This is a genomic window from Gellertiella hungarica (assembly GCF_014197145.1).
GTDB classification, from domain to species: Bacteria; Pseudomonadota; Alphaproteobacteria; order Rhizobiales; family Rhizobiaceae; genus Gellertiella; species Gellertiella hungarica.
Map to the genome: position 1 here is coordinate 1 of NZ_JACIEZ010000009.1, position 57,671 is coordinate 57,671.

Annotated in this window: 45 protein-coding genes and 1 pseudogene (1 of these 46 running past the window's edge); 17 read left to right on the forward strand and 29 right to left on the reverse strand. The window is 66.3% G+C overall.

Features of this window, described 5'->3' with window-relative positions:
- Positions 1 to 390: 390 nt before the first annotated feature.
- From guaA to GGR23_RS17630, 4 genes are all read left to right on the forward strand, one after another.
- Positions 391 to 1,953, forward strand: a complete 1,563-nt coding sequence (gene guaA / locus GGR23_RS17615) for a glutamine-hydrolyzing GMP synthase (RefSeq protein WP_183367639.1) — start codon at positions 391 to 393, stop codon at positions 1,951 to 1,953.
- Between the two features lie 71 nt (positions 1,954 to 2,024).
- The gene (locus GGR23_RS17620) at positions 2,025 to 2,810 is read left to right on the forward strand and encodes an SDR family NAD(P)-dependent oxidoreductase (protein ID WP_246365773.1); all 786 of its coding nucleotides are present in this window, start codon (positions 2,025 to 2,027) and stop codon (positions 2,808 to 2,810) included.
- Positions 2,811 to 2,900: 90 nt separating this feature from the next.
- Positions 2,901 to 3,146, forward strand: a complete 246-nt coding sequence (locus tag GGR23_RS17625) for a hypothetical protein (RefSeq protein ID WP_183367640.1) — start codon at positions 2,901 to 2,903, stop codon at positions 3,144 to 3,146.
- Positions 3,133 to 3,525, forward strand: a complete 393-nt coding sequence (locus tag GGR23_RS17630; protein WP_183367641.1) for a type II toxin-antitoxin system VapC family toxin — start codon at positions 3,133 to 3,135, stop codon at positions 3,523 to 3,525. The genes GGR23_RS17625 and GGR23_RS17630 overlap by 14 nt, the downstream gene beginning before the upstream one ends.
- A 7-nt stretch (positions 3,526 to 3,532) precedes the next feature.
- Here the strand turns inward: GGR23_RS17630 and yddG are convergent, their stop codons facing one another.
- Both yddG and GGR23_RS17640 read right to left on the reverse strand, forming a co-directional pair.
- On the reverse strand, positions 3,533 to 4,405 hold the full coding sequence (gene yddG / locus GGR23_RS17635; protein ID WP_183367642.1) for an aromatic amino acid exporter YddG: 873 nt from the start codon (positions 4,403 to 4,405) through the stop codon (positions 3,533 to 3,535).
- An 87-nt stretch (positions 4,406 to 4,492) separates the two neighbouring features.
- Positions 4,493 to 5,245, reverse strand: coding sequence for a helix-turn-helix domain-containing protein (locus GGR23_RS17640; RefSeq protein ID WP_183367643.1), 753 nt, complete (start codon positions 5,243 to 5,245; stop codon positions 4,493 to 4,495).
- Between the two features lie 148 nt (positions 5,246 to 5,393).
- Between GGR23_RS17640 and GGR23_RS17645 the strand changes: the two genes are divergently transcribed.
- Together GGR23_RS17645 and GGR23_RS17650 are read left to right on the forward strand one after the other, a co-directional pair.
- Complete coding sequence (locus tag GGR23_RS17645; RefSeq protein ID WP_183367644.1) at positions 5,394 to 6,629, forward strand: aminopeptidase; 1,236 nt, start codon at positions 5,394 to 5,396, stop codon at positions 6,627 to 6,629.
- Positions 6,629 to 7,417 carry a pyrroline-5-carboxylate reductase family protein gene (locus tag GGR23_RS17650; protein WP_183367645.1) on the forward strand — a complete coding sequence of 263 codons (789 nt, stop codon included), beginning with the start codon at positions 6,629 to 6,631 and terminating at the stop codon, positions 7,415 to 7,417. Before GGR23_RS17645 ends, GGR23_RS17650 begins: the two co-directional genes overlap by 1 nt.
- Here GGR23_RS17650 and GGR23_RS17655 read toward each other — a convergent pair.
- From GGR23_RS17655 to GGR23_RS17665, 3 genes are read right to left on the reverse strand one after another with little or no spacing between them, the layout of a single operon-like run.
- A complete protein-coding gene (locus GGR23_RS17655; protein WP_183367646.1) occupies positions 7,410 to 8,003 on the reverse strand; it encodes an NAD(P)H-dependent oxidoreductase in 594 nt (197 codons plus the stop codon). The genes GGR23_RS17650 and GGR23_RS17655 overlap by 8 nt on opposite strands.
- A gap of 3 nt (positions 8,004 to 8,006) precedes the next feature.
- On the reverse strand, positions 8,007 to 9,611 hold the full coding sequence (gene xseA, locus GGR23_RS17660; protein WP_183367647.1) for an exodeoxyribonuclease VII large subunit: 1,605 nt from the start codon (positions 9,609 to 9,611) through the stop codon (positions 8,007 to 8,009).
- 43 nt (positions 9,612 to 9,654) lie between these two features.
- The gene (locus GGR23_RS17665) at positions 9,655 to 11,514 is read right to left on the reverse strand and encodes a hypothetical protein (RefSeq protein WP_183367648.1); all 1,860 of its coding nucleotides are present in this window, start codon (positions 11,512 to 11,514) and stop codon (positions 9,655 to 9,657) included.
- Between the two features lie 114 nt (positions 11,515 to 11,628).
- Between GGR23_RS17665 and GGR23_RS17670 the strand changes: the two genes are divergently transcribed.
- Complete coding sequence (locus tag GGR23_RS17670; RefSeq protein WP_183367649.1) at positions 11,629 to 12,627, forward strand: glycosyltransferase; 999 nt, start codon at positions 11,629 to 11,631, stop codon at positions 12,625 to 12,627.
- Positions 12,628 to 12,641: 14 nt separating this feature from the next.
- On the forward strand, positions 12,642 to 13,019 hold the full coding sequence (locus GGR23_RS17675; protein ID WP_183367791.1) for a GtrA family protein: 378 nt from the start codon (positions 12,642 to 12,644) through the stop codon (positions 13,017 to 13,019).
- Between the two features lie 356 nt (positions 13,020 to 13,375).
- Here the strand turns inward: GGR23_RS17675 and GGR23_RS17680 are convergent, their stop codons facing one another.
- The 9 genes and pseudogenes from GGR23_RS17680 to hglS all read right to left on the reverse strand — a co-directional run bounded on the left by GGR23_RS17680 (position 13,376) and on the right by hglS (position 27,643).
- Complete coding sequence (locus GGR23_RS17680) at positions 13,376 to 14,362, reverse strand: Gfo/Idh/MocA family protein (RefSeq protein ID WP_183367650.1); 987 nt, start codon at positions 14,360 to 14,362, stop codon at positions 13,376 to 13,378.
- A 78-nt stretch (positions 14,363 to 14,440) separates the two neighbouring features.
- Entirely contained in the window at positions 14,441 to 16,651 is a 2,211-nt protein-coding gene (locus GGR23_RS17685; RefSeq protein WP_183367651.1) for a heavy metal translocating P-type ATPase, read from the reverse strand.
- Positions 16,652 to 16,733: 82 nt separating this feature from the next.
- Positions 16,734 to 17,909 (reverse strand): aminotransferase, encoded by a 1,176-nt coding sequence (locus GGR23_RS17690; RefSeq protein WP_183367652.1) that lies wholly within the window; start codon positions 17,907 to 17,909, stop codon positions 16,734 to 16,736.
- 150 nt (positions 17,910 to 18,059) lie between these two features.
- A complete protein-coding gene (locus GGR23_RS17695; protein WP_183367653.1) occupies positions 18,060 to 18,647 on the reverse strand; it encodes an IMPACT family protein in 588 nt (195 codons plus the stop codon).
- Positions 18,648 to 19,159: 512 nt separating this feature from the next.
- The gene (locus GGR23_RS17700) at positions 19,160 to 20,389 is read right to left on the reverse strand and encodes a pyridoxal phosphate-dependent aminotransferase (RefSeq protein ID WP_183367654.1); all 1,230 of its coding nucleotides are present in this window, start codon (positions 20,387 to 20,389) and stop codon (positions 19,160 to 19,162) included.
- Between the two features lie 12 nt (positions 20,390 to 20,401).
- Positions 20,402 to 21,943, reverse strand: a complete 1,542-nt coding sequence (gene amaB / locus GGR23_RS17705; protein ID WP_183367655.1) for an L-piperidine-6-carboxylate dehydrogenase — start codon at positions 21,941 to 21,943, stop codon at positions 20,402 to 20,404.
- A 44-nt stretch (positions 21,944 to 21,987) separates the two neighbouring features.
- The gene (locus tag GGR23_RS23270) at positions 21,988 to 23,271 is read right to left on the reverse strand and encodes an NAD(P)/FAD-dependent oxidoreductase (protein WP_246365825.1); all 1,284 of its coding nucleotides are present in this window, start codon (positions 23,269 to 23,271) and stop codon (positions 21,988 to 21,990) included.
- 1,011 nt (positions 23,272 to 24,282) lie between these two features.
- Positions 24,283 to 26,211 (reverse strand): annotated as a pseudogene (locus GGR23_RS23275) (FAD-binding and (Fe-S)-binding domain-containing protein); the annotation flags it as partial.
- Between the two features lie 10 nt (positions 26,212 to 26,221).
- Positions 26,222 to 27,643 carry a 2-oxoadipate dioxygenase/decarboxylase HglS gene (gene hglS / locus GGR23_RS17715; protein ID WP_183367657.1) on the reverse strand — a complete coding sequence of 474 codons (1,422 nt, stop codon included), beginning with the start codon at positions 27,641 to 27,643 and terminating at the stop codon, positions 26,222 to 26,224.
- Positions 27,644 to 27,769: 126 nt separating this feature from the next.
- Here hglS and GGR23_RS17720 point away from each other — a divergent pair, with 126 nt between their 5' ends.
- The 3 genes from GGR23_RS17720 to GGR23_RS23280 all read left to right on the forward strand — a co-directional run bounded on the left by GGR23_RS17720 (position 27,770) and on the right by GGR23_RS23280 (position 31,444).
- Complete coding sequence (locus GGR23_RS17720; protein ID WP_183367658.1) at positions 27,770 to 28,714, forward strand: LysR family transcriptional regulator; 945 nt, start codon at positions 27,770 to 27,772, stop codon at positions 28,712 to 28,714.
- Between the two features lie 49 nt (positions 28,715 to 28,763).
- Positions 28,764 to 29,000, forward strand: a complete 237-nt coding sequence (locus GGR23_RS17725) for an Lrp/AsnC ligand binding domain-containing protein (protein WP_183367659.1) — start codon at positions 28,764 to 28,766, stop codon at positions 28,998 to 29,000.
- 182 nt (positions 29,001 to 29,182) lie between these two features.
- Positions 29,183 to 31,444, forward strand: a complete 2,262-nt coding sequence (locus GGR23_RS23280) for a methyl-accepting chemotaxis protein (RefSeq protein ID WP_246365783.1) — start codon at positions 29,183 to 29,185, stop codon at positions 31,442 to 31,444.
- A 77-nt stretch (positions 31,445 to 31,521) separates the two neighbouring features.
- Here the strand turns inward: GGR23_RS23280 and GGR23_RS17735 are convergent, their stop codons facing one another.
- On the reverse strand, positions 31,522 to 31,713 hold the full coding sequence (locus tag GGR23_RS17735) for a hypothetical protein (protein WP_183367660.1): 192 nt from the start codon (positions 31,711 to 31,713) through the stop codon (positions 31,522 to 31,524).
- A gap of 302 nt (positions 31,714 to 32,015) precedes the next feature.
- Entirely contained in the window at positions 32,016 to 34,943 is a 2,928-nt protein-coding gene (locus GGR23_RS17740) for an aminotransferase (protein ID WP_183367661.1), read from the reverse strand.
- 255 nt (positions 34,944 to 35,198) lie between these two features.
- Here GGR23_RS17740 and GGR23_RS17745 point away from each other — a divergent pair, with 255 nt between their 5' ends.
- On the forward strand, positions 35,199 to 37,064 hold the full coding sequence (locus tag GGR23_RS17745; RefSeq protein WP_183367662.1) for an EAL domain-containing protein: 1,866 nt from the start codon (positions 35,199 to 35,201) through the stop codon (positions 37,062 to 37,064).
- 13 nt (positions 37,065 to 37,077) lie between these two features.
- Here the strand turns inward: GGR23_RS17745 and GGR23_RS17750 are convergent, their stop codons facing one another.
- From GGR23_RS17750 to epmA, 7 genes are all read right to left on the reverse strand, one after another.
- A complete protein-coding gene (locus GGR23_RS17750; protein ID WP_183367663.1) occupies positions 37,078 to 39,540 on the reverse strand; it encodes a glycoside hydrolase family 2 protein in 2,463 nt (820 codons plus the stop codon).
- A 25-nt stretch (positions 39,541 to 39,565) separates the two neighbouring features.
- Positions 39,566 to 40,531: a DUF1839 family protein gene (locus GGR23_RS17755; RefSeq protein WP_183367664.1), complete on the reverse strand. Its 966-nt coding sequence runs from the start codon at positions 40,529 to 40,531 to the stop codon at positions 39,566 to 39,568.
- A 5-nt stretch (positions 40,532 to 40,536) separates the two neighbouring features.
- Positions 40,537 to 41,445, reverse strand: coding sequence for an amino acid--[acyl-carrier-protein] ligase (locus GGR23_RS17760; RefSeq protein ID WP_183367665.1), 909 nt, complete (start codon positions 41,443 to 41,445; stop codon positions 40,537 to 40,539).
- A gap of 5 nt (positions 41,446 to 41,450) precedes the next feature.
- Positions 41,451 to 42,632 (reverse strand): acyl-CoA dehydrogenase family protein, encoded by a 1,182-nt coding sequence (locus GGR23_RS17765; protein WP_183367666.1) that lies wholly within the window; start codon positions 42,630 to 42,632, stop codon positions 41,451 to 41,453.
- Positions 42,632 to 42,883: an acyl carrier protein gene (locus GGR23_RS17770; RefSeq protein WP_183367667.1), complete on the reverse strand. Its 252-nt coding sequence runs from the start codon at positions 42,881 to 42,883 to the stop codon at positions 42,632 to 42,634. Before GGR23_RS17770 ends, GGR23_RS17765 begins: the two co-directional genes overlap by 1 nt.
- 274 nt (positions 42,884 to 43,157) lie before the next feature.
- Positions 43,158 to 44,204, reverse strand: coding sequence for a lysine-2,3-aminomutase-like protein (locus GGR23_RS17775; RefSeq protein ID WP_183367668.1), 1,047 nt, complete (start codon positions 44,202 to 44,204; stop codon positions 43,158 to 43,160).
- Between the two features lie 3 nt (positions 44,205 to 44,207).
- Positions 44,208 to 45,266, reverse strand: coding sequence for an EF-P lysine aminoacylase EpmA (gene epmA / locus GGR23_RS17780; RefSeq protein WP_183367669.1), 1,059 nt, complete (start codon positions 45,264 to 45,266; stop codon positions 44,208 to 44,210).
- A gap of 159 nt (positions 45,267 to 45,425) precedes the next feature.
- Between epmA and efp the strand changes: the two genes are divergently transcribed.
- The 4 genes from efp (at position 45,426) to GGR23_RS17800 (ending at position 49,701) form a co-directional block, all read left to right on the forward strand.
- Positions 45,426 to 45,995: an elongation factor P gene (gene efp, locus GGR23_RS17785; RefSeq protein WP_183367670.1), complete on the forward strand. Its 570-nt coding sequence runs from the start codon at positions 45,426 to 45,428 to the stop codon at positions 45,993 to 45,995.
- 165 nt (positions 45,996 to 46,160) lie between these two features.
- The gene (locus GGR23_RS17790) at positions 46,161 to 47,597 is read left to right on the forward strand and encodes a UbiA family prenyltransferase (RefSeq protein ID WP_183367671.1); all 1,437 of its coding nucleotides are present in this window, start codon (positions 46,161 to 46,163) and stop codon (positions 47,595 to 47,597) included.
- 51 nt (positions 47,598 to 47,648) lie between these two features.
- Positions 47,649 to 49,322 carry a hypothetical protein gene (locus GGR23_RS17795; protein ID WP_183367672.1) on the forward strand — a complete coding sequence of 558 codons (1,674 nt, stop codon included), beginning with the start codon at positions 47,649 to 47,651 and terminating at the stop codon, positions 49,320 to 49,322.
- A gap of 1 nt (position 49,323) precedes the next feature.
- Entirely contained in the window at positions 49,324 to 49,701 is a 378-nt protein-coding gene (locus GGR23_RS17800; protein ID WP_183367673.1) for a GRP family sugar transporter, read from the forward strand.
- A 62-nt stretch (positions 49,702 to 49,763) separates the two neighbouring features.
- Here GGR23_RS17800 and GGR23_RS17805 read toward each other — a convergent pair whose 3' ends face one another.
- Together GGR23_RS17805 and GGR23_RS17810 are read right to left on the reverse strand one after the other, a co-directional pair.
- Entirely contained in the window at positions 49,764 to 51,248 is a 1,485-nt protein-coding gene (locus tag GGR23_RS17805) for an NAD-dependent succinate-semialdehyde dehydrogenase (RefSeq protein WP_183367674.1), read from the reverse strand.
- Positions 51,248 to 52,531 (reverse strand): 4-aminobutyrate--2-oxoglutarate transaminase, encoded by a 1,284-nt coding sequence (locus tag GGR23_RS17810; RefSeq protein ID WP_183367675.1) that lies wholly within the window; start codon positions 52,529 to 52,531, stop codon positions 51,248 to 51,250. The genes GGR23_RS17805 and GGR23_RS17810 overlap by 1 nt, the downstream gene beginning before the upstream one ends.
- Positions 52,532 to 52,683: 152 nt before the next feature.
- Here GGR23_RS17810 and GGR23_RS17815 point away from each other — a divergent pair, with 152 nt between their 5' ends.
- Complete coding sequence (locus GGR23_RS17815) at positions 52,684 to 53,535, forward strand: MerR family transcriptional regulator (RefSeq protein WP_183367793.1); 852 nt, start codon at positions 52,684 to 52,686, stop codon at positions 53,533 to 53,535.
- A gap of 247 nt (positions 53,536 to 53,782) precedes the next feature.
- Here the strand turns inward: GGR23_RS17815 and GGR23_RS17820 are convergent, their stop codons facing one another.
- From GGR23_RS17820 to GGR23_RS17835, 4 genes are all read right to left on the reverse strand, one after another.
- Positions 53,783 to 54,406, reverse strand: a complete 624-nt coding sequence (locus GGR23_RS17820) for a hypothetical protein (protein ID WP_183367676.1) — start codon at positions 54,404 to 54,406, stop codon at positions 53,783 to 53,785.
- Positions 54,407 to 54,789: 383 nt separating this feature from the next.
- Entirely contained in the window at positions 54,790 to 57,213 is a 2,424-nt protein-coding gene (pheT, locus tag GGR23_RS17825) for a phenylalanine--tRNA ligase subunit beta (RefSeq protein ID WP_183367677.1), read from the reverse strand.
- A gap of 66 nt (positions 57,214 to 57,279) precedes the next feature.
- On the reverse strand, positions 57,280 to 57,558 hold the full coding sequence (locus tag GGR23_RS17830) for a DUF2442 domain-containing protein (RefSeq protein ID WP_183367678.1): 279 nt from the start codon (positions 57,556 to 57,558) through the stop codon (positions 57,280 to 57,282).
- Positions 57,542 to 57,671, reverse strand: the 3' portion of a protein-coding gene (locus GGR23_RS17835) for a DUF4160 domain-containing protein (RefSeq protein ID WP_183367679.1). 104 nt of this gene lie beyond the right edge of the window; 130 of the gene's 234 nt are visible here — the last part of the coding sequence; its start codon lies off the right edge, out of view; the stop codon is at positions 57,542 to 57,544. Before GGR23_RS17835 ends, GGR23_RS17830 begins: the two co-directional genes overlap by 17 nt.

A 57,671-nucleotide genomic window follows, 5' to 3' on the forward strand; every position in this document is an offset into this window, starting at 1 on the left:
GGGCAGTCCCCCGCAAACGTCTCTGCAAATGAAACGCTCATTGTTTGAGGAAATCAAAAACCGCAATGTCGATCTCCCCCCTTGAGGGGGAGATGCCCCGGCAGGGGCAGAGGGGGGTGCGGCACGGCAAACTCGACGTAGTGCGAGGCACCCCGATCTCCCCCCTCGCGGCGAGCGAAGCTCGTCCGCCGGGGGAGATGCCCCGGCAGGGGCAGAGGGGGGTGCACATCGGCATACGCAACACCCTGCCGAAAGAGTGGCGTGCGCATCAGCAAACTCCACGCCCCGGGGGCAAAAACCCCTGTGCTCTGGGACAATCGGCACAATAAAACCGGTTCGGCATCGCAGGAGACGATTGCAAAACGAAGCGGTTTTCTCTAAAGGCTCGGCATGACCCAGACAGCACCTTCCGACACCGTCCTCATCGTTGATTTCGGCAGCCAGGTTACCCAGCTGATCGCGCGGCGTGTCCGCGAGACCGGGGTGTACTGCGAGATCATTCCCTTCCAGTCCGCCGAAGAAGGCTTTCACCGCCTGAAGCCGCGCGCCGTGATCCTGTCCGGCTCGCCGGCCTCGACGCTCGACGAGAACAGCCCCCGCGCACCGCAGGTGATCTTCGACAGCGGCGTGCCGGTCTTCGGCATCTGCTACGGCCAGCAGACCATGTGCATGCAGCTCGGCGGCAAGGTGGAAGGCGGGCATCACCGCGAGTTCGGCCGCGCCTTCCTCGACGTGGAGCAGAACTGCCCGCTCTTCGACGGGCTGTGGTCGGTGGGCTCCCGCCATCAGGTGTGGATGAGCCATGGCGACCGCGTGACCGCGATCCCGCCGGGCTTTTCCGTGGTCGCCACCTCGCCCAACGCCCCTTACGCCTTCATCGCCGATCCGGCCCGCAAATATTACGCCGTGCAGTTCCATCCGGAAGTGGTGCACACGCCCGACGGCGCCAAGCTGATCGCCAATTTCGTGCACAAGATCGCCGGCATCCACGGCGACTGGACCATGTCGGCCTACCGGGCCCGCGCGGTGGAGGCGATCCGCAAGCAGGTGGGCGACAAGCGCGTCATCTGCGCGCTGTCCGGCGGCGTCGACAGCTCGGTGGCGGCGCTCCTCATCCATGAGGCGGTCGGCGACCAGCTCACCTGCATCCTCGTCGATCACGGCCTGATGCGGAAGGACGAGGCGAAGAACGTCGTCGCCATGTTCCAGGAGCACTACAACCTCCATCTTCTCCATGTCGACGCGTCCGAGAAGTTCCTCGGCGAGCTCGAGGGCGTTTCCGACCCGGAGACCAAGCGCAAGATCATCGGCCGCCTGTTCATCGAGACCTTCGAGGAAGAGGCGAAGAAGCTGGGCGGCGCGGATTTCCTCGGCCAGGGCACGCTCTATCCCGACGTGATCGAGAGCGTCTCCTTCACCGGCGGCCCCTCCGTGACCATCAAGTCGCACCACAATGTGGGCGGCCTGCCGGAGCGGATGAACATGCAGCTCGTCGAGCCGCTGCGCGAGCTCTTCAAGGACGAGGTGCGGGCGCTCGGCCGCGAGCTCGGCCTGCCCGACAGCTTCATCGGCCGTCATCCCTTCCCGGGCCCGGGCCTTGCCATCCGCTGCCCCGGCGGCGTGACCCGCGAGAAGCTCGAGATCCTGCGCGAAGCCGACGCGATCTATCTGGACGAAATCCGCAAGGCGGGCCTCTACGACGCCATCTGGCAGGCCTTTGCCGTCCTGCTGCCGGTGCAGACCGTCGGCGTGATGGGCGACGGGCGCACCTACGAATTCGTCTGCGCGCTGCGCGCCGTGACCTCGGTCGACGGCATGACCGCGGATTTCTACCACTACGACATGGAATTCCTCGGACGCGCGGCCACGCGCATCATCAACGAGGTGCGCGGCATCAACCGCGTCGTCTACGACGTGACCTCGAAGCCGCCGGGCACCATCGAGTGGGAATGAACTGAGACAGGCAAAAAGGGGCGGCGGGTGCTGCCCCTTTTCTCTTCCGGGCCGGGGAGGGCGCGGGACCCATGGGCATGCACCGGCTTTTCGATCTTTCGGGCAAGGTGGCGCTGGTGACGGGCGCCGGCAGCGAGAGCGGCATCGGCTTTGCCACGGCGCGGCTTCTCGGCGAGCTCGGCGCGAGGCTCGCCATCACGGCCACCGGTCCGCGCATCGAGGAACGGGCGGCCGCGCTTAGGGCCGAGGGCATCGAGGCGATTGCCCTCAGGGGAGACCTCACCGACCGCGGGGCGGTCGGCGCGATCGTTGCGGCCACCGAGACCGCGCTCGGGCCGATCGGCATCCTCGTCAACAATGCCGGGATGGCCATGGAAGGCGCAAGCCTCGAGAGCACCGCCTTCGACCGGCTGGCGCCCGACACCTGGGACCGGCTGATCGAGCGCAACCTCACCACCTGCTTCAACATGACGAGGGCGGTCATTCCGGGCATGGCGGAACGGGGCCATGGGCGGATCGTCCATGTGGCCTCCGTCACCGGGCCTCTGGTCAGCATGCCCGGCGAGGCAGCCTACAGCGCCGCAAAGGCCGCGATAACGGGCATGAGTCGCTCGATCGCGCTCGACGTCGGGGCGCGGGGCATCACCATCAACAGCGTCGCGCCGGGCTGGGTCGAGACCGCCTCCCAAACCGCAGTGGAAGCCCGCGCAGGCCGGGCGACGCCCCTCGGCCGATCCGCCTCGCCGGAGGAAATCGCCGCCGCCATCGCCTTTCTCGCCAGCCCCGGCGCGAGCTACATCACCGGCCAGGTTCTGGTCGTCGACGGCGGCAACTGCCTGCAGGAGATCAAGGGCTGAAGGAAGAGCCCCCTGGGGCGGCCTTGCAATTCCGGTTGCACGGGATGCTTCCATGCGGTATCTTAGGAACGTCTAAACAGAGGACTTCCCGTGAAGGCACCGAAGGCGACGCTCTCCCGCATGATGGACGACCGGTCGACCCGCAAAGGGGTCGCAGGGCCGGCCGATGACGGCATGAGCGAAAGGGCAGCGCCACATCCCGCGGACACGCACTTTCCGCCGAGGAGCCCGGAGGGTGTCTTCGGGATGCTGAAACGGAGCGGGCCGCCCCTTTCCCTCGAAGAGATGGACCGCGCCATCGCCGCCGAACTGGCAAGCCGACATGCAGGCCGTTGATACCAATGTCGTCGTCCGTTACCTGACCGCCGACCATCCGCAACAGGCCGCGCGGGCACGTGCAATCATCGGGGAACATAAGGTCTTTCTGTCGCTGACGGTGATCCTGGAGTGCGAGTGGGTCTTGCGGACTGCCTACCGGTTCGAACAGCGCGACGTGATCGATGCCTTGCGGGCTTTCTGTGGACTTCCCGGCGTGCGGCTCGATCAGCCCGAGGTTGTATCCACGGCATTGATGCTTGCTGAGCAGAAGGTGGACTTTGCCGATGCCATCCACATCGCCCAGGCAGGGACGAACGCGTTTTCTTTCGTGACGTTTGATCGGAAACTGGCGAGGGCGGCGCAGAAGGCCGGGCATCATTATGTGCGCGAGGCCTGAACGGCTCCTATGCCCTCTTCCCCGGCAACCCGGTCGCGAGCACCGCACCGCCGATGACGAGGAGGGCGGCGAGACCGAGGGTAAGCGAGGCGGGGGCCTTGCCGGTCAGCACGAGGAGGGCCGTGGACACGAGCGGCGAGAGATAGGAGAGCGTGCCGAGCAGCGTGATGTTGCCATGCTTGGTGGCGTGGTCCCAGGCGAGGAACGCAAGCCCCACGGGCCCGAGGCCGAGGGCGAGGATTGCCGTCCACTGCGTCGCGGTCGGCATCACGCTGTCCTCGAACAGCAGATGGGAGGCAAGGCCCGCCAGCGCCACGGCCCCGCAGACGCCCACCAGCATGCCGCTCGGCACCTGGCCGAACCGGCGGTTGACGACGGAATAGCTGGACCAGACGAGCGCGCAGCCGAAGGCAGCCGCATAGCCCGTGACGCTTCCCGCAGGCGCAGCGTCACCGTTCTTTGAAAAGATGATCAGCGCGGTTCCCGCAAAACCCAGGAGGGCCCCGCCCAGATGGCGCGCCTTCAGCCCCTCGCCCGGCAGAAGGGCGGCGAAGAGCACGATGAAGAGCGGCCAGAGATAGCAGATGATGCTGGCCTCGCCGACAGGCGCGTTCTGCAGGGCATAGAAATACAGCGCGTGGTAGCCGAAGAGGCCGAGGAAGGCGACGAGCCAGGGCGCGGGCGCCTGGCGGAGCTCCGAAAGACCATCCGCCCCCCGGACCGCCAGCACCACCATGCCGCCCAGAAAGGCGACGCCGAAGGTGAGCGCCATCAGCTCGAAGGGCGGAATGGCGCCGGCGGTCGCGGTAAAGAGCGCGAGCAGCGCCCAGAGCAGGATGGCGACGATGCCGATCAGCGTGGCGCGGGTGCTGATGTCCATGGATCTTTCCCCCGTTGAGACGGGCAGGCTCTAGCAAAAGCGGGCCGGACTGTCTTGATCATTCCGGACGCGGCCCGCGGCGATCGTTCAAGGCGACCGGTGAGGCGGGGCGCGATGGGCGAGCCGGTAGGCGGCGGGGCTCGGCCAGCCCTTGCGGCGCATGTGGCGGGTCATGGCGCTCTGGTCGGCAAAGCCGGTCCGGGCGGCGATCTCCGCAAGCGGCAGGCCGGTCTTGCGCAGCAGGCGGCGTGCCTCCCGCAGCCGCAGACCCGTCAGGAAGGCATAGGGGCTTTCCCCATGCACCAGCCGGAAGGCGCGGGTCAGCCGGTGCGGCTGAAGACCGCTGACGCGGCACAGCGCCTCGATGGTGACCGTGCCCGCAAGATTGGCCTCCATATGGGCGACCGCGCGGGCCAGCAGCCCCGCCTCTCCCGGCTGCGGCGCATCGGAGCCGGAGGAAAGAGCGGCGAGAAACAGCGCGCACCAGTGGCCGACGGCCTCGCGGGAGATCTCCGTCGCGGCGCGATAATCGACGAGCGCCTTGACCGGGCTGCTCACGGGAAAGAAGGCCTCGACGGCAAAGCGCTCCGCCTCCGCCTCGCCGAGGGGCACGCTCGACACGTCGGCGACGAGGAAACGGTTTTCGCCCGAGGCCTCGAAGGCATGGTCGATCCCGGGCGGGATCAGCGCCCCCTGCCCGGCGCGGACCGCCCCGCCCCTGCCGCCGATCTCCATGTCGAGCCGGCCCTCGACGGGCAGCACCACCTGCCAGAAGCCATGGGCATGGCGCTCCGTCTCGGCGCGGTAGCTGCGGAAATCCAGTCGGTCGATGGCGTTCATGGGCTCCCCCGGGCCGCGTTTGCAGAACTGGGTAGCAAAAGACGGCGCAGTCCTGCAACAGCCGCCCCGGGCCCGTTGAATTTGCCGCCTTTTTCCTGCCGGTGAAAGCGCATAAAGTCACCCGCACTTCAGATTCGAAAGGGTTCGCATGTCTTCTCCGATTGATACCGCAAAGCTCGAGAAACTCGCGGAAGTGGCGATCAAGGTCGGCCTCCAGCTGCAGAAGGGCCAGGACCTCGTCATCACCTCGCCGGTTGCGGCGCTGCCGCTGGTCCGGCTTCTGACCAAGCACGCCTACATCGCCGGCGCCGGCATCGTGACCACCTTCTATTCGGACGAGGAATGCACGCTCGCCCGCTACCGCCATGGCAGCGAGGAGAGCTTCGACCGCGCCGCCGGCTGGCTCTACGAGGGCATGGCCAGGGCCTATGAAAACGGAGCGGCACGGCTGGCCGTCGCGGGCGACAACCCCATGCTGCTTGCCGCCGAAGACCCGGCAAAGGTTTCCCGCGCCAACCGGGCCAATTCCGCCGCCTACAAGCCGGCGCTGGAGAAGATCTCCAACTTCGACATCAACTGGAACATCATCTCCTACCCGAACCCCTCCTGGGCACGGCTGGTCTTCCCCGGCCTGCCGGAAGACGAGGCGGTGGCGAAGCTGGCCGATGCGATCTTTGCCGCCTCGCGTGTGGATGTGGCCGATCCGGTGGAGGCCTGGCGCCAGCACAACGCCAATCTCGCGGCCCGGTCCGACTGGCTGAACGGCCAGCGCTTCGAGGCGCTGCACTTCACCGGTCCCGGCACCGATCTGAGGGTCGGTCTTGCGGACGGGCACGAATGGCACGGGGGCGCAACGGTGGCCAAGAACGGCGTGCTGTGCAACCCCAACATTCCGACCGAAGAGGTCTTCACCACGCCCCACGCGCTCAAGGTGAGCGGCCATGTGTCGAGCACCAAGCCGCTGAGCCACCAGGGCAGCCTGATCGACGAGATCCAGGTGCGCTTCGAGGAGGGCCGCATCGTCGAGGCGCGGGCCGCGAAGGGCGAGGAAGTGCTGAAGAAGGTGCTGGATACGGACGAGGGTGCCCGGCGGCTGGGCGAAGTGGCGCTGGTGCCGCATTCCTCGCCGATCTCGGCCAGCGGCGTGCTCTTCTACAACACGCTCTTCGACGAAAACGCCTCCTGCCACATCGCGCTCGGCCAGTGCTATTCGAAGTGCTTCGTCAACGGCGCCTCGCTCTCGCCGGAGGAAATCCGGGCGCAGGGCGGCAATTCGAGCCTGATCCACATCGACTGGATGATCGGTTCGGGCCAGATCGACATCGACGGCATCCATGCGGATGGCAGCCGCGTGCCGGTCATGCGCAAGGGCGAATGGGCCTGATGGCGGCTCCGCGCTTCGCCGCGCTCGGCGGTGGCGGCTGGCTGGGCGGCGCGCTGGTGCGGGCAGCCCTTTCCGCCGGCGTCATCGCCCCGGCCACCACGGTCGTTACCTCGCGCAGGGGTGCCGTGGACGGCTTCGAGGCCTTTGCCGGCCTCGGCATGACGGCGGACAACCGCCAGGCTGCCGCGCAGGCGGATGTGGTGCTTGTCGCCGTTCGGCCGGGGGATATCGATGCGCTTGACGCAGATCTTTCGGGCAAGCTGGTGCTGTCCGTGATGGCCATGGTGCCGATCGATGAACTTGCCGGCCGTTTCGGCTGCCGCCGCATCGTGAGAGCCATGCCGAACGCGGCTGCCGGACGGCTGAAATCCTTCACACCGATGGTGGCGGGGGAGGCGCTGGACGAGCAGGACCGCCGTTTCGCGGAGGCCTTTTTCGCCGCATCGGGCATTGCGGAATGGCTGCCGGACGAAAGGGCGCTCGACTACTTCACGGGGTTGACCGGCTCCGGCCCGGCCTTCTTCGCGGCGCTTGCCGCGGCGATGGAACGGGATGCCGTTGCCCGCGGCTTCGATGCGGCACTCGCGGCCAGGGCAATCCGGCAGCTGCTTGCGGGCGCTGCGGAGGAGCTTGCCGGAGAGCGCTCGCCATCGGAGCTCGTCTCGATCTTCAAGGACTACCGGGGAACCACCGCGGCAGGCCTGACGGCCATGGAGGAACACGGGCTGGACCCCCTGGTGCGGGCGATGCTGGAAGCCGCCGAGCGCAGGGCCGCCGGCCTTACCTGATCGCGGAGACGGCGCGCCGGACCCGCTCCAGATGCGCCTTGCGCTTCTCCTCGGTGCTGCGGTCCATGTTGTCGAGGTTGAAGCTGCGGAAATCCAGCCCCCGGCCGCAGAAGGCGGCGATGCCGCGCTTCAGGATGCGGCGGACGGGATTTCCCATGTAGAACTGCACGACCCACCAGGGCGAGCCCGTGGTGGTGAAGGCCCAGAACAGGCGGATGCGGGTGAGTGCCGGCCGGATGCGACCGCCCTCCGGATCATGCGTGAAGGCGACGCCGGGCGCGAAGACGCGATCGAAGAAGCCCTTGAGGATCGCTGGGAAGCTGAACCACCACTGCGGGAAGACGAGGATGAGGCCGTCGGCAGCCTTCAGCCGCGCCACCTCGCCGCGAACCGCCTCCGCCCCGTAGCCATCGCTCATGTAGGCGCGGCGCTCGGCCTCGCCGAGCCGCGGATCGAAGCCCTCGCGGTAGAGATCGAGAAGATCGACGCTGTGGCCATTCGCCTCCAGCGTCTCGCGGATGGTGCGGGCGACCGCGGCGTTGAAACTGTCTTCCAGCGGATGGGCGAGGACGAGGAGAATATGCACGGGCTAGAACAGGCTCCCCTGCCCGGAGCCGCCCTCGCCGGGCTTCGGGGATCGCTTTCGGGAGGGGGCCGGCGACGGCGGCTGGGCGGCGGGCTCGGCCGGGCCTTCGCCCACGGTCGCGCCGATGCGGCCATCGGCAAACTCGATGCCGACCGCCTGCCCGGCGGCAAGCGAGGCCGCGAGGCTGACCGGGCGGCCTTCCGCATCGCGGACCACCGCATAGCCGCGCTTCAGCACGTTGCGATAGGAGAGCGATTGCAGCATGCGATCCTGCGCGGCGAGCATCTGCCGGTGACGGTTGAGCCGGTTGACGAGCGCCGTGTCGCCATGACGGGAGAGGCTTTCGAGACGCTCCCGGAGGCGGCGATATTCACCGGCGAGGCGGAGCGGCACGCCGTCGAGCGCCCCGGAGACCCGGTGCAGCCGGGCGCCGGAGAGATCGACGAGGCGCTCCACGCTGCGGCCGATCCGCTCGATGCGCTGGGAAAGACGCTGCCGCTCCACTTGCAGGCGCTGGGCCATGGTTTCGGGGCGAAGCTCGGCGGCGACCCGTTCGAAGCGCCGGCGCTTGGAAAGCGTGTTGAGCTCAAGGCCGCGCCCGAGTGCGGCGGCGGCCTCGTCGAAGCGGCGGCGCGGCAGGGCGAGCAGCTGGTCGAGCGAGGGGAAGGCCCGCATCAGCCCGCGCAGTTCCTGGCGTCGGCTTTCCATCTGGCGGACCTGCGCGTTGCGCAGTCTCGCGCCGAGGCCGGCGGTTTGGGCAAGGAGGTCGGCCCGGACGGGAACGGCCATTTCGGCGGCGCCTGTCGGGGTGGGTGCGCGCATGTCGGCCACATAATCGATCAGCGTCCAGTCGGTCTCGTGGCCGACGGCGGAGATCAGCGGGATGGCACTTGCGGCAGCGGCCCGCACCACGACTTCGTCGTTGAAGCCCCAGAGGTCCTCGAGACTGCCGCCGCCGCGCGCAACGATCAGCACGTCGGGGCGGGGAATGCCCTCGGCGCCGGTCAGGGCATTGAACCCGTTGATGGCGCGGGCGACCTCCTCGCCGCAGCCTTCGCCCTGCACCTTCACCGGCCAGAGAACCACATCGACGGGGAAGCGGTCCGCCAGGCGGTGGAGGATATCGCGGATGACGGCCCCGGTCGGCGAGGTCACCACGCCGATGACCCTGGGCAGGAAGGGCAGAAGCTGCTTGCGGGCGGGATCGAAGAGGCCTTCGGCACCCAGGCGGCGCTTGCGCTCCTCGATCAGCGCCATCAGCGCGCCGGCACCGGCAGGCTCCAGCGTATCGATGACGATCTGGTATTTGGAGGAGCCCGGAAAGGTGGTGATCTTGCCGGTCGCGACCACCTCCATGCCCTCCTCGGGCCGGAACTTCAGCCGCCCCATGGTGCCCTTCCAGATCACCGCATCGATGCGGGCGCGATCGTCCTTCAGCGAGAAATAGGCGTGCCCCGAGCTGTGGGGACCGCGATAACCGGAAATCTCGCCGCGGACCCGGACCTGATCGAAGGCGGTTTCCACGGTACGCTTGATCGAGCCCGACAATTCCGAGACGGAATATTCGGTGAGGTTGCTCGGCGAATCGGCATCGAAAAGGCTGCTCATGTCCCGACACTAGCGGCAAAGCGCAGGCCTTAGAACCCTCTCCTCAGCCGCGCGCGCCGCGCCGGACGCGATAGATGGCAAGACCGCCCTTTTCCGGGCTGTCGAGCTTCTCGAGATAGGCCGGCACCTCGCCCCTCGCCAGGCTGCCATAGAAACCCTCCGGCTTCAGGCGTGCGAGATCGCGCGTCTGGATCTCGCCCGGGCAGAAGAGGACGTAATCCACCTTCGCGCCGTCGAGCAGCGCAATCGCCTCCGCCGGCATGGCAAGGCCGGTGTTGAGCTCGGTGAGCATGCCGCCCTGATTGCGGTGATAGGGCGCGCTCAGCACCCGGTGCGGGGTGTAGCGCAGGATCTGCACGCCGAGATCGGACGGGGCGAGCACCACGCCCGCCGGAAGCGCGGCAAGCGGCGCGAGCGCCTCTTGCGAGGCGCAGGCCATGGGGCCGGTCGTCTTTGGTGTCTCGAGCTGTTCGGCAAGCCCGCTCCAGCCCTTGTCGAACGCCAGCCCGCCGACAGACCAGACGAGCGGCAGCGAGGCCAGCCCGGCGCCGGCATAGGCGAGCATGCGCGGCGCGCTCTGCGGCGCGGCCTGCTGCCAGGCGCGGAGATCGGCGACGAGGAGCGACAGCGGCAGGATGGCGAGGAGGTTCGAGAACATCGCGCCCCTCACCTGCACCAGCGCCACGGCGAAACTGACGCCGAGGAGGGCAAGGACGAGGAGATGCAGCTCGACCTTTTCCCGCCGCAGGATGCGGATGGCCGAAACCAGGAGGCCGAGTGCGCCGACGGCATAGAAGCCGCCCACCGTGGCCGGCTGGTCCTGCCATTGCGCCAGTAAGGAATGCGCCTCGATGACCTTGGCGAGCCAGAGCTCGGTCAGCATCGGGTCGAGGCTTGCCAGCGGATTGCCGAGGCATTGGGGCGCGATGATCCGTGCGGTCGCCAGGACGAGGCCGCCTGCAAGCCCGAGCGCCGCAAACCGCACCACCCTGCCCCGCCCGGACAGGGCCGTGGCGGCGAGGAAGAGCAGGAAGCTGCCGATGGAGGCAAGCGAATAGAAGCCGAGCGAGAGGTTGTCGCAGGTGACCATGCGGTAGAGATGCGGCGGCACGGTCGCGAAGAAGGCGGCGCTGACCGTGAAGAGCAGCGCCAGCGAAAAGGCCATGGCGGGACGGCGGTAGCGCTCGCCATGAAAGGCCCAGAGGCAGGCAACGGTGGCGCAGGCCGCGGCGACGAAGGGCGCGGCCTCCGCCCCGATGGCGATTTCCATCGCGGCGGCAAAGCCGGCAACGGCAAGGCTTGCAGGGCGGCGTTCGGGATCGACCAGCATGGCGACGAGCAGGGTTGCGAGCGTCAGCTGCAGGTTGTGGTGATCGATGGAGCCGGGCATGAAGCGGCCCATGCCGTAGACATAGAAGAGCGTCATGACCGCGGCGACATGCATGGCGACGCGCCCCCCCGCCCGGAAGGCGGCAAGCCCCATCAGCACGACGATGGAGAAGGCGAGCAGCATCGGCCAGACGGCCAGCGCCAGCGCTTCGGCACCCGCCCGGTCTGCAAACAGCGAGAAGAAACGGATCAGCAGCGCGATCGGCAGGTCCACGAAGCGGGACCAGTGCATCAGCGTGCCGCCCTCCAGTCCCAGGCGGTACTGCACGAGGTCGAACCAGCCCTGACCGCCAAGCAGGTCGCGCACCTCGACAAGGCGCATCACGTCGTCATTGTCGGGGCCGACATAATCGCCGCCGCCCAGGCGGTGGGCGGCGAGGAGCAGAACGACGAGGGCGAGACCGTAGCCGGCAAGGGGTGCAAGCACGCCAGCCAGCCCGGATCTGCCCGATGAAAGCGGCGTTCCGGGCGTCAGGCCGCGTTCATCCCCGGCCGCAATCCAATTTCCACGCATAATGCCCCGTCCAAGACTATCGGCGGAAACCTTGCCTTAACCTTCTCAAGAAATAGTAAATTCCCGCAGCCCGTGGATGGTCCGGCTGATTTCCTGTGTAGAGAGTAGAAACCGATGGCCGATGCAATGATTGCAGACCCCCATGTCGCCGTGCTGATCCCCTGTTACAACGAGGCGGCCACCATCACCGGGGTGATCGAGGGTTTCCGCGCCGCGCTGCCCGACGCCGACATCTATGTCTACGACAACAATTCCACGGACGGCACGGCGCTGAAGGCGCTGATGGCCGGCGCCATCGTGCGCACCGAGACGCGCCAGGGCAAGGGCCATGTGGTGCGCCGGATGTTCGCCGATATCGAGGCCGACATCTATCTGATGGCCGATGGCGACGGCACCTATTCCGCTGCCGATGCCGGCCACATGATCGCCGAGCTGATCGACCGTCAGGCCGACATGGTGGTGGGTGCGCGCCGCGGCGTGCACGACGATGCGGGCCGTCAGGGCCATGCCGTCGGCAACCGGCTGTTCAACACGCTCTACCGAACCCTTTTCGGCACGGATTTCTCCGACATCTTTTCCGGCTACCGCGCCTTCTCGCGCCGCTTCGCCAAGACCTTCCCGGCCGTTTCCGGCGGGTTCGAGATCGAGACGGAAATGTCGGTGCATGTCTTCCGGCTGAAGCTTCCCGTCTCCGAAATCGTGCTCGATTACGGGCGGCGGCCGGAGGGGTCCCACTCCAAGCTCTCCACCTTCCGCGACGGCTTCCGCATCCTGTGGATGTTTGCGATGCTGATGAAGGAAACGCGCCCCTTCGCCTTCTTCGGGCTGGTCGCCGCGCTTGCCATGACGGCCAGCGGGGTGCTGATGGCGCCGGTGCTCTACGAATATGCGATGACCGGCCTCGTGCCGCGCCAGCCCACCTGGATGCTTGCCATGGCGCTGATGATGATCTCCTTCGTGGCGATGACGGCCGGCACCATCCTCGATTCGGTCGCCCGCTCCCGGGCCGAGCAGCTTCGCCTGTGGTACAACAGCATGCCGGCGCTCGGCAGCCGTCCGCTCGCCGTGACCGGCCGCACCGGCAGCGCCGATCGCCGGACCGAGGCGGCCTGACCGTGCGCGAGCGCATCCGCAAACTCGCCTTCTTCGTGATCGCGGGGACGGCCGGCTTCCTCACCGACGCCGGCACGCTCCACCTCCTGATCACCCATACGGCGGTCGGCCCCTACATCGCCCGCATCTTCTCCATCGCGCTTGCCATGTTCGTCACCTGGCAGATCAACCGCACCGCCACCTTCAGCCGCTCCGGACGCAGCACCACCGACGAGGGCATCCGCTATGCCTTCGTCGGCATCCTCGGCGCCGTGCTGAACTATGCGGTCTATGCCAGCCTCATCTTCCTGCTGCCCGGCCTCCAGCCCGTCGCCGCCGTCGTCGCCGCCTCCCTCGCCGCCATGGGCTTCAGCTATTTCGGCTACTCGCGCTTCGTCTTCGGAGAGAAATAGGGGCGGCATTCCCGGACTGCACGCGCGGCGTGGAGTTTGAGGCACCGCACCCCCCTCTGCCCCTGCCGGGGCATCTCCCCCTCAAGGGGGGAGATCGACATTGCGGTTTTTGGCTTCCTCAAACAATGAACGTCTCATTTGCTGAAACGGTGGCTGGGGACTTCCCTCATAAGCCCCATCCGATCTCCCCCCTCGCGGCGAGCGAAGCTCGTCCGCCTGGGGGAGATGCCCGGCAGGGCAGAGGGGGGTGGCATCGGCAAACGCAACGCCCAATCTCCCCCCTTGAGGGGGAGATGTCTGCGAAGCCGACAGAGGGGGTGCCGTGCGGCAACGCGCATCGCTTGCGCCCTGGGGCCTCAGACCGGTTCCCAGCCGTCCTTTTCGCTGGCGCGGTAGATGGCGTCGATGAAGGCCTGGTTGCGGCGGGAGTTTTCCAGGGTGACGACCTCGGCCTCGCCGCCGGTGGCGGCGCGGGCGAAGGCTTCGGCTTCCAGGCGGTACTGGCGACTGTCGGGGAAGCGGAAGATCTGGGAGAGGCCGTGGCTCTGGTTGGTGAGCTCCACTTCCTCCGCACCGTAGCGATCCGCGTTGAAGGGCGACTTCACCTCGATGAAGCCTTCGGTGCCATGGAAGACCATGATCTGGCGGTTGGCCATCTGGGTGGAGATGTAGAAGCTGAGTTCGAAGCTGCCGAAATCCGCCCGGACGGAGGAATAGATGTCGGTGCCGAATTCGGGGTCGCGCTCCGTGGTGGCCGAGACGCGGATGGGTTCCGCACCGGTGGCGAAGCGCGTGGTGATGGTGGGATAGACGCCGATATCGGGCAGGCCGCCGCCGCCGAGGGCGGGGATGTTGCGCATGTTTGCGGGGTCGCGGTTGAAATAGGTGAAGGCGCCCTGCACCTGCCGCAGCCGGCCGATGGCGCCCTCCCGCAGAAGCTGGCGCACCTTGTGCCATACCGGCGTGTAGGTGATCATGAAGGCTTCCGAGACCAGCACGCCGTTGCGGTCGCGCGCCGCGATCAGCGCATCGATCTCGCCGGCCTTGAGCGCGATGGGCTTTTCGCAAAGCACATGCTTGCCCGCATCCGCCGCCCTGATGGTCCATTCCACGTGCTGGGACGTGGGCAGCGGGATGTAGACGGCGTCGATGGTGTCGCTTGCGAGCATCTCCTCGTAGGAGCCGAAGGCGTGGGGCACGGAGAAGCGGTCGGCCAGCTCCCGGGCTTTGGAAAGCTCCCGGCTGGCAATCGCCGTCACCACGCAGTTCTCCGCGTCCTGGATCGCGGGAATGACCAGTTCGCGGCCGATCTTGGCGGTCGAGAGTATGCCGAAACGCAGCATGGGAGTGTCCTTTTGAACCGATTGAAATCGGGGCGAGCCTAGCGGAGCTTCGCCCCTCCTGCAATGGTCTGGCGGCGCTTACCGAACCGGTTTCAGAAGCCGCAGCGCGTTGATCGTCACCAGCACGGTCGCGCCCGTATCCGCAAGGATCGCCGGCCACAGGCCCGTGATGCCGAGGATGGTGGTGACCAGGAAAAAGGCCTTCAACCCCAGCGCGATGGCGATGTTCTGGCGGATGTTTGCCATGGTGGCGCGCGACAGGCGGATGAGGCGCGCGACATCGCCCACATGACCCTTGAGGATGGCGGCATCCGCCGTCTCGAGCGCCACGTCGGTGCCGCCACCCATGGCAATGCCGATATCGGCGGCGGCAAGCGCGGGGGCGTCGTTGATGCCGTCCCCCACCTTGGCGACGATGCGCCCATCGGCCTTCAGCCCGGAGACGATGCGCTGCTTGTCCTCGGGCATGAGCTCGGCGCGCACCTCCATGCCGAGCTGGCTGCCGATGGCCTGCGCCGTCAGGTGGTTGTCGCCGGTCAGCATGAGGGTGCGGATGCCCTGCGCCTTCAGCTCCCTTACGGCGACGATGGCATCGGGGCGCGGCTCGTCGCGGAAGGCGATCGCACCGGCCACCTCGCCGTCCACGACGAGAAGCGAAACGGTCTTGCCCTCCCCGTTCAGCGCGGCGATCCGCGAACGGGCTTCGAGAGGGATCGTGCCCATGGCCTCGGCGGCGCGCAGGGAGCCGAAGAAGACCGCCTGTCCGCCGATCCGGCCGGAAAGACCCTTGCCGCCGATGGCGCGGTTGTCCTCGACGGCCGGAAGGGAAAGCCCCTCCGCACGGGTGAGGATGGCCTTGGCAAGCGGATGGCTGGAGCCCGCCTCCAGCGCGGCGGTGAGGGAAAGCACGGCCGCCTCGTCCCGCCCGAAGGCGAGGATGTCCGTCACGACCGGCTTTCCCGTCGTCAGGGTGCCGGTCTTGTCGAAGGCCACGGTGTCGATCTCGCGGAGTTTCTCCAGCACGGCGCCGCCCTTCAGCAGCAGGCCTGCACGGGCGCCTGCCGACAGCGATGCGGCAATTGCCGCGGGCGTGGAGATGACGAGCGCGCAGGGGCAGCCGATCAGCAGGATCGCCAGGCCCTTGTAGAGCCATTCCGCCACGTCTCCCCCGCCGACAAGCGGCGGCAGGATGGCGACCAGCGCGCCGACCGCCAGCACGCCCGGCGTGTAGTAGCGGGAGAAGCGGTCGATGAAGCGCTCCGTCGGCGCCTTCTTCTCCTGCGCCTCCTCCACCAGCCGGATGACGCGGGCAATGGTGTTGTCGCTGGAGGGGGCGGTGACCCGGATGCGCAGCGCGCCATCGCCGTTGATCGTGCCGGCAAAGACCGGTGCGCCCGGCCCCCTGGACACCGCGACGCTTTCCCCGGTGACGGGCGATTCGTCGATGCCGCTTTCGCCGGAGAGGATTTCCCCGTCCGCCGCGATGCGGTCTCCGGGCCGGGCGAGGATGATATCGCCGGGGCGAAGGTCATCGGCGCGGGTCTCCGCGAGGCCGGATGGCGTTTCCTTCAGCGCGGTTTTCGGAACGAGGGCGGAGAGCGCGCCGATGCTGTCGCGCGCCTTCGTGGCGGCAATGCCTTCCAGAAGCTCGCCCACGAGGAAGAGGAAGACCACCATGGCCGCCTCTTCCGTCGCATCGATGACGACGGCACCGGTGGCGGCGATCACCATCAGCGTTTCGATGGAAAAGGGCGTTCCGGCCCGCGCAGCCGCCAGCGCGCGGCGCGCCACCGGCACGAGGCCGACAAGCAGCGAAAGAAGGAAGGCGCCCCTGGCAATGCCCGGCACCAGAAGACCCGCACCATAGGCGATCGCCAGCGCCAGGCCCGAAAGACCCGCCAGCCGCGCCTTGCCGCTTTTCCACCAGGGGCCGCTGATCGGCCCGTGATCATGACCGTGGTCGTGTCCGTGATCATGGCCCGGTTCATGCCCGTGCTCGTGATCATGCGGATGATCGTGATCGTCGTGACAGGCGGCCCCCGAAGGCGACGGTGACCCGGCCTCGGCGCTTGACCCGATGGCAGTCACCCCATAGCCGAGCCCGCTGACCAGCCGTTCGAGCGCGGCAAGATCGGACCCCTCGCTGTGGGTCACCGTCATCGTGCCTGCGGTCACGGATACGGCGACATCGCTGACGCCATCGACGCGCCGGGCGGCCTTGTCCACCTTCAGCGCGCAGCTGGCGCAGTCCATGCCTTCTATCCGGTAGCGGGACTTCATTTCTTGCATCGCGGGTACTCCAGATCGTCTGTCGGGCCCCCTGCCTAATCCCTCCAGTCGCTAGAGGTTCAAGCCCCTTGCTCCCGTTTTTTCAGTCGTTGATGCGAAAACCCTCGAGCCGCTCCGCGATCAGCCCGATGGTTTCGGCATCCGCATTGGCGAAGGCAAAGCGCAGGTGCTGGTCCTGTTCCTTGCCGAAATAGGAGCCGGGCACGCAGAGCACGCCCGCATCCCGGGCCAGCCGTTCCGACACCACCGCCGCCGGCACGCCGGGGAAGGGATGCTTGACGAAGGCGAAATAGGCGCCGAGCGAATCCATGCGCCAGTCGGGCGCCTTCTCCATCACCGCCTTCAGCGCGGCGGCGCGACGGTCGATCTCGGCGCGGTTGTCCTGACGCCAGCCCTTGAGCGCGGGAATGGCCTTGGTCAGGGCCGCCTGTGCCGCGCGGGGTGCGCAGATCTGGAGGTTGTCCATCACCTTAGCCACCTGCGCCACGACAGCGGGCGAGGCGGTGATCGCGCCCATGCGCTGGCCGGGAATGCAGAAGCTCTTCGAGAAACTGTAGAGGCCGATCAGCGTATCCTCCCAGCCCTCGCGACCGAAGAGGCCATGGGGGCGGTCGATGGCGGCGGGCAGGAAATCCCGGTAGGTTTCGTCGAGGATCAGCCAGGTGCCGTTCTCGCGGCAGATGTCGAAGATCGCCTCGAGCAGGGGTGCGGGATAGATGGCGCCCGTGGGGTTGTTGGGCGTGACGAGGCAGAGCGCCTTGACGGAGGGATCGATGGCGGCCCTCACCGCCTCCACCGTCGGCACGAAGCCGTTCTCCGGCGGGCAGGCGATCTGCCGCACCTTCATGCCCAGCATGGAGAGGGTGATCTCTTCGTTGAAATAGAAGGGGTTGGTCGTGGCGATGGTATCGCCATAGGCCATGGTGGCAAGGCAGGTGGCGATGAAGCCCTGGTTGGCACCGGCCGTGATGTGGATGTTGCGGGCTGCAACCGGGGTGCCATAGGCTTCCGTCACATAGGCCGCATAGGCTTCCCGGAGCGGCATTTCGCCTTCGATCGGCCCGTAGCTGATATTGGCGAGCGACAGCGCCTCCTCCGACAGGTAGCGCAGCATGTCCCGGTGCGGCGGATAGCCCGGCACCGCCTGTGACAGGTCGATCAGCTTGCCGCGGTGGCCGTCATAGGCCCGGCCCCAGGCAAGCACGGTCGGAATGGCAGGCGGATTGAGGCGTTCGACAAGCGGGTTGAAGCGGGACATGGGCGGAAATCACTCCTGACGGGATGGCGAGGCCCTATCGATACGCCAGCAGGCCGCTTCGCGGCAATGGCTGTTCTTGAGGGGTATATCCGGAAAGCCGCTTTGCCGGGCAGACCTTGCCCGGGCCGGCGGCAAGCGAAGGCCGCCGGCTCAGGGCTCCACCTTCACCCTTGCCCGCCCGCGGCTGAGATCGCGGATCAGGTCCGATACCGGTTCCAGCCGGTCCGCGGGGAGCGAGAAGCGGAGCACGGCGCCTTCTGCGGCAAAATCCTCTGCGTCGAGGCTCAGCCCCGGCAGCGGCAGCAGGCGGGCCTTCAGCACGGCCATATCATTGAAATCGCAGGTGACCGAGAAGGCCGTCCGCAGCACGATCGGCCCCTTGCCGAGGCGCTTCAGGCATTCGCCCGCCGTCCCGCCATAGGCCCGCACCAGCCCGCCCGTGCCGAGCAGCACGCCGCCATAGTGGCGGATGACGAGCACCACGACATGATCCAGCGCATTGCCCTCGATCACCTGCAGGATGGGCTTTCCGGCGGTGCCGCCCACCTCGCCATCGTCGTTGAAGCGCACGCGCGGGCCGATGCGATAGGCCCAGCAATTGTGCGTCGCCGCGGGATCCGCATGGGCGGCAATGAAGGCTCTCGCCTCCTCCTCCGTCGCCACCGGCCCCGCATGGGCGATGAAGCGGCTCTTCTTGATTTCCTGGGCAAAGCTGCCCGCTTCCGTCAGCATGAACATGGGCGATCACTACAGCAGGACGGGCGCGATTTGAATGGTGTTGCGGAGGGATCGACGGATGACGGCATGGGGTGCGGTGCGCCTCGCTCGGGCGCTATGTGGAGTTTGCGGATGTGCACCCCTCGCGTGGCGCTGCGTTTGCGGATGCGCACCCCCCTCTGCCCTGCCGGGCATCTCCCCCTCAAGGGGGGAGATTGAGCGCCGCGTTTGACGTGCCGCACCCCCCTCTGCCCCTGCCGGGGCATCTCCCCCTCAAGGGGGGAGATCGGGATGGGGATTCTTGGGGAAGTCCCCAGCCACCGTTTCTGCAATTGAGACGCTTGTTGTTTGAGGAAGCCAAAAAACCCACGGTCGATCTCCCCCCTTGAGGGGGAGATGTCCCGGCAGGGACAGAGGGGGGTGCAGCACGGCAAAGGAAACGCCGTGCGGACAGAGGGGGGGGGGGGTGCCTCAAACTCCACACCGTGCCGACAGAGGCGGCCGCGGCACACCCGACGCCGCCCCCCAATCCGTCACGCGAGCGTTGCCACCGCCCTGGCGATGCGGTCCAGCGCGGTCCTCAGTTCCTTTTCCGAGGTCGCGTAGGAGATGCGGAAGAAGGGGGCGAGGCCGAAGGCGGTGCCGGGGACCATGGCGACGTCGTGGCTTTCGAGCAGCCAGGCGCAGAAGTCGCGGTCGGTCTCGATGACCTTGCCATCCGGCGTCTTCCTGCCGAGAAGGCCGGCGCAGCTGGCGAAGGTGTAGAAGGCGCCTTCCGGTTTCGGGCAGGAGATGCCCGGAATGGCGTTCAGGCCTTCGACTACGAGATCGCGGCGCTTCTGGAAATCGAGGCAGCGTTCGCGCACGATGTCCTGCGGGCCGGTGAGCGCCGTCAGCGCCGCCGCCTGGCTGACCGAGGACGGGCAGGACGTGGACTGGCTCTGGATGACGGACATGGCCTTGATCAGCGCCTTCGGACCGCCGCCGAAGCCGATGCGCCAGCCGGTCATGGCATAGGACTTCGAGACGCCGTTGACGGTGAGCGTCCGGTCCTTGATGCGCGGCTCCACTTCCGCCGGCGTCGAGAAGGCGAAGCCGTCATAGAGGATGTGCTCGTACATGTCGTCGGCGAGAAGCCAGACGTGTGGATGGCGCAGCAGCACGTCGGTGAGTGCCTTGTAATCGGCGCGGGAATAGGCGGCGCCGGACGGGTTCGACGGCGAATTCAGCATCAGCCAGCGGGTCTTCGGCGTGATCGCCGCTTCCAGCCGCTCGGCCGAAAGCCGGAAGCCGGTTTCCGCGCCGCAGGGGATGAGCACGGGCACGCCGCCGGCGATCTGCACGATGTCGGAATAGGAAACCCAGTAGGGGGTCGGGATGATGACCTCGTCACCCGGATCGAGCGTCGCCATCATGGCATTGTAGATCACCTGCTTGGCGCCGGTGGAGACGGTGATCTCGTCGGCGGCATAGTCGAGGTTGTTGTCCGTCTTGAACTTGGCGGCAATCGCCGCCTTCAGCTCGGGCGTGCCGTCAAGCGCGGTGTATTTGGTCTGGCCGGCGCGGATCGCGGCGATCGCGCCGTCCTTGATGAAGTCGGGGGTGTCGAAATCCGGCTCGCCCGCGCCGAGGATGATGACATCCCGGCCGGAGCGCTTCAGCGCCGAGGCCTTGGCCCCGATCTGGAGGATTTCGGACACGCCGATGGCCGAAATCCGGGATGCGGGGCGGAAGGCCGCCCCGCTTGCGATACTGTCAGCCATCGGCGTTTCTCCTTATTCCACGTCGAACTTCACGCCCTGGGCGAGCGGAAGCGAGGCGCCGTAGTTGATGGTGTTGGTGGCGCGGCGCATGTAGCCCTTCCACGCATCCGAACCGGATTCGCGGCCGCCGCCGGTTTCCTTCTCGCCGCCGAAGGCGCCGCCGATTTCCGCACCGGACGGACCGATATTGACGTTGGCAATGCCGCAATCGGAACCGCGGGCGGAAACGAAGGCCTCGGCTTCACGCATGTTGTTGGTGAAGATCGAGGAGGAGAGACCCTGCGGAACGGCGTTGTTCAGCTCCAGCGCGTCGTCGAAGTTCGAATACTTCATGACATAGAGGATGGGCGCGAAGGTCTCGTGCTCGACCGGGCCGCACTGGGCGGGCATCTCGACGAGGGCCGGACGGACGTAATAGGCGTTCGGCGCATCGGCTTCGTGAACGCGGTCGCCGCCATGAACGGTACCGCCATTGGCCTTGGCATCGGCCAGCGCCTTCTGCATGCGGTCGAAGGAGCCCTTGTCGATGAGCGGGCCGACGAGCGTGCCGGTTTCCAGCGGGTTGCCGATGGTGACGGAGCCGTAGGCCTTGATCAGGCGCGGCACGAGCTGGTCGTAGACGCTGTCGTGCACGAAAAGACGGCGAAGCGTCGTGCAGCGCTGGCCGGCGGTGCCCATGGCGGCAAAGGCGACGCCGCGCAGCGTCAGGTCGAGGTCCGCCGTCGGGCAGACGATCGCGGCATTGTTGCCGCCGAGTTCGAGGATGGCGCGGGCAAAGCGGGCGGCGAGCTTCGGACCGACGATACGGCCCATGGCGGTGGAGCCGGTGGCCGAAACGAGCGCGACCTTCGGATCGTCGACAAGGACTTCACCCACGTCGCGGCCGCCGATGAGGAGCTGCGAGAGCGCTGCCGGGGCTTGGCCGCCTTCGGCGACGAAGCGCTTCAGCGCCTTGTCGAAGATGGCATGGGCGGCAATGGCCGTCAGCGGGGTCTTTTCAGAGGGCTTCCAGACGCAGGCATTGCCGGCGACGAGCGCCAGCGCCGCATTCCAGGCCCAGACGGCGACGGGGAAGTTGAAGGCCGAGATGATGCCGACGACGCCGAGCGGATGCCAGGTTTCCATCATGCGGTGATCGGCGCGCTCGGTGGCGATGGTGAGGCCGTAGAGCTGGCGGGAGAGACCGACCGCGAAATCGCAGATGTCGATCATTTCCTGCACTTCGCCGAGGCCTTCGGAGGTGATCTTGCCCACTTCGATGGAGACGAGGCGGCCGAGATCGGCCTTGTGCGCGCGCAGTTCTTCCCCGAAGAGGCGGATCAGTTCGCCGCGCTTGGGAGCCGGCACGAGGCGCCAGGCGAGGAAGGCCTGGTGGGATTTGGCGATCACGTCGGATGCGTCGCCCGACGAGATCTGGGCCGCATCGGCAATCTTCTCGCCATTGACCGGCGAGGTCACGGCAAGGGTGCCGCCGGTGTAGCGGTCGGCGGAAACGCCAAGCCGGCCCATGATGGCGGCAACTTCGGGGGCAAGTGCAGTCTTGGTCAGCGTCATGTTGTTCTTTCCAGGTTCAAAGGGTGGAAACGGTTGAAAGGGGTTCAGAGGCGGGCGCCGGCCAGATGCGCCACGGCGGCTCCGGTTTCGTACCAGGCCTCCTTGGCTGTCCGGAAGGACGGCGTCGCGATGTCGGTGCTCGGCAAGGGCATGGCCTCCACGGGCATGCGGCCGAGAATGTGCTCGGCCAGCACCTTGCCGAAGACGGTGCCCGGCGAGATGCCGCGCCCGTTATAGCCGGAGAAGCCGATCGCCTGCCGGCCAAACTGGTGAAGCCGCGGAAGCGCGTTGTCGGTCATGCCGATCTTGCCATACCATTCGGTCTCGAAGGGGATGTCGGCGATCTCGGGGAACAGCTTCTTCAGCGAGCGGCGGGCCCAGTCGCGGTGGATCGACGTGCCCGCGCCGCGCAGCGCGCCAACGCTGCCGAACACGAGGCGGCCGGCCTGATCCATGCGGAAGGAGGAGAGGATCTCCTTGGTATCCCAGGCCCCTTCGCGGCCCGGCAGGATGGTGCGGCGGATATTGTCGCCGAGCGGAACGGTGGCGAAATTGAAATAGGGCAGATGCACCTGCTCGTTCCGGACGGCCGCAAAGGGACCTTCCGAATAGGCATCGGTGGCGACGATCAGCCAGGAGGCGGTCACCGTGCCCTTGTCGGTCTTCACCGTCCAGCCGGAGGCGGTCTCCACCTGCGCCACCACCGGGCTTGACGTGTGGAGGACGGCGCCGGCCCTGATGGCGGCATGGGCAAGCCCGCGGGCATAGGCCAGCGGCTGAAGCGTGCCGGCCCGCATGTCGAGCAGCGCGCCGCGATAGGCCGTGGTGCCGACCCGGCGAGCGGTCTCTTCCTGGGAAAGCAGGCTGACCGGCGCGCCGCGCTTCTGCCACTGGGCGGCCCGCGCCTCGATTTCCTTCAGACCCGCATCGCCGACGGCGCAGTGCAGCGTGCCGTTGCGCTCCAGTTCGCAGGCGATGCCGTGCTTATCGATGAGGTTCATGACCACGCGCGGACCGTTGCCCAGGAGGTCGAGCAGGCGTTCGCCATGGACGGCACCGAGCTCGCCCGGCAGATCGTCGGGCATGACCCACATGCCGGCATTGATGAGGCCGACATTGCGGCCGGCGCCGCCGAAGCCGATTTCCTTCGCTTCGAGCAGCACCACGCGGGTGCCCTCTTCCGCCAGATGCAGCGCGGCGGACAGGCCGGTATAGCCCCCGCCGACGATGACGACATCCGCCGTCACGTCGCCCTGAAGCGGGCGAGTCTCGGGGGCGGGAGGCGCGGTCTTTTCCCAAAGGCCGTGGGATCGTGGGTCATTCAGCATGGGTATCACCTGTGTTTGAACCGTGCGGGCGCGAAGGCCTGCCGCACCGGAAATGGCCTCGAGAAGCGCTTCTGCCGGATGCCGGGGACGGAAGCCGCCGAAGCGCTCCGTCTGGCAACGGCAGGAAAAGCCGCTGGCGAGAACCGCTTTCGGCTCTGCTCTATCAAGAATTGGCTTCCAGCTCATCCGGAAAAGCGTTTCCGAGAGGCTTTTGTGCTCTTTTTCGTGGCCGAACATGCCGGCCATGCCGCAGCAGCCGGTGGCGGGCGTCTGAAGCGTCAGGCCGAAGGCCGAGAACACCCGGTCCCAGAGCTTCGGTGTCAGCGGACGGGCGGCGCGCTCGGTGCAGTGGGTGAGAAGCGTGAGGTTGCCGCCCGCAGCCGCCGGCAGCGGCTTCAGGTGGCCGGCATCGAGCTCGGCGGCGAGGAACTGCTCGAGCGACAGGACCGGAACCGCGGACTTGCGCCCCGCAGCCTTGGCGTAATCCTCGGCAAACATCAGGCCCGTCGCGGCATCGATGGCAAGGATCGGCGCACCCGCCTTCGACAGTGCCTCGATTTCGGCGAGGCGGGCTTCCGCGATCCGCCGGAAGGGGGCGGCAAAGCCGAGAACCTGGAGCGCCTTTCCGTTCCTGCGCGCCGCCTGGCGCGTCACCCGGTAGCCGAGTGCGGCCAGCAGCGCTTCCGCAGCCTCGAGGGCCGCGCCGTCGAAGCTCGCATTGAAGAGATCCTCCAGAAGCACCACCGGGCGGCCACCGGCCGGACCGGCGGGACCCGAAGGGCGGCGGGCGGCATGATAGGCCGGCAGATCGACGAGGCCGAAGGCCCGTTCGGCAAGGGCGGCAACGAATTTCGAGCGGCTGACGAGGCGGGCAAGGACCGGCACGCGGCGCGCGGCGATGAGGCCGGCTTCCAGGAGCCCGAGCGCGCGGTGCCGGGCCGGGCGCCTGCGCCGCTCGTAATAGGAGGCGAAGAAATCCGCCCGCATGGCGGGAATGTCGACCTTGACGGGACAGAGGCTCGCGCAGGCCTTGCAGGAAAGGCAGGTATCGAGGGCGGCCTTCACCTCGTCCTCGAAGGCGGCGAAGGCCGGGGTATCGGCTTCGCCCACGCTTTTTTGCCGGGCCCATTCGCGCAGCAGCGCCGCCCTGCCCTTCGGCGACTGGTTGCGGTCACGCGTGGCCTTGTAGGACGGGCACATGAGATCGAAGGCATCCCAGCCATGGCAGGCGCCATTGCCGTTGCAGGCGACCGCCTTGCCGTAGCGTTCGGCATGGGTGGCATCGAGCTGGCGATCGAAGGCGCCCCGGAAGGGCACGCCATCGATGCGGTCCACCGCGCCGCCCTCGAAGGGCACCGCAAGCTTGCCCGGATTGAAGAGATTGTGCGGATCGAAGGCGGCCTTGATCTTCGAAAGCACGGGGTAGAGATGCGGCCCGAAGAAGAGCGGCGAATATTCGCCGCGCACGCCGCGCCCGTGTTCGCCCCAGAGAAGGCCCCCATAGCGTCTGGTCAGGTCGGCCACCGCATCGCTCAGCGGACGGATCAGCGCCGCGTGATCGGGATTGCGCATGTCGAGAACCGGCCGCACATGCAGGCAGCCCACATCCGCATGGCCGAACATGCCGTAATCCAAACCATGAGCATCGAGAAGCGCGCGGAACTCGCGCACATAGGCGGGCAGGCTTTCCGGCGGTACCGCCGTATCCTCGATGAAGGGAATGCCGCCGAGACGGCCAAGCAGGCCGACCGCCTTCTTGCGGAGATCCCAGACGGTGGCGACGAGCGCCTGGTCGCGGACCGTGATCTGATCGAGGATTTCGGACTCTGCGGGAACGGCAAGGGCCGCCATGCGCTCCAGCGCGGCCTCGACCTCTTCCGCCGTGTCGCCGACGAATTCCACCACATTGAGGCCGGCCACGGGGCGCGCCGTCGCGCCGCCCAGGACCTTTTCCAGGCTTGCCCAGACGACATCCTCCTGCGCCAGCCTCAGGACCTTGTCGTCCATGATCTCGATGGCGGCGGGATCGGCGTCAACGAGACGGGCGACATCGTCGAGCGCGGCATTGAACGAGCCGTAGCGCACCACCGCCAGAGCGCGGAAGGCGGGTCGGGGAATGACGCGCAGCGTTGCCGCACGGGTGAAGGCAAGCGTGCCTTCCGATCCGGCCAGCAGCTTCTGCAGGCGGAAAAGCCCGTCCGCGCCCTTCACGTCGAGAAGATTGTAGCCGGTGAGGCCGCGGTTCATCTTGGGGAACACCGCCTCGATTTCGGCCCGGTGGCGATCGACCGCCGCAAGCACCGCGCCTGCCGCCACGGCAAGGCGTCCGCCCTGCGCCGCCAGACGCTGGAGGCCGGCTGCATCTTCCGTGCGCACGAGACCGGTCGAGCCGTCGGCCAGCACCACGTCCAGCGCCTCCAGATAGTCGGAGGTGCGGCCATAGATGCGCGAGCCCTTGCCGGAGGCATCGGTGGCAATCATGCCGCCGATGGTCGCGCGGGACGCGGTGGAGACGGTCGGCGGGAAGAACAGTCCGTGGGGCTTCAGGAAGGCATTCAGCTGGTCGAGCACGACGCCGGGCTCGACGGTGACGGTGCCGGCCGCCTTGTCGAAGGACAGGATGCGGTTCATGTGCCGCGAGCAGTCGACGATGACGCCCGAGGTGAGCGACTGGCCGTTGGTGCCGGTGCCGCCGCCGCGCGCGGTGACCGGAACGGAATGAAGGGCAGCGGCCCTGACGGCCCGCTCCACATCCGCCCCGTCGCGCGGGAAAAGGACCGCGGCGGGCTTGCGCTGATAGATGGAATTGTCGGTCGCATGGACGGTGCGGCTTGCCTCGTCCGTCGCGATGTCACCGGTGAATCCGGACGCGCGAACGGCGTCGAGGAACGGCTTCAGCCGTTCCCCGTCCAACCGGTCGATGAGGACATGCGCGCCCACCGGGACGAACTCAGGCGATGGACTTCAGCTGCGGGGCGGTGAAGCCCAGCGCCTGAAGCGACGCGGCAAGCGAATTGTTCTGGGTGGCCGCATAGAGCGCCAGCTCGTCCTCCACCTTGCCGCCGAGTGCGGTTTCGAAGGCCGCCCGGTTTGCGCGGGCCGCATAGTTCACCTGCTGGTCCGTGCCGAGGTTCGACTGGAAGATGCCCGCGGCGCTGACCGGCAGGAAGTCTTCGTAGACGATCGGATCGAAGCGGAGGTAGCCGGCCTTGAGCAGCTCCTCGACGGACGCCTGCAGCTTCACGCCGTCGGCCACGGCCCTGCGGCCGGCTTCGGTCACCGTGTAGCGGAAGAAGGCAAGGCCTTCCCGGCGCAGCGTATCGGCATCGTCGGGGAATTCGGCGAAGCGGGCGGAAAGCTCGCTCATGTAGTCGCCGGCGCCGGCACCTGCGGCACCCACCTGTACCTCGCCGCGCACGGTGTTGAGCAGCTTGTCATAGAGCGCGCGGCCCTTCGGCGTCAGTGCCACGCCGCGCTGTTCGATCTCGCCGAAACGGGCGGTGTGGGTGCCGGCGGTGGCGGCATCGCCGATGAACTGCACCGGCTCTTCCAGCGCCTTGAACGAGGTCTGGCGGAGCAGGATGTCGACCTTGCGGCGCGGCGGGCCCTCGATGACGGCCTTCGGCGTGATGCCGCGCTTCGGCATGCCGGCCTGCACCGCGTCGATGTCGAGCGTGCGCGGCGTCAGGTGGTTGATGTGCGGGCCCTTGAAGCTGACGACGTCGGCGATCAGGCGATGGGCATCGTGCAGGCGCTTGTAGGTTTCGGCGGAAACGGTGGCTTCCGAATGCCAGCGGAAGGTTTCCAGCGCCTCGGCGACGAAGGTCCTGGCTTCCTCTTCCGTGAGCCCGCCCTTTTCCTCGTAGAGGGCGATCAGCTTCAGCGCGCCTTCGGTGAAGATCTTGCGGCGGGAGAGGATCTCCTCGGCCTCGGCGCGCAGCGCCTTGTCCTCGATCAGCTCCAGGCGGAGCAGCGAGGTGAAGACGCGGAAGGGATTGATGTTCAGGGCAGCCTCGTCCACCGGGCGGAAGCAGGTGGAATGAACCGGCACGCCCGCCATCGACAGATCGTAGTAGCCGACCGCTTCCATGCCCATTACCGCGAAGAGGCGGCGCATGTTGAAGAGCTCCTCCGGCGTGCCGAGACGGATCGCGCCATGGCGCTCCACATTGATGCGGTCGAGTTCGCCGAGCGCCGCAAGCCGGGCCTTGAGCTCCGGATTGGCTTGCAGAACCTCTGCATTCACGTCCGCGACCAGCTCGATCAGGGTGCCGTATTGCGGCACTTCCGTGCGGTACATGGCCGACATCGCCTCGGTGAAGAGCGAGCGGATGGTGTCGGGGGAAACGAATGCCTGCTGGGACTGCGCCATGTCTTGAACCTTCGGTACGGATGGCCACGGGCCATCATTCCAAAATTATCTTCTGTCATGACTTTACAACCCGCGTTTCCTCCGGAATATCGGCATTTATTCAAGAGTTCATTCGCTCACGGAATGATGTCCATGGTCGCACCGCGCCGATTCCTGCCGTCCACGTCTCTCCTCGCAGCCTTCGAGGCCGCCGCCCGCACGGGCAGCATCACAACGGCGGCAAAGGAGCTGGACCTGACCCAGAGCGCCGTCAGCCGCCAGATCAAGGCGCTGGAGGAACAGCTCGGCGTGACGCTTTTCGTGCGCGAGAAGCAGACGATCCGCCTGACGCTTGCCGGCGACAGCTATGCCCGCGAGATCCGCGAGGCGCTCCGGCGCATTTCGTCCGCCTCGCTGAACCTCAAGGCAAACCCGCTCGGCGGCACGCTGAACCTCGCCATCCTGCCGACCTTCGGCACGCGCTGGCTGGCGCCGCGGCTCGGGCGCTTCCTCCGCCTCCATCCCGGCATCACCATCAACCTCGTCACCCGTCTCTCGCCCTTCGATTTCCGTCTCGACCTCATCGATGCGGCGATCCATTTCGGGCTCGGCCACTGGCCGGGGGCGGATCTGACCTTTCTGATGAAGGAGGAGACGGTGCCCGCCTGCAGCCCCGACTTCCTCTCGCGGCAGCCGATAACGGGGCCGGAAGACCTGCTCGACGCGCCGCTCCTGCATCTGGCGACGCGCCCGGATGCCTGGGAGAAATGGTTTGCCTCGCAGGGCATCAAGGCGGAGGGGGTGCACGGCATGCTCTTCGACCAGTTCGCCACCGCCGCACAGGCGGCCACCGCCGGTCTCGGCGTCGGGCTCCTGCCGCGCTTCCTCATCCGGGAGGAACTGGAGCGCGGCGACCTCGTGACCGTCGGGCCCGCGATGGAAAGCGCCGAACGCTATTTCCTGGCCGTGCCCTTCGAGCGGGCCGCCTATCCGCCGCTCGTCGCCTTCCGGAACTGGATTACCGAGGAAGCCCGTGCTAGCGCAGAGCAGGCGGACAGCCCCCTTGCGAAGGGCGCGCACTTGTCCGCATAGTGCAGCGGTTCCCGTGCGGGGAACCCGAGTGACATTCGAGAGGCCATCCATGAAACCGATATTCGTCCAGCTCCAGTGCGCCCCGGGCAAGACCTACGAGGTCGCCGACGCCATCTACAAGACGGAGCTGGTCTCGGAGCTTTACTCCACCAGCGGCGATTACGACCTGCTCCTGAAGATCTATGTCCGGGACGAGAAGGACATCGGCAAATTCATCAACGAAAACATCGCCTGCATTCCCGGCATCGTGCGCTCGCTGACGACGCTCACCTTCACCGCCTTCTGACGACAGGCCGGGCACTGCTGGAAGTGACCGGCTAAAATATTGTATTACATTTTTTCTATGTTTTAATTTATGAATGTTACTGGTTTTTCGAAGAATGGTTCGGACAGGACCTTCTTCCGGCCAGATCCTTGGCAGCGTGCCGTTATGAAAACGGCTGGCAGTCGTTTCCCAAGGACGGAAGAATGCGCCTATCCCGCAAATTGCCGATCGCAGCCGCCGCACTGACCGTTTTCGCCGTCGGCATTTCCACCACCATAGCCCTCACCATCGCCAGCCGGCAGGTGCACCAGCAGACCATGGAGACGCTGAATGCCTATGCCGAGGACCGCAGGAACGATCTCCAGCAGCTCCTGGGCTCGATCGACAAGGACATCGTCCTGACGGCGGCTAATCCCGAGATGATCGACGCGCTGAAGCAGTTCGATGCGGAGGCGGCGAAGATCGGCGCGGGCGGGCTGGACCAGATCCGCGACGCCTATGTGAAGAACAACCCCAACCCCGCCGGCCAGCACGATCTTCTCGATAGCGCCGGCAAGACCGGCTACGACGCGCTGCACCAGACGCTTCATCCCTTCATCCGCAAGCACCTGCGCACCTATGGCTATTACGACATGTTCCTGTTCAACGGGACGGGCGATGCGGTCTACACGGTGTTCAAGGAAGCGGATTTCGGCACCAACTTCGTCAACGGCCCCTATGCGCAATCGGGGCTCGGCGAAATCTACCGGCAGGCCATGGCGGCGAAGGAGGACGGCGCGATCTTCTATTCGGATTTCACGCCCTATGCGCCGTCCAACGGGGATGCCGCCGCCTTCCTTGCCACGCCCATCCGCGATGGCGGCAAGACCATCGGGGTGCTGGCGATCCAGATGCCGATGAACAAGTTCCTGGAGACGCTCTCCAACAATACCGGTCTTGGGGAGACGGGCGAGACGATCCTCATCAACCGCGACAGCACGCTGACCATCGATTCCGTGCGCACGCCCGAGAACGATACGCTGAAGGTGAAGGTCGACAGCCCGCTGATTGCGGAGGTGCTGGCGGGAAGGCCGCAAATCGGCACGCTGTCCGGCTATCGTGGCATGGAAAGCCTCGTCGCCCTGGAGCCGGTGCAATATCATGGCACCACATGGGCCATCGGCGCGCTGATCGGCAGCGAGGAGGCAGACGGCCCGCTGGTCCTGATGCGCAACATGGCGTGCCTGGCCGCACTGGGCCTTCTTGCCGCCGTGCTGCTCGCCAGCACGCTGTTTTCCCGGCAGCTGACACGGCCCATCGTGCTGCTCGTCGACGCGATGAAGCGCCTTGCGGGCGGCGATACCGGAATCGTTCTGGTGGGCGAGGCCCGCAGCGACGAGATCGGCGACATGGTGCGCTCGGTCGCGGTCTTCCGCGATGCCGCCATCGAGAAGCGGCGCATGGAGCAGGAGGCCGAGCAGCTGCGCCAGGAGGCCGAGCGCGAGCGCCAGCAGCGCGAGGCGGAGAAGGCGCTCGAGGCAGAGCAGCTCAAGGATGCGGTCGACGGTCTGGGCGAGGCGCTCGGCCACCTCGCCCGCGGCAACCTGCAGTTCCGCATCGAGCGCACCTTCGTGCCCGGTCTCGATGCGCTCCGGCAGAACTACAACGAGGCCGTCGGCCAGCTCGATTCCGCTCTCGGCATGGTGGGGCAGAGCGTGTCCGTCATCCATTCCGGAACCGGCGAAATCAGCCATGCCGCGAGCGACCTTTCGAACCGTACCGAACAGCAGGCTGCTTCCGTGGAGGAAACCGCCGCCGCGCTCGAGGAGATCACCACGACCGTGGCCGACAGCCGGAAGCGGGCCGAGGAAGTGGGTGCGCTGGTTCAGCGCGCAAAGGATCGCGGCGAGCGGTCGAGCGCGCTGGCAGAGCGCACGACGGCGGCGATGGTCTCGATCGAGCAGTCCTCCCGCGAGATCAACAACATCATCTCCGTCATCGACGAGATCGCCTTCCAGACCAATCTGCTGGCGCTGAATGCCGGGGTGGAGGCGGCCCGCGCCGGGGATGCCGGCAAGGGCTTTGCCGTCGTTGCGATGGAAGTGCGGGAACTTGCGCAGCGCTCCGCCCGCGCGGCACGGGAGATCAAGGATCTGATCACCGTTTCGGGTACGCAGGTGAAGGACGGGGTGACCCTGGTTTCCGAGGTCGGCCAGGCGCTCGGCGAGATCGTGACCGAGGTCCTTGAGATCAACAAGCACGTGGCCGCCATCGTCGAGGCCTCCCGCGAGCAGGCCACGGGGCTGCGCGAGATCAACACCGCGGTCAACGTCATCGACCGCAACACGCAGCAGAATGCCGCGATGGTGGAGCAGACGACGGCATCCAGCCACACGCTTGCCCACGAGGCCACGTCGCTTGCCGGCCTTCTGGAGAATTTCAGGCTCAGCGGCCGGCAGCTCGCCTCGGCCCGGAAGGCCGCCTGAAACGGAAAGGCCCCGCCGGCGTGGCGGGGCCCTTCGGTCGGGGGATTGTCCGTGGCCGCCCGGAGCGGCCTTCGGCATCAGCCGAAATAGGTGGGTTTGCGGCTGTCGAGCAGCTCGCGAATCGCCGCCTTCACATCGCTTGCGGAATCGAAGTGGCGTTCATCGAGATCATGGACGTGAAACTTGACGGCGATAAATTTCATGCGGTCCGCGTCGGGAACGAGAATTCCAACCGGCACCCCTGCATATTCAACGACCTGTCTTTGCATTTTCAGTCTCCTGTGCGCCAAAGCGAGACCGGATTTCGGGCCGCCCTTCCGGGCCGGCCGCATTTTCCGGCTCCCAAACGCCATGCCTGAAAGGAAGGTTCCTCTCTTTGAGGAAGATCCAGAAACTTCATCGAAATTTCCGATTCCCGTTCCTTGCCGGCATCGACAGCCGCGCTCTTAAGGAGCTTTCTTTTCGACATGATGACAGAAAGGCGGCAAGATCGTGAAAACCGGTTTTGCCGCAAAACGAAAGCCCCGGCGACAGGGCACCGGGGCTCCGGACGATGGCCGTTTCGTCAGGCTCACCAGCCGTCGCTCAACACCCGGTCGAGCATGTCGACGAAGAAGTCCGCGGCCTCCACCGTGAGGCAGAGCGGCGGCTTGATCTTCAAGACGTTCAGGTGATCGCCCGTCGGCTGCATGAGGATGCCGAAATCCAGCAACCGGTCGCAGATGGCGGCGGTTTCCTGCGTTGCCGGCGCAAGCGTATTGCGGTCGCGGACGAATTCGAGCCCGAGATAGAGGCCCATGCCGTGAACGGCGCCCGCCAGCGCATGGCGCTGGCACAGGCTTTCCAGCCGCGCCTTGAGGTGATCGCCGACGATGCGGGCGTTCTCCTGCAGGCCTTCGTCCTCCATGATGTCGAGAACCGTCATGCCGATCGCGCAGCTGACCGGACTGCCGCCGGCGGAGGAGAAGAAGTAGCCCTCCCGCTCCAGCGCATCGGCCACCTCGCGGCGGGTGATGACGGCTCCCAGCGGATGGCCGTTGCCCATGCCCTTGGCAACCGTGATGATGTCGGGGACGACACCCTGCTGCTCGAAGCCCCAGAAACTGTGGCCGAGGCGGCCGTAGCCTACCTGAACCTCGTCGGCGATGCAGAGCCCGCCGCGTTGCCGGATCATGGCGTAGACCTCGGCGAGATAGCCGTTCGGCAGGGCGATGCCGCCGGCATTGCCATAGACGGTTTCGCAGATGAAGCCGGCAAGCTTTTCGCCCTTCACGTCAAGCAGCTCCAGCGCCTGGCGGACATGGGCGGCATAGGCGGGGGCGCTGTCGGGGCCGCGATAGGGCCCGCGATAGGTGTTGGGCGAGACGACGGGATGCACCCAGGCGGGACGCGTCGTCAGGGCCGCGGGATTGTCGGCGATGGAGGTGGAGACCGCATCGCTCGCCACCGTCCAGCCGTGATAGGCCTCGAGGAGGCTGACGATGTTCTTCGCTCCGCTCCAGGCCCAGGCGAGGCGCAGCGCAAGATCAACCGCCTCCGAACCGGAATTGACCAGCAGCACCGTGTCCAGGCCTTCCGGCGCAAGGCTGGCCAGCCGCTCGGAGAAATCCGCAATGCCCGCATAGTGGAAGCGTGAATTGGTGTTGAGCAGCGACCACTGATGTCCGGCCGCTTCCGCAAGGCGCGGATGGCCATGGCCGGCGATCGCGACGTTGTTCAGCATGTCCACATAGGCGCGGCCGCGGGTATCGAACATGAATTCGCGCCAGCCCCGCTCGATCTGCGGCGGGTCGCGGTAGTAGTTCTTCTGCACCTGGGCAAAGCTTGCATGGCGCCGGGCGAGAACGCGGTCGCCCTCGAGCGGAGGCGCATCGCAGTCCAGCCCGAGCAGCAGCGAGGGCGAGGGGCTGAGCCGCTTCCAGGCCGCCGCATGCGACGGAGTGGAAAAGAGCGGCGGGACGAAGCCGCCGCCGACCGAAAGCTGCACCGCCAGGTGGCCGAAGCGCCCCGCCTCGCCCGAGACGGTGCCGATCGGCTCGCCGGCTTCCACCGGCAGGCCGCTTTCATGCGCGGCATCGAGGCCTTCGAGATGAAGCGCAAGGCCCGCCCCGACCAGCACCGTGCGCTGGCCGTCCCGCTCGATGCGGCCCGCGAAGGGCGCGGCGGCCTGAAAACCCGCCGGCAGACAGATGGCGAGATGCAGCGCCACGCTTTCCGGCTCGCGCGGGCTCAGGAGCTCCGTCCGCGTCAGGCGATGCTCGCCATAGCGGGCAATCGCGATGCCGGTCTCCCGGGCCGCCTGCTCGAGGAGCTTGAGCTCCGTTTGCGGCGAGGCCCAGTTGTCGCGCACCAGCCCGCGGCTGGTGACGGTGAAATCGGCAAAGCGCACCGCTTCCGGCTGGATGCCCGGCAGAAGCGGTCCCATCTCCGGCAGCGCGAGTTCCTCGACGGGCAAGCCGAGAGCCTCCAGGATCGCCGTTTCCATGAGGGCATGGGGCGTGCGGGCGGCCAGTTCGAAGATCTCGCGCTCATGGGCGAGATTGTCCTGGACATAGGTATTGTCGGGATCGATCGAGAGCTGCATCTCGCCGCTGGCCGCCAGGATGGCGGCACGCGCCACGATGAGCGGCCAGAGCGCCCGCGCCTCCGCTTCCGTCAGCGGGTGGATCGCGTGGAAGGCCCGGATGCAGGGCAGGATGTAGAAGGGGTCGCCATCGGCATGGTGGAGCAGCGAGGCGCAGGTGACGGCAAGATCCGCCGCCAGCCAGCCATGCACGATGTCGCCGAAGTCGATCACCCCGTCGGCGATCATCCGGCCATGGGCGTCGGGCCGCGCAACGACGTTGTCATCGGTGATGTCGTGGTGGATCGGCTGCACGCGCAGCTCTGGCGCAAGCGGCTGAAGCCGCTTGACGGCCGCCACCATGACCTTGGCGATGCGGTCGCGGCGCGCCTGGTCGGACACGGCCGAGAGAAGCTTGAGGGCCACCGGACCCGCCCGGCGCAGATCCCACTGCACCTCGCGCTCGAGGCCCGGATGGGAGAAATCCGCCAGATGAAGCGCCACGCGTGCGGCAAGCGCACCGAGCCCCTCCACCACGGGACGGGACAGGTGCTTGCGCCGGGTCAGCGGCTCGCCGTCGAGATAACTGAGCAGGCGAACCTGGTAATCGACGCCGCCCACGGCCAGGAACAGGATGTCGTCGCCGTTGCGCGCCCGGCGCGGCAGCGGCACGCGCGGTGCCCCCTGCTTGCCGCTGATATGGAGCATCGCGGCATTCTGTGCCTCGAGCTCGACGGTCGCATAGTCCGAACGGCAGATCTTCAGGACAAAGCGCCCCTCCTCGGAGGAGATGCGGTAATTGCGGTCCTGCTGGCTTCCCAGCTCCACAATTTCGCCACGCAGGCCGTAGAAGGTCTCGAGGATTGCCGCTGCCTCTCCCGCCGTCACGTCTGGCCTAGGCGTTTCAATGCGTTGAAGAAGCGCATCATTCGTCATTTATGTCCCCTGGGGTAATATCGGGCTCACTTTAATCACGCCCAACGAGGTTGGGAAGGCGCGAAACACAGCGATTCCACCTCAATTGCCGGCTTTTCATCCTCCATGATGGAGGCCCGCACCGCCTTAAAGCCCAAAAAAGTTATTAATCATATTACATAGCGCCTAGAACATTTAGGCCGGGTTTTGAAGAATTCCTTCATAAAACACAACCTATGATTCGCACTCGAACAAGATCAGGGAGACTGTGGGATAGTGAAGGGCGCGCCCATTCCCGGCCAATCCGGACAAGGCGAAGCGACCCCTCTGGCCGAGGACATCGGACAGGGCGCGGCGCAGCCCGTTCCGGTGCCGGCCGAAGGCGCGGCGACCGTCCATTCCGAAGAGGAATTCCAGTCGCTCCTGCGCCGCCTCGATCTCGCGCTCGGCGCCTCGGGCATCGGTGTGTGGGAACACTCCATTTCCGATGACACGATCAACTGGGATGCGCGGATGCACCGGCTCTACGGGACCACACCCGTTTCCCCCGTTCCGCTCGACATATGGTTGAACGCACTGCATCCGGAGGATGTGGAGAAGGCCGTTGCCGATTTCGAGGATGCGGCAAGACGGAAGGGCTCCTATCGCTCCGAATTCCGCATCCGGCTTGCCGACGGAACCGTCCGGCACATCCGCTCCATGGCGAACTACTATGTGGACGCCAACGGAGACCCGGCCTTCATCGGCGCGGAGTGGGATGTCACGGCCGATGTGGAGCTGACCAGGGCGCTCAGCCAGCAGCAGCGTCTGGCCGAGGAAAGGGCCGCCGCGCTGCAGGAAAGCCGGGCCCAGGTGGAATATGCCGCCGAGCACGATTACCTGACGGGTCTTCCCAACCGGCGCTCCTTCGACCGCTTCTGCCGCCAGCTTTCCGAGACGGGCACGCCGCGCCGGCTGGCGCTGATGCATATCGATCTCGATCGCTTCAAGCAGGTGAACGACGAGCATGGCCACGAGGCGGGGGACACCGTTCTCAGGACGGCTGCAGTCGCGATCCGCGCCGCGCTCGGCCCCGAGGACATGGCGGCCCGCATGGGCGGCGACGAATTCGTGATCGTATGCCTGGACGAACACGACCGGGAAGAACTCCGCCGCCGGGCGCAGGGCATCATCGACGCCCTGGGAACGGGCCTCGAACTGAACGGCAAGCCGCTCCTGACCGGCGCATCGATCGGCATCGCCCTCGAGACGGGGTGCCAGGTGGACGGTCTCCTGAAGGATGCCGACGTGGCGCTCTACAGCGCCAAGCGCCGCGGCCGGGGCCGGGTGGTGTTTTTCCATGCGGACCTGCTGGATACGGATGCCGCGGATCTGCGCCGCGCGGCCGAGCTCCGGGAAGCGATCGCAAGCGAACAGATCCTGCCGCTTTACCAGTGCCAGTGGGACGGGCGTTCCGGCCTGCTGGCGGGCCTGGAGGCCGTGCCCTGCTGGAACCATCCGGAAAAGGGGCTTCTCTCCATCAGCGACCTGCTGCCCGAGGTGGCGGAGAGCGGGCTGATGGCGCTGCTGGACCGGCACATGCTCGCCTGCGTGTTCCGCGACCTGCAGCACTGGGAAGACGAAGGCCATGCGGCGCCGAGGGTATCGCTGAGCATTTCGGCGGAACGGTTCTCTTCCGCCTCGCTGATCGAGGAAATGCGCCGTGCGGGCAGCCTGGCAGGCAGCATCTGCTTCGAGCTGAAAGCGTCCGATTCGCTGCGGGACATGACCGACGCGACGCTGCGCGCCACGGCCCAGCTGAAGGCGCTCGGCTGCGAGATCGCCGTCAGCGGCATCCGCGACGGCGAAGGCTCGCTGGTCGGGCTGCTGCGTCTCAGGCCGAACCGGCTGAAGCTCGACCGAAGCATGGTCGAGACACTGACGACGGAACTCGACCAGCTGCGCCTGCTGCATGCGATCAGCGACTTCGCCCGGGCCTTCGGCATGACGATCACGGCCGATGGCGTTTCCTCCCGCGAGCAGGCGGAGCTCTTGCGCAACCTGGGCTGTGCCACGCTGCAGGGCGATTACGAGGGGCCGCCGCTCGACCGGGACCTGATCCCCATGCGCCTGCGGCCGCTGCGACGCGACCTCAAGCGCTGAACCCCCTTTCCTCTCAGAAGGCCGTGACGGCTGCCGATCCGAGCTGGTGAACGGTGCCCGACGGCAGGGCCTGCCCGTCGGTGCCCGCGCGCGGTGACAGCCGAACCGCCCGCGTCTCACCCGGCGCCAGATGGAACCAGTCGTCGTCCGCCCGGTAGAGATCGCACTCCACATGGACCGATTGCGCGAGCCTGTTTGCGGCAAGGCGAAGGCTCCAGCCCTCCTCGTCCCGCACGAGGCTCGCCTCCAGGTCCGCCGCATGCAGCGCTGCCGTTCGGCCGAGCGGGAAATGGAAGGCATCGGCCAGAACCCTGCCCGTATCCGGATCGCGAAGCCGGGCCACCGTCACATCGTGGGACGGCGGGCCGAAGCGGAAGGCATAGGCGGTATCGAAGAAGGCGCCGAAGAGATCGGTTGCCGGAATCTTCCCGATGGAACGTCCCTCGAGCGCCAGACGCCGCCGGCCGGAGACGACCGGCATCGCGCCCTGCCTCAAGCAGACCAGCTCCAGATCCACGGTCAGCGCGGCGGCGCCTTCATGCAGCACATGGACATCGATGCCGTTGGTGCCCTCGTCGAGCAGCAGCACCTGGAGCGGGCGGAAGGCCCGCTTCAGCGCGTGATAGACGGGCTTCGGCTCGCCGGTGGAATCGATCACGCCCCAGCCGGGGCCGGGGAGGAAATCGGACAGTGTCCAGACCAGCGCGCCGCCGCAGCGGCTCCCGCTCCTGCGCCATTCCGCAAAACACGCTTCCGAGACCTCGCCGGTCACGGCACGGGAGAAGTCGAGATAGCGGGCCGGGTCCTCCCGACGCAGGCGCGCGGGATCGAAGCCGTAGAGACGCTTCAGATAATGATCGCGGGTATCCTCGAAGTCCCAGGAGGCGTCGCGGTCGCGCGGGACGCGGGCCTTCCAGCGCGGATCGTGGACGGCGGGGGCGCCCAGATGGACATCCAGCGTGCGCTGCGCGGGCACCTGCGCGAAGGCAAGCGATTCGGCCGAGAACCGCACATCGGCCCGGCGCGCATCATCGAGCGGGCGCTCGTAGGCGCCGACGCCATAGTAATGGGTGACGCCCTCGTTGGGCGCGAACGGCATGGCGCCGCCCGATGGCGAATTCGCCACATAGGGCACGTCAGGCCGCCATTCCGCGGCAAGCGCGCTCAGGATCGTCTCGCAGAGCGGCCCCTCCCAGATCGTCCGGGGCAGGCCGAGCATGGCGCCCTGCTGGTAGATTTCGCTGCCGCCGCAGAGCACCGCGAGAGAGGGCGACAGGCCGAGGGGCGCAAGAAGGTCCGCCGCCTCTCGCCGCACATGGGCGACGAAGGCTTCGTCCTTCACCGGATAGTCGAAATTGGCGAACATGAAATCCTGCCAGACCAGCAGCCCCAGCCGGTCGCAGCATTCGAAGAAGGCGCGGGTCTCGTAGGTCATGGTACCGCCAATGCGGATCATGTTCATGCCGGCCCGGGCGGCCTTTTCGAGCAGCGGGCGATAGGTGGCCTCGTCGCCGGCCAGACCGATCAGGTCCGCATTCGTCCAGACGGCGCCGCGGCAGAAAACGGGAACGCCATTCACCCTGAGGGCAAAGCCCTTGCCATCCTCGCCCCGATCGACCTCGATCCGCCGGAAGCCGGTCCTGCCGGCGGGAAGCGTGGTGCCGTCGATCTTCAGCGCCACATCGTAAAGCACGGGGTCGCCATGGGTATGGGGAAACCACGGCTCGATGCCGTTCAGCCTGAGTTCGGCATGCCGGTAACCATCCTCGCCCGCTTCGCAGACCGCTTCCGCGCCGTGGCAGACGAGGCGGATGTCGCCGGCGCCTTCGGCCCGGAAACGCACCGAAAGCCACCCCTCGCCTTCCGCCGTCAGCCCGGACCGGAAGGTCAGGTCGCCGATTGCGGCGCCCCCACGCCTGAGGAGCGAGACGGGACGGAAAGGGCCGGTGGCATGGATATCAGGGCACCAGCCCGGCATGTGGCCAAGGGCGGTGGTGCGCAGGAGCCTCAGCCCCTGATGGGACATCAGCCGCGGCCGCCAGCGGGCGCGCGGACCGGAGCGTTCGAGATGGGGTTTCAGCGCGCGGAAGCAGATCGCCAGCCGCTCGCCGCCCTTCAGCACCAGCGGCAGATCGTGGCATTCGAACATGCTTTCCGACGTAAGCACCAGCTTACCGTCCAGATGGACTTCCGCGATCGTGGCGAGACCCTCGAAGCGCAGCACGGCCTCGCCGGCAGGCAGGGGTTCTCCCCGGAGATACCAGGCATCGCGTTCGATGAGGGAGGGTGCAGAGGCGGGATCGAACCGTCCTGCGGCCGAGAGTGCTCCGGCCACGGTGCCGGGGACCGTCGCCTCGACGGCCTCCCCGAGCGGAAGGTCCGCGGGGGTCTCGAAAGCGCCCGCATCGGTGAGCAGGAGCCGCCAGGTGCCGCCGAGAGAGACGGCCTCCGCCGCCGGTGCCCAAAGCCGTTCCATGCAACGTTCCTCCCCGGACCAGCTTTCAGCCAAGGCTGCGGCGAAGCGAATCCATCATCTGGTCCCAGGCATGGATAGCCGGTTCCAGCGCGCTTGCAAGCGGATCGAATTTCCGCCGCGCGATCGCACGGGCGAGCTGGAACTGGACGGTTTTCGACACCTCGGCGATCTTCGATGCAGCATCCGCAGCCTCGCCGAAGCGCGCCCTGTCGAGCCAGGCGAGATGGCTGGAGGCGAGCTCGAAATTGGCGCCCAGCTGGCGCAGCGTGTTGAAGGCGTATTTGTGGAAGAAATCGAAGGGCCGCTCGGCCACCCGTTCCACCTGCCCCGGGAAGACCGCCGCAAAGGCGCGGACCGGGTTTGCCCCGGGCCGCCGCGCGAAATGGAAGGCCAGGAGGCGTTCGGCCACCCGCCGCTGCTCCGCCTCGCCGGGAACGGATGCCGGAAGCTTGGCAAACTCCGTATAGGGCAGGAAGGGCGGGTCCTCCGGCTTCAGGTGATGCTGGAAGAGACCGTCGAAATCCTCTCCCGCCAGCCGATAGAAGCCGGCATTGTGGAAATAGTCCATCACCCGCCCTTCGACATCCAGGCGGTTGATGCCGACGGTCGTCTTGCCATGCTCGCGGCGATAACCGGTCGCATGGGTGTCGGGCATGTAGAAGCTGTCCATCTCCACAAGGCAGAGCCGCCCGCGGGCGATCTGCTCCGCCACATGCGTCTCCACACGGTCGAAGATTGCAAGCTCGGTGGCGCGGATGCCGTAAAGCGCCTCCAGGTCCTCCAGCGGCACCTTGAAGAAGGTGAACTGGTCACCCTCGAAATCCTGCGTGAGGGTGAAGCCCATCATCGCTTCCGGCGAGCCGCCGAGCGCATGGACCGCCTCGATCCACAGATCCACATAGCAGTTCGTTTCCGGCCACATCCGTTCGCTCGAATGCAAGGCATGCGGGCGATAGGTGGCCGGATCGAGACCCGGAAATACGCTTATCATTCCGCTCAGCCCCAAAGCACCCGGCGCACGTCGTCCGGCCATTCCGCCACGTCGAGGCCATGGGTATGGAAGAGCGCGAGCGCGATGCGCTCCAGCCCGAAGCCGACGCAGGCGGTGTGCACGGGCTCGCCGCTTTCGAAGTGCAGGCCCCACTTCAGGCCGAACTGGTCCTGGTGGTAGTTGAAGCTCATGCAGGCCGTCGGCTTTTCGACCGAGGTGATCGGAATGAGAAGCTCGAACTTCAGGTTCTGGTCGCGCTGGTTGTTGACCAGCAGACGGCCCGCACGGCCGAAGAAGGGATCGTTGGCGACATCGATATGCACGTCGAGCCCGACGGACCTCATCATTTCGGTGCCGCGATCCATCCAGCGCTGGCGGAAGGCCATCACCTGGTCCTGCGGCCCCATGAAGACGTATTCGCGCATGCGGAAGAGCTGCTGGCGCGCCGGATCCTTGGAGGGCTCGTGGCGGAAGCAATAGGATTGCAGGTCGTAGAGCTGGCCTCCGGCCTTCACCGCCCCGCGCTTTGCGATCGTCGGGTAGAGGGGATAGCAGGCGGCCGGCGTCAGCACGATGTCGGTGGCTTCCTGGCCCTTGGTCCAGTCCTGGCCGTCCTCCATGCATTTCAGCAGGCTGACGTGATCCAGCTCGCAGCCGCAGAAGGAATGGATGGTGCCGGCAAGCTGCGGGAAGCTCTTCATGTAGCCGCTGGCCTCGAAATAGGCGCGGTTCATGCCGGGCGGGAAGCGGATCGCCTCCGCGCCATCGGGCCCGCCGGTGCGGTCGATGAGTCGCTCGAAGGCGGCAATCACGTCCTCGAACTGGCCGGAGCGGCCGTAAAGACCGTCGACGCCCGTTTCGATGAGAAGGCCCGCCTCGAAGAGGCGGTCGAGAAACGAAACCTGCATGTCCATTGTCTTCACCCCAGAAGGCTGGTGTCCTGCTTGTGCACGAGCAGCATGGAGGACGTGTTGCCGTAGATACGGTCGTTGCTGATCATCAGCTGGGCGGAATGCGCGTCGCGCAGGTTGCGGCCGAGGCTGAAGGGCGTCTTGTTCTTGTAACCCATGATGCCGCAGACCAGCATCGCGCCGTTGATGATCGGCAGGATCATCTCGGAGGAGCAGATCTTGACGTTGTTCATCGCCACCGCGAAGGCCATGGAGGAGAGCTTTTCCCCGTCATGCCGGGCCTCCTCGTAGGTCTTGAGGCCGGCGATCACGTTGGACTTGACCATCTGCAGCTGGGCGGAAATCTCGGCAAGCCGGACTGCGCCGGGCGGCGTCTGGCCGGGGGACTTGCGGGCCGCCGCCCTGACGAAGGCCTGCGCCTTGGCCACCGCATCTGCGGCAATGCCATACCACACGCCGCTCCACAGCAGATGGGAGGCCGCGAGCATGGACTGCGCCGCGATTTCGGCGAAGGGCTGCGGGAAGACCTGCTCTGCGGGCGCCTCGCCCCTGAACAGGAAGCCGTCCGAGCAGGTGCCGCGCATGCCGAGCGTATCCCAGACATGGGTGCGCTCGAGCGTATACTGGTCCTTGAGGAAGACGGTCATGACCTGATCGGACGGTGCTGCATCCTTGCCGGCGCGGGAGGTGATGAGGATCGCGTCCGACTGGGCGCCGTAGGAGATGACGGTTGCGTCCTTCTCGAGCCGGCAGCGGTCGCCGTCGATCTCGATGGCGCAGATCGAGTTGCGCAGGTTGCCGCCGATCCCGCCCTCGGTCGTGGCGGAACCCAGCAGAAGCTGCTCGCGCGCGACCCGGGCCATGAAGGCCATGTGCCACGGGCTCTGGAAACCGTGCTCCACCAGGCTGGACAGCTTGATGTGGTGCATGGCGAAGATCATCGAACTGGAGGCGCAGGCCTGGGAGATCACCGAGCACAGCTCGGCGATGTCGGAGAAGCTGGCACCCTCGCCGCCCTCGCTGACCGGCACCTGGATGCCGAGCAGCCGTTCCGCCTTCATGGCGGCAACCGCTTCCGCCGGGAAGCGGCCTTCCGCGTCGACCGCATCCGCATGTTGCCGGGCAACTTCGGCAACGCGGGCGGCGCGGACGTCGAGACTTTCCAACTGGACCTGAGCCGCCACGTTCATCAGGCAACCTTTCGTGCGGCGAGGATCTGCTGGACCGTATTCTCGATGGCCGCGATGCTCTGGAAGGACTTGCGGTTCAGCAGGTGATCGGGAAACTCGACGTCGAAGGCATCCTCGATGCCGAGCATCAGCTGCACGGAAGCAAAGGAGGACAGGCCCGCGGTGTAGAGATCCGCGTCGTCAGCAAGTGTTTCCACTGGCGTCGGGAGATTTCCGAGCTTGGCCAAGAGTTCACGGATCTTCTCGTTCATAGTATTCCCCTCGGGCGTTACTGGCACAATCACTTATTGGCGCAAATGGATATAGGTAATTCCATAAAATTCCGATAAATCTTGTAGTTAAGGGGGAATGAGGGCGATTGATCAAATGCAACGGAATTGTTTCGAAAGGCCTGCAACGCCAAGGCTTTGGCACCTGCGGCAGGGTTTCGGGCGATGGAGAATTCCGGCTTTCGCCGCGCGGCCTGTCTCATTTTAGAATAGATGGCCCGACTTGTCGGGTGTCCTGTACCGCGGAGGAACAGGCTCAGGCGAGGCGGTCGCGGTAGAGATGGGTCCGGCCGCGGAAATCGGTCAGCTCCCAGAGACCGTCCTCGACGGGCCGGACATGGCTGCTTTCGAGATCGACCTTTCCGTGACCGCCCGGAAGGTCGAGCACGTAGGTCGGGCGGCAGAGGCCGGAGAGATGGCCCCGCAGGGCGGAGACCAGCCCGAGCCCCTCGGCGATCGGCAGCCGAAAATGGGCGGTTCCGGGCGCCAGGTCGGGGTGATGGATGTAATAGGGCGTCACGCGGTGCTCGACGAAGAGGCGCATGAGGTGTGCGAGCACGTGCGTATCGTCATTGATGCCGCGAAGCAGGACCGTCTGGCTGAGCAGGACGACACCGGCATCGGACAGTCGGCGCAGCGCCTGCGTGGCGGCCGGCGTGAACTCCTGGGGATGGTTGGCATGGAGCGCGACATAGACGCTCCTCCCGAAGGCCCGCAGCGCCTCCGCAAGCGCCGGCGTCACCCGGCCGGGATCGACCACCGGCACGCGGCTGTGCAGCCGCACCACCCGCACATGCGGGATGGCGGAGAGCCGCTCCATGATGTCCGCCATGCGGCGCGGCGACAGCATCATCGGGTCGCCGCCGGTGAGGATCACCTCCCATATTCCCGGATGGGCCGCAATATAGGCAAGCGCCTCCTCCAGCCGGTCGCCCGCGAGGGTGCCGTCACCATCCGGCCCGACCATCTCGCGCCGGAAGCAGAAGCGGCAATAGACCGGGCAGACATGCAGCACCTTGAGAAGCACGCGGTCCGGATAGCGGTGGACGATGCCCTCCACCGGGGAATGGGCGTGATCGCCGATCGGATCGGCCAGCTCCTCCGGCCGGGTGGCGAGTTCCTCCGCCTGCGGCAGGAACTGGCGTCCGACGGGATCGTCGGCGTCGCGGATCTGCCCGGCCATGAGCGGCGTGACCCCAATCGCGTAGCGCTGCGCGACCGCGCGGGCCTCCTGCAGCCGCTCCGGTGACAGAAGCCCGGCCTCCAGCAGGCCCTCCGCCGTCGTGATGGTGCGTGCGGCCAAGGGTCAGACCTCCGCAACCGGTGCCCAGAGCACCTGCTCGATGCGGGTGGCACCAGTCGCCAGCATGACCAGCCGGTCGAAGCCAAGCGCGATGCCGCTGGCATCGGGCATGATCGACAGCGCCGCGAGGAAATCCTCGTCCAGCGGGTACTCCTCTCCGTAGACGCGCCGCTTCTCCGCCATTTCCGCCTCGAAACGCCGGCGCTGCTCGACGGGGTCGGTCAGTTCCCCGAAGGCATTGGCAAGTTCGACACCGCAGGCATAGAGCTCGAAACGCTCCGCCACCCGCGGGTCTTCGGCCGACCGGCGGGCAAGGGCCGCCTCGCTGACCGGATAGCCGTAGAGGATGGTCGGGCGCCCGAAACCGAGCTTCGGCTCGATGCGCTCCACCAGAACGCGGCTGTAGAGATCGGCCCATGTATCGTCCGCCGCATGGCGGATGCCGGCCGCCGCGAGGGCCCTGGCCAGCGCATCCCGGTCTGTCTCGCCCGACGCGCTCGCGGTGGCAAGCAGATCGATGCCGGCGAAGCGCTGGAAGGCTTCCGCGACGCTCAGCCGCTCCGGCTCCAGGAAGGGATCGCAGGTCTCCCCCCGCCAGGAAAAGAGGGTTGTGCCGGTCGTTTCGGCCGCAAGGCGCAGAAGCGCTGCGCAATCTTCCATCAGCACGTGGTAGGTTTCGCCGGCCCTGTACCATTCCAGCATGGTGAATTCCGGGTGGTGCAGCGGCCCCCGCTCCCGGTTGCGGTAGACATGGGCAAAGCAGGCGATGCGCGGCTCGCCGGCCGCGAGGATCTTCTTGCAGGCAAATTCCGGCGAGGTATGGAGAAAGAGCGGATGCCGCCCGCCGGCATGGTCGATCGCCTCGGTGCCGAAGGCGTGGAGATGCGCCTCGTTTCCCGGCGAGACCTGCAGCGTCGCCGTATCCACCTCGATGAAGTCGTGACGGGCGAAATAGCCACGGAAGGCCGCCTGGATCGCATTGCGGCCGAGAAGGAACGGCCGCCGGTCCCGATGCACGTCGGGGGTCCACCAGGGAGACGGGCGATGCGGTATCGCGGCCATGGCTTTTCCTTGCTTTCTTCGCTCTATTTCATGCGCCGAGGCTGGCATTTTGCGGGAAATTAGGATAGGTCCCGGCCCTGAAAAGAACAAAGCCGTCTTCAGGGGCCCCTCGTTGCCGTCCCTCTACGACGCCAGAACAAGAGTTACAAGGACGTCTTCATGGTCAAGATCATCGCATCGTCGCTGCGCAAGGGCAACGTCGTCGAAGTCGACGGCAAGCTCTACGTGGTGCTCACCGCCCAGAACTTCCACCCCGGCAAGGGCACCCCGGTGACCCAGGTCGACATGCGCCGCATCGTCGACGGCGTGAAGGTTTCCGAGCGCTGGCGCACCACCGAGCAGGTCGAGCGCGCCTTCGTGGAAGACCGTCCCTACCAGTTCCTCTACGAGGACGGCGAAGGCTTCCACTTCATGAACCCGGAAACCTATGACCAGATCGCCGTCGATGCGGAAACCGTGGGCGACCAGAAGGCCTATCTGCAGGAAGGCATGAGCTGCATCCTGTCGATCCACGAAGGCGTGGCGCTCGCCATCGAGCTGCCGCGTCACGTGACGCTGGAAATCGCGGAGACCGAGCCGGTCGTGAAGGGCCAGACGGCCTCCTCCTCCTACAAGCCGGCCATCCTGTCGAACGGCGTGCGCACGCTCGTTCCGCCGCACATCACCGCGGGCACCCGCGTCGTCATCATGACGGAAGACGGTTCCTACGTGGAACGCGCGAAGGACTGATCCCCCGCGCGACAGCACGCACGCGAAGCCGCCTCTCCTTCCGGACAGGCGGCTTTTTTCATGTCCCGCGCCCTGCGGGGGCCGGCTGTTTAAGAGTACCTTTATTCAATTCCCCGATAACCGCTGGAGAGAGAACCGGATAAGACGGGGTTTCGAACCGTGCGCATGACGCTGCAAGACATCGAAAACATCGGGACGCCCCATGAACAGGCGGCCCCGGCCAGTGCCATTCCCCTCGTCGTCGCGCTCGAAGGCGGGCTGATCTCCACCCCTGTCCGCCTCGAGGCGCTGGCAGCCGCCCTTTCCGCCGGAGAGGGAGCAGAGGCGCTGGCGATCCTCTTGCGCGGCGGCTGCGGGTCCATGGCTGCGGAAATCGCCGGCACCCTGCCGCTGGTTCCGGAAACGGTCCGGCTGATCGAAAACGCAAGGGCCGGCGCGCGGCCCGTCTATCTGCTCGTGCCGGAAAGGCTGCTGCCGCTTGGCGGGGCGCTTGCCGCGCGCCTCGGGCCCATCGACGGGCTTCTGCCGCTCGAGAGCTTCACCGCCTCCCCCTCTGCCGCGCTGAAGGAGGCGGGCCTGGGGCCGGTCTTCGATTATGCAGGTTCCGCCACGCCGAAAGGCGGCCCCTGGCAGGGCGCGCGCCAGGCCTTCGCGATCGGCATGACGGCCCGGCAGGCGGCCGCCTTCCGCAAGGCGGATGCCCCGGTTCTGCCGCTGTCGGCGCCCGGCTCTTCCATCGTCGCGCTCCTCAAGCTGCTGCGCCCGCATCAGTATGCCAAGAACCTCCTGGTGCTGGTGCCGCTGCTGACCTCCCACCAGATGGGCCTGCATTCCCTTTTCGCCGCGCTCCTCGCCTTTGTCTGCTTCTCGCTGACGGCGTCTGCGGTCTATGTGCTCAACGACTTCATCGACATGCATGCCGACCGCGCGCATCCGACGAAGAAGCGCCGGCCCTTCGCCGCAGGAACCGTGCCTCCCGCGCTCGGGCTTTCGCTGATCCCGCTGCTGCTCTTCGGTGCCGGCCTGACGGCGACGGTCCTTCCTCCCCTCTTCGGCCTCTTCCTTGCCCTCTATGTGGGGCTGACCACGGCCTATTCCTTCTCCCTGAAGAAGATGATGCTGGCCGATGTGACGGTGCTGTCGCTCCTCTACACGCTGCGGGTCGTGGCGGGGGCTGCCGCGATCGGCGTGGACATGTCCGAATGGCTCTTTGCCTTCTCGCTGCTGATGTTCACGGCGCTCGCCCTCACAAAGCGCTACGTGGAGCTTTCGGCGCGGCTCGACCGGGACCTTCCCGATCCCTCCAATCGCGACTACCGGATCTCCGACCTGCCGGTCGTGGCTGCGCTTGCCGCTGCCGCCGGCATGAACGCGATCACGGTTCTGGCCCTCTACGTGAACTCCGAAACCGTGAAGCGGCTTTACGCCCACCCCGCGCTTCTGTGGCTTCTGTGCCCGCTCTTCCTCTACTGGATGTCGCGGGTGCTGCTGCTCGCCCATCGCCGGCAGCTCCATGACGATCCGATCGTCTTTGCCCTGAAGGACGTGCGGAGCTGGCTTGTCGGGGCGCTTTGCCTCGCGCTCATGGCACTGGCGGCCTGAGCGATGCCTGCGCCTGCACACCAAGCCATGCCGGCACCGGAAGCCGGAAGAATGACTGTCATCACCGGGGCCCTCGTGGTCACCGGGGCAGCGCTGCTCTCGATCCTGTTTTCCGGCTACGTGCCGTTCTTCAACAACAACATCTATCACCTGCCGATCCTGCGGGCGGATTATGATCTGCCGGCCTTTGCGGACGATACCTTCGTCCAGTCGCTCCGCCACTTTTCCTCGGGCTTCTGGATGGTCTTTGCGGGCAGCGCGACCCTTGTCCCGCCGAAGCTCTTCCTCCTGGGCGCGTTCCTTCTGTCCCGCATGCTGATGATGGCGGCAGCGCTGCATCTGGCGGCAAGCTTCGGCTATCGCGGGCTCCGCTTCTCGGTCCTCTATCTGGCCCTTCTTGCCGCCACGCCGCTGATGCGGGGCTATGCACCGGGCGGGGGCGGGCTCGATATCGATTACTTCTCCCACTCGGAACTTGCGAATGCGACGCTGCTTCTCTCGCTCTCCCTGGCGATCAGGGGCGGGGTGGCCGCATCCCTGCTGCTGGCCTGCATCACCTTCTTCCTGAATGCCTTCATGGCGGTGTGGCTTGCACCGGTCCTGATCGCGGTCATGCTGACGCGGCTTGCGGAGGGCGAAATCCGCCTGAAGACGCTCGCCGTTCGCGGTTCGATCGGGGCTGTGGCGGGCCTGCCTTTCGTCCTTCCCGTGGTCGCGGCCATTCTCCACGCCCGCGACGATGCCCCGTCGGGATATTCCTACGCCGCCTATCTGCGCGGCTTCTTCCCGTTCCATTTCTTCCTCGACAGCCTTTCCGCCGGGGAACTGGCCGCGATCGGGCTTCTGGCACTTGCCGGGCTTTTCGCCGCCCTTTCGCTGGGCAAGGGCGGCCGCCCCCTTGCAGCGGCGGTCCTTGCCGCGATCCTGCTGCTCGCGGTGGGCAGCGCATTGCCGCTCGTCACCGAAAACAGGATGATCCTGAACCTGCATTTCATCCGCAGCGCCGTGCTGATCCAGCTTCTGGCGGTGCTGGGCATGGCGATGATCGCCGCCGGACTGGCAACCGATGGCCGGGCGTCTGCCCCAAGGACCGTCGGCCTCCTCCTGACGGCGCTTCTGATCCTCGGAAAGCCCGGGCTGCCGGCCGCGCTCCTCGTTCTTGCCTATCTGGGATGGTTCCGGCACCGGCGACCGCTTGCCCTTCTGGACCGGCCGGCGGCGCCGAAGATTGCCGGCTACCTCGCCCTCCTTGCCGCCGCCTATGCCGTACCTTCGGCGCTGATACCCGGCCTTCGCGACATGCAGGCCCGCATCGCGATTTCCGATCGTTGGGAGCGGATCGGCGCATGGGTGGCGCGCGAGACGCCCTCCCGTTCCCTGCTGCTGCTGCCCGTCGGGACGGAGCGCCCCGCCACCGGCGCGGATCCGGCCGCGCAGGCGCTCGCCTATGACGTCACCGGCTTCTTCGCCACGGCCGGACGGCCTGTCTGGACGAACTACAAGTTCGGCGCCACACCCATGTGGTCGCCCTCCACCCATGCAGTCTGGCGGGAGCGTTACGATGCCGTGCGCGCCCTGAAGGACGGACCGGAGAGACTTGCCTATGCGGCGCGTCACGGGATCAGCCACGTGATCACCTTCTGCAATCCGGCCATCACGGCAGCGCCGATTCATCGCGACGGCGAGCTCTGCATCTATGAAGTCACGAAAGCGGGAGACAGCTGAGATGCCGATCCTCCTCATTCTCATCAGCGTCTGCCTGTCGGCCTTCGCCCAGACCCTCTTCCGCATCGGGATGACGCGGCCGGACGTGCAGGCAGCGCTGGCGCCCTCCGCCGACGGGATGGGAACCCTGCGGGTGCTGCTGCTCTCGCCCTATCTCTGGAGCGGCCTTGCCGCCTATGGCTTCGGCACGCTTCTGTGGCTTTTCGTGCTCTCGAAGGTGCCCGTTTCCTTCGCCTATCCCTTCGTGGCGCTTGGCATTGTCATCACCACGCTTTCGGGCGTCTTCATTCTCGGCGAACAGATCAGCCGGCTTTCCATGATCGGCATTGCAATCACCGCACTCGGCATCGTCACCGTCGCCATGGGCCGGACCGGCTGAAAAGCAAAGACCCCGGTCCGTTTCCGGAGCCGGGGCCCTTGCAGGTTTATGTAAGTATCGGCTTACTCGATGCCGCCGAGGCACATGTATTTCAGCTCGGTATAGTCATCGATGCCGTACTTCGAGCCTTCGCGGCCCGTGCCGGACTGCTTGATGCCGCCGAAGGGCGCCACTTCCGTGGAGATAAGGCCCGTGTTGATGCCGACCATGCCGTATTCCAGCTGCTCGGCAACGCGGAAGATCTTCGCCACGTCCTTCGAGTAGAAGTAGGAGGCAAGGCCGAATTCCGTGTTGTTGGCCATTTCGACCACGTCGGCTTCCGTCTCGAACTTGAAGAGCGGAGCCACCGGGCCGAAGGTTTCCTCGCGGGCCACCATCATGTCCGAGGTGACGCCGGTCAGGATCGTCGGCTGGTAGAAGAGGCCGCCGAGATCGGGCTGCTTGCCGCCAACGGCGATCTTCGCGCCCTTGGAGACGGCGTCGTCCACATGCTCCTGCACCTTCGCGAGCGCATTGCTGTCGATCATCGGACCGGTGTTGACGCCGGCCTCGAGACCGTCGCCCACCTTCATGGCGGAGACGCGGGCTGCAAGCTTTTCGGCAAAGGCATCATAGACGCCGGCCTGGACATAGATGCGGTTGGCGCAGACGCAGGTCTGGCCGGCATTGCGGTACTTGGAGACCATGGCCCCTTCGACCGCCGCATCGAGATCCGCATCGTCGAAGACGATGAAGGGGGCGTTGCCGCCCAGCTCGAGGCCGAGCTTCTTGATCTGGTCGGCGGCCTGCCGCATCAGGATGCGGCCGACATTGGTGGAGCCGGTGAAGGTGAGCTTGCGCACCTTCTCGTTCTCGCAGAATTCCTTGCCGACCATGGAGGCTTCGGTGCCGGTAAAGACCGAGAAGGCACCGGCGGGCACGCCGGCGCGCTCTGCCAGAAGCGCCAGCGACAGCGCCGAAAGGGGGGTCTGGGCGGCGGGCTTCGAGACCATGGTGCAACCGACGGCGAGCGCCGGCGCCATCTTGCGGGCGAGCATGGCGTTCGGGAAGTTCCAGGGCGTGATCGCACCCACCACACCCACCGGCTGGCGGATGACGATGATGCGCTTGTCGGCCTGGTGACCCGGGATCGTATCGCCATAGACGCGCTTGGCTTCCTCGCCGAACCACTCGACATAGGCCGCGCCATAGAGGATTTCGCCTTTGGCTTCCGCCAGCGGCTTGCCCATTTCCATCGTCAGGATGGTGGCGAGGTCGTCGGCATTGGCGACCATCAGGTCGTAGAGCTTGCGCAGCACGGCCGCACGCTCCTTGCCGGTCTTCTTCGCCCAGGCCTTCTGAACCTCATGCGCCTTGTCGATGGCGCGGGTGAGTTCGGCCCGGGTCAGGTTCGGGAGCGTCGCCAGCGCCTCGCCATTGACCGGGTTGGTCACGTCGAAGGTGCGGCCGCTTTCGCTGGCCGCCAGCCATTCGCCGGCAACCAGTGCCTTGTCGGTTACGAGCGACTTGTCCTTGAGCTTCGAGAGGAGTGTATCCGAAATCGTCATTACTTTGCCTCCGCGGCTACTTCGCGCATGGAGGCTTCGAGAAGGTCGAGCGCCTCGTTGAAAACGTCGTCCTGCACCGTGATGGGCGCGAGGAAACGGATGACATTGCCATAAACCCCGCAGGTAAGCAGGATCAGGCCCTTTTCGAGCGCCTTGAGGCGGATCGCATTGGCGAAATCCGCATCCGGCTTGCCGGTTCCCTTGTTGTTGAATTCCACGGCGACCATGAAGCCCGGGCCGCGGATATCGACGATCTGCGGGACCGCATCGCGCAGCGACTGGAGGCGCTGCTTCAGGCGGGCGCCCAGCGTGTTGGCGCGTTCGCAGAGGTTTTCCTCCTCGATGACGTCGAGAACCGCATTGGCGGCGGCAACGCCGATCGGCGAGCCGGCATAGGTGCCGCCGAGGCCGCCGGGGCCGGGGGCATCCATGATTTCGGCGCGGCCGGTGACGGCAGACAGCGGGAAGCCGCCGGCAAGACCCTTGGCCATGGTGGTGAGGTCGGGCACCACATCGTGATGTTCCATGGCAAACAGCTTGCCGGTACGGGCAAAGCCGGTCTGCACTTCGTCGGCGACCAGCAGGATGCCGTGATCGTCGCAAAGCTTGCGCAGCGCCTTCATCAGTGCGCGCGGCACTTCATAGAAGCCGCCTTCGCCCTGAACCGGCTCGACGATGATGGCGGCAACGCGCTTCGGATCGACATCGGCCTTGAACAGCTTGTCCAGCACGTCGAGTGCGGTTTCCACCGAAACGCCATGCAGATCGATCGGGAAGGGCACGTGGAAGACATCGCTCATCATCGCGCCGAAGCCGACCTTGTAGGGCACGACCTTGCCCGTCAGCGCCATGCCCATGAAAGTGCGGCCATGGAAGGCGCCGGTGAAGGCGACGACCGCCGAGCGGCCGGTGGCGGCGCGGGCAATCTTGATCGCATTTTCAACGGCTTCCGCACCCGTCGTCGCGAAGATGGTCTTCTTGGCGAAATTGCCGGGAACGAGCTTGTTCAGGCGCTCGGCAAGACGGACATAGTTTTCGTAAGGCACGACCTGATGGCAGGTGTGCGTGAAGCGGTCGATCTGGCTCTTGACGGCTTCGATGACCTTCGGGTGGCGGTGGCCGGTGTTGACGACGGCGATGCCGGCGGCGAAATCGATGTAGCGTCGGCCCTCGACATCCCAGATTTCGGCATTCTCGGCACGCTCCGCATAGACCTGCGTCGTCATACCGACGCCGCGAGAGATGGCTTCGTTCTTGCGTGCTGAAATTTCGGCGTTCAACATGGTGAAATCCCCGGGATGGTGAGGGGCGCGGGGCTCCGCGCTCTGGTCAAAGAAAACGGCCCTCGACTTGGGCCGAAAATTTACTTACATTTTTTCTGTAGATTTGCAATATGGATTTCCATCGTTAAAGAGAATTCGCACGACAGAAACGGCTGGCCCCGATGCAGACAACACGGTTCAAGATTGCGGAAGCCGCGCGCATGGTGGGTGTCTCGCCCTCGACGCTCCGCCTCTGGGAAAGCCAGTCGCTGTTCGAGCCGATCCGCACCGAATCCGGCCAGCGGCTCTACGATGGCGACCTCCTCGAGCGGCTGAAGCGGATCGCCTGGCTGCGCCAGGAACAGGGACTGAACCCGGCCGCGATCCGCGAATTTCTGAAGACCGATGAGGATGCCGGCCCGGACATGCCCCTTCCGCCCGCGGCCGCTTCGCTTCCCGAACGCAAGGCCGGTGCCGACGAGATTCCGGTCGGCCACAAGGTGCGGCGCATGCGCCGGGCGGCGGGCGACACGCTGGAGACGGTGGCCCGGGCAATCGGGGTGACCACTTCTGTTCTCTCCACCTTCGAGCGCACCTCTCAGGGGCTGTCGCTGACGGCGCTGCACGCGGTCGCCCATTATTTCGGCACGACGGTGTCGATCCTCTGCGGCGAGGACACCACCCGGCCGAACGAAAGTCTGGTGCGCTACGGCGAATGGCCGACCTGGCCGGCCACCTCCTCCGGCGTCACCGTCCAGGTGCTGGCGGAAGGCGCCAAGCAGATGCAGTGCCACCGCTTCCAGCTCGCCCCCGGCGCGTCCTCTGAAGGCGCTTACCAGCATGACGGCGAGGAATTCATCTACGTGCTGACCGGCTCGCTGGAGATCGTTCTCGACGGAGACCAGTTCTTCGAACTCAATGCCGGGGACAGCTTCACCTTCGAAAGCCACCGCCCCCATTCCTGGCGCAACAGCTCGAAATCCGAGACCATCCTCATCTGGATCAACACGCCGGCGAGTTTCTGAGGTTGGGGTGGGGCTGGGCCTCCTCGCTGGCTTTTCTCGCGCGGCTACCCCCACCCCTACCCCTCCCCACAAGGGGGAGGGAAGGCTCATGTCTTGCCAAAGCCCTTTCGGCTGACGGGACCGCCCGGTCTCGGGTCGGCATGTTTGACACCGTGGGCAGGGCGGCGCTTTCCCCCTCCCCCTTGTGGGGAGGGGTCAGGGGTGGGGGTGCACCCACTGCCGGCACCTTAAAGCCTGCCCAGGGAAATCACCCCACCCGCTTCAGCTCCGGAAACCCCTCATACTCCGCCGCATGGTTGCCGGAGTGGTTCGCCATGCCGGGTTTCGTCAGCACGCCGCGCGGATTGGCGAAGCTGGTGATGATGCGCTCGGGGTTTTCTCGCCAGTTGACGTTCACCGCCCAGAGCTTCGGGAAAAACTCAAGGCCGTGATAGGGCAGATGATCGTGGATCCACCAGGCGAGCCGCCGCCAGTCGCCTTCCGCCTGGAACCGGTCCCAGACCCAGGGAATGGCGATGCAGGCCGTGGCACCCATGTTGCCCGCCGCATCCCGCCGGTCCCAGATGTGGCCGGCATAGTTCTTTTCGTTCTGCGCGCAGTTCAAGCCGTTCCGGTTGCCGAAATCGTTGACCTCGGGCGAGCGATAGGCGGAACGGATATGCAACCGCCCGAAAGTCTCCTGCAGCGGCTCCAGCAGCTCCTCGCAAAGCTTCCTCCCCGCCGCGATGGCGAGATCGGGGTCGTCGGGGATGTTGGAGAAACCATGAAGTGCGGCGATTTCCGAATGCAGGAAATCGCGCAGGAAGAAGTTCTTCGACAGGCGCACCCGGCCCAGATCTTCCAGGCCCTTCATGGATTTCGGCTTTCGCATCGCACACCTCCCTCTCGTCGGAGAGAGATTAAGGGCGACGGGGAGAGGTTGCCACCCGATTTGGTGCATTGGTCCAGGCGGGCTGGCCATGCATGGCGTCGAGTTTGCCGATGCGCACCCCCCTCTGTCCCTGCCGGGACATCTCCCCCTCAAGGGGGGAGATCGACCGTGATTTTGTGGTTTCCCCAGACAATAAGCGTCTCAATTGCAGATACGTTTGCGAGGAACTGCCCGCATCAACCCCATCCCGATCTCCCCCCTTGAGGGGGAGATGCCCGGCAGGGCAGAGGGGGGTGCAGCACGGCAAACTCCACGCCTTGCGAGGCAGAGGGGGGTGCGGCGCATCACACTCCACGCCGAGCGCGGCACCCCACCGCTACCCATCACGCCCGCAGCGTGCCGCCGGTGGTCTTCGTCACGTTGCCGATGATGCGGCCGGTCAGTGCCTCGAAATCTTCGTCCGTCAGCGTGCGCTCGACCGGCTGGATGACGACTTCGATGGCGACCGACTTCTTGCCTTCGCCGATCGAAGCGCCCTCGAAGACGTCGAAGACGTTGACGGCGGTGATCAGCTTGCGGTCGGCGCTTGCTGCCGCCTTCAGGATCGAACCGGCATCGACCGACTTTTCGACCACGAAGGCGAAGTCGCGCCTGACCGCCTGGAAGGGCGAGAGCTCGAGCGCGGCCTTGGTGCGGGTCGCCTTCTTCTTCGGCTCCTGCATGGCATCGAGGAAGACCTCGAAGCCTGCCAACGCACCGGAAACGTCGAGCGCTTCCAGCACCTTGGGATGGAATTCGCCGAAATGGCCGAGCACGATCTTCGGGCCCATCTTGATGGTGCCGGAACGGCCGGGATGGTACCAGTCGGGTCCGCCCTGCTCGATCTGGATATTGGCCATGGGCAGGCCTGCCGCCTCGATCACCGCCAGCGCATCGGCCTTGGCGTCGAAGACGTCGACATTCTTGCCGCCGCCGGTCTTGGCGTTGGACCACATGCGACCCGCACCCGAGAGCGTCGCCGTGCCGCGGCGGATGCCGCCTGCCACACGCCGCTGGCCTTCCGGCCGGTCATTTTCATAGGTGCCGGAGACCTCGAAGATCGCCACATCGCCAAAGCCCTTGTCGGCGTTGCGCTGGGCAGCGGTGAGCAGGCCCGGCAACAGCGAGGGGCGCATGTCGGACATGTCGGCAGCAATCGGGTTGGCGAGCTTCAGCGCCGCGGAGCCGCCGCCGAAAAGCTTCGCCTGATCTTCGGAGATGAAGGACCAGGTGACCGCCTCAAGCATGCCGCGCGCGGCAAGTGCCCGCTTGGCCGCGCGGGTGCGGATCTGCAGCGTGGTGAGAATGCGGCCGTTGACGGGCACCTCCCGCTCCAGAGGCTCGGGCTTGATGTTGTCCACGCCATGGATGCGCATGACCTCTTCCACGAGATCCGCCTTGCCATCCACATCCGGTCGCCAGGAGGGAACCGAGACGGACACGCGCTCGCCGGAGCCGGCAACCGTGAAGCCGAGACCGGTGAGGATTTCGACCGATTCTTCCTTCGAGACAGTGAGGCCCGTCAGCCGCTTCACCTCGGAGAAGGGGAAATCGACGACCTTCGGCTCATAACCCTTGTAACCGGTGACGCGGGCTTCGGCAGCCGTGCCGCCGCAAAGTTCGAGCACCAGCTCGGTCGCGCGCTCCAGCCCGGGAACCATGTATTCCGGATCGACGCCGCGCTCGAAGCGGTAGCGCGCATCGGTGATGATGCCGAGCGAGCGGCCGGTCTTGGCGATGTTGAGGGGATGCCAGAGCGCGGATTCGATCAGCACATCCACCGTGTTCTCGTCGCAGCCCGAATGTTCGCCGCCCATGATGCCGCCGATGGATTCGACGCCATTCTCATCGGAGATCACCACATTCTGGGGCCCGAGCCTGTATTCGCGGCCATCGAGCGCCAGCACGGTTTCGCCTTCTGCGGCGCGGCGGACGGTGAGGTTGCCCTTCACCTTGGCGGCATCGAAGACGTGCAGCGGGCGGCCCTGATCGAAGGTCAGGTAGTTGGTGATGTCGACGAGCGCATTGATCGGACGAAGGCCGATGGCAGTGAGACGGCGCTGCATCCAAGCCGGACTCGGGCCGTTCTTCACGCCACGCACGAGGCGGAGCGCAAAGCCCGGGCAAAGGCTTGCATCGTCCAGATCGAGGATGACCTCGGTGGGCGTCGTGCCCTCGACCTTGAAGGCCGGAGGCTTCGGGGCCTTCAGGCGACCGAGGCCGGAGGCGGCGAGATCGCGCGCGATGCCGTAGATGCTGGTGCAATCGGAGCGGTTCGGCGTGAGGTTGATCTCGATGACAGGATCGTCGATGCCGGCATAGGCGGCAAAGCTTTCGCCGACGGGTGCATCCTCGGGCAGGTCGATGATGCCGTCGTGATTGTCGGACATGTCGAGCTCCTTCTCGGAGCACATCATGCCGCGGCTCTCGACGCCGCGGATATTGCCGACGGCGAGCGTCACGTCGATGCCGGGCACATGGGTGCCGGGCGCGGCAAAGGCGCCGACAAGGCCGGCACGCGCATTCGGCGCGCCGCAGACGACCTGAACCGGCGCGCCCGCGCCGATATCGACCATCAGCACCTTCAGCCGGTCGGCCTGCGGATGCTTTTCGGCCGAGACGACCTTGGCGATGACGAAGGGCTTGTAGGCCGCCTTGTCGTCCACATCCTCGACCTCGAGGCCGATCGCCGTCAGGCGCTCGCAGATTTCCTCAAGCGTCGCATCGGTTTCAAGGTGATCCTTGAGCCAGGAAAGGGTGAATTTCATCGTGTCAAACCTTCATCGTCTCTTTCATCAGGCCCTCAGGCCCTGCCGGACACCCGGTAAACTCGTTCAAGCGGCCTTGCCCGGCGCCTTGGCCCCCGGTGCTTTCCAGCCGGAGAGCATGCCCCTGATCGACAGATCCTCGTCGACATCAGGCCAGTGCACGCCCGCCAGCATGAGATGGACATTGTTGCGCTGGGCAGGCGTTGCGTTCAGGAGGCGCGGATACCACCAGAGCGGGGTCGCGACATGCCGGCCGTCCGCCAGGCGCACATGAACTTCATGCAGGTCGCACCATGCCTCGACGGGCCGCTCGGCCTCCGGATAGCTATCATGCGAAATAGTCATGCCACGCCTCCAGCATCATCTGCCTGTGTTCCTCGACCACCGCCACTATACGCGCGAGGTCCTTCTGACTGAAGCCCCCGGCCTCCGCAACCCTGACCTCCGTCAGCCAGACC

Coding starts and splice junctions, on each gene's coding strand:
- guaA (WP_183367639.1), top strand. CDS start 391: ATGACCCAGACAGCACCTTCCGACACCGTCCTCATCGTTGATTTCGGC.
- GGR23_RS17620 (WP_246365773.1), top strand. CDS start 2,025: ATGGGCATGCACCGGCTTTTCGATCTTTCGGGCAAGGTGGCGCTGGTG.
- GGR23_RS17630 (WP_183367641.1), top strand. CDS start 3,133: ATGCAGGCCGTTGATACCAATGTCGTCGTCCGTTACCTGACCGCCGAC.
- yddG (WP_183367642.1), bottom strand. CDS start 4,405: ATGGACATCAGCACCCGCGCCACGCTGATCGGCATCGTCGCCATCCTG.
- GGR23_RS17640 (WP_183367643.1), bottom strand. CDS start 5,245: ATGAACGCCATCGACCGACTGGATTTCCGCAGCTACCGCGCCGAGACG.
- GGR23_RS17645 (WP_183367644.1), top strand. CDS start 5,394: ATGTCTTCTCCGATTGATACCGCAAAGCTCGAGAAACTCGCGGAAGTG.
- GGR23_RS17650 (WP_183367645.1), top strand. CDS start 6,629: ATGGCGGCTCCGCGCTTCGCCGCGCTCGGCGGTGGCGGCTGGCTGGGC.
- xseA (WP_183367647.1), bottom strand. CDS start 9,611: ATGAGCAGCCTTTTCGATGCCGATTCGCCGAGCAACCTCACCGAATAT.
- GGR23_RS17665 (WP_183367648.1), bottom strand. CDS start 11,514: ATGCGTGGAAATTGGATTGCGGCCGGGGATGAACGCGGCCTGACGCCC.
- GGR23_RS17670 (WP_183367649.1), top strand. CDS start 11,629: ATGGCCGATGCAATGATTGCAGACCCCCATGTCGCCGTGCTGATCCCC.
- GGR23_RS17680 (WP_183367650.1), bottom strand. CDS start 14,362: ATGCTGCGTTTCGGCATACTCTCGACCGCCAAGATCGGCCGCGAACTG.
- GGR23_RS17685 (WP_183367651.1), bottom strand. CDS start 16,651: ATGCAAGAAATGAAGTCCCGCTACCGGATAGAAGGCATGGACTGCGCC.
- GGR23_RS17690 (WP_183367652.1), bottom strand. CDS start 17,909: ATGTCCCGCTTCAACCCGCTTGTCGAACGCCTCAATCCGCCTGCCATT.
- GGR23_RS17695 (WP_183367653.1), bottom strand. CDS start 18,647: ATGTTCATGCTGACGGAAGCGGGCAGCTTTGCCCAGGAAATCAAGAAG.
- GGR23_RS17700 (WP_183367654.1), bottom strand. CDS start 20,389: ATGGCTGACAGTATCGCAAGCGGGGCGGCCTTCCGCCCCGCATCCCGG.
- amaB (WP_183367655.1), bottom strand. CDS start 21,943: ATGACGCTGACCAAGACTGCACTTGCCCCCGAAGTTGCCGCCATCATG.
- GGR23_RS23270 (WP_246365825.1), bottom strand. CDS start 23,271: ATGCTGAATGACCCACGATCCCACGGCCTTTGGGAAAAGACCGCGCCT.
- hglS (WP_183367657.1), bottom strand. CDS start 27,643: ATGGCGCAGTCCCAGCAGGCATTCGTTTCCCCCGACACCATCCGCTCG.
- GGR23_RS17720 (WP_183367658.1), top strand. CDS start 27,770: ATGTCCATGGTCGCACCGCGCCGATTCCTGCCGTCCACGTCTCTCCTC.
- GGR23_RS17725 (WP_183367659.1), top strand. CDS start 28,764: ATGAAACCGATATTCGTCCAGCTCCAGTGCGCCCCGGGCAAGACCTAC.
- GGR23_RS23280 (WP_246365783.1), top strand. CDS start 29,183: ATGCGCCTATCCCGCAAATTGCCGATCGCAGCCGCCGCACTGACCGTT.
- GGR23_RS17735 (WP_183367660.1), bottom strand. CDS start 31,713: ATGCAAAGACAGGTCGTTGAATATGCAGGGGTGCCGGTTGGAATTCTC.
- GGR23_RS17740 (WP_183367661.1), bottom strand. CDS start 34,943: ATGACGAATGATGCGCTTCTTCAACGCATTGAAACGCCTAGGCCAGAC.
- GGR23_RS17750 (WP_183367663.1), bottom strand. CDS start 39,540: ATGGAACGGCTTTGGGCACCGGCGGCGGAGGCCGTCTCTCTCGGCGGC.
- GGR23_RS17755 (WP_183367664.1), bottom strand. CDS start 40,531: ATGATAAGCGTATTTCCGGGTCTCGATCCGGCCACCTATCGCCCGCAT.
- GGR23_RS17760 (WP_183367665.1), bottom strand. CDS start 41,445: ATGGACATGCAGGTTTCGTTTCTCGACCGCCTCTTCGAGGCGGGCCTT.
- GGR23_RS17765 (WP_183367666.1), bottom strand. CDS start 42,632: ATGAACGTGGCGGCTCAGGTCCAGTTGGAAAGTCTCGACGTCCGCGCC.
- GGR23_RS17770 (WP_183367667.1), bottom strand. CDS start 42,883: ATGAACGAGAAGATCCGTGAACTCTTGGCCAAGCTCGGAAATCTCCCG.
- epmA (WP_183367669.1), bottom strand. CDS start 45,266: ATGGCCGCGATACCGCATCGCCCGTCTCCCTGGTGGACCCCCGACGTG.
- efp (WP_183367670.1), top strand. CDS start 45,426: ATGGTCAAGATCATCGCATCGTCGCTGCGCAAGGGCAACGTCGTCGAA.
- GGR23_RS17790 (WP_183367671.1), top strand. CDS start 46,161: ATGACGCTGCAAGACATCGAAAACATCGGGACGCCCCATGAACAGGCG.
- GGR23_RS17795 (WP_183367672.1), top strand. CDS start 47,649: ATGACTGTCATCACCGGGGCCCTCGTGGTCACCGGGGCAGCGCTGCTC.
- GGR23_RS17800 (WP_183367673.1), top strand. CDS start 49,324: ATGCCGATCCTCCTCATTCTCATCAGCGTCTGCCTGTCGGCCTTCGCC.
- GGR23_RS17805 (WP_183367674.1), bottom strand. CDS start 51,248: ATGACGATTTCGGATACACTCCTCTCGAAGCTCAAGGACAAGTCGCTC.
- GGR23_RS17810 (WP_183367675.1), bottom strand. CDS start 52,531: ATGTTGAACGCCGAAATTTCAGCACGCAAGAACGAAGCCATCTCTCGC.
- GGR23_RS17820 (WP_183367676.1), bottom strand. CDS start 54,406: ATGCGAAAGCCGAAATCCATGAAGGGCCTGGAAGATCTGGGCCGGGTG.
- pheT (WP_183367677.1), bottom strand. CDS start 57,213: ATGAAATTCACCCTTTCCTGGCTCAAGGATCACCTTGAAACCGATGCG.
- GGR23_RS17830 (WP_183367678.1), bottom strand. CDS start 57,558: ATGACTATTTCGCATGATAGCTATCCGGAGGCCGAGCGGCCCGTCGAG.